Source organism: Streptomyces sp. NPDC040718 (assembly GCF_055593565.1).
This window is the reverse complement of the sequence record NZ_JBVIXO010000003.1, coordinates 335131-390599: the sequence shown is the minus strand read 5'-3', so window position 1 is coordinate 390599 and position 55469 is coordinate 335131. Positions and strand designations below refer to the sequence as shown.

Annotated in this window: 51 protein-coding genes and 1 pseudogene (2 of these 52 only partly in view); 27 read left to right on the top strand and 25 right to left on the bottom strand. The window is 75.1% G+C overall.

Going from position 1 to position 55469, the window contains the following annotated elements; all coding sequences use genetic code 11:
* On the top strand, positions 1-249 hold the 3' portion of the coding sequence (locus ACZ597_RS10505) for a PTS-dependent dihydroxyacetone kinase phosphotransferase subunit DhaM (protein WP_471327678.1). Its footprint begins 159 nt before the window's first position; 249 of the gene's 408 nt are visible here — the last part of the coding sequence; its start codon lies off the left edge, out of view; the stop codon is at positions 247-249.
* Between the two features lie 195 nt (positions 250-444).
* Here the strand turns inward: ACZ597_RS10505 and ACZ597_RS10500 are convergent, their stop codons facing one another.
* Positions 445-855: an RNA-binding S4 domain-containing protein gene (locus ACZ597_RS10500; protein ID WP_471327675.1), complete on the bottom strand. Its 411-nt coding sequence runs from the start codon at positions 853-855 to the stop codon at positions 445-447.
* 134 nt (positions 856-989) lie between these two features.
* Here ACZ597_RS10500 and ACZ597_RS10495 point away from each other — a divergent pair, with 134 nt between their 5' ends.
* The 4 genes from ACZ597_RS10495 to ACZ597_RS10480 all read left to right on the top strand — a co-directional run bounded on the left by ACZ597_RS10495 (position 990) and on the right by ACZ597_RS10480 (position 5456).
* Positions 990-1385, top strand: coding sequence for a TOBE domain-containing protein (locus tag ACZ597_RS10495; protein ID WP_471327673.1), 396 nt, complete (start codon positions 990-992; stop codon positions 1383-1385).
* 227 nt (positions 1386-1612) lie between these two features.
* Positions 1613-2428 (top strand): molybdate ABC transporter substrate-binding protein, encoded by an 816-nt coding sequence (gene modA, locus ACZ597_RS10490; RefSeq protein WP_471327670.1) that lies wholly within the window; start codon positions 1613-1615, stop codon positions 2426-2428.
* Between the two features lie 130 nt (positions 2429-2558).
* Positions 2559-4484, top strand: a complete 1926-nt coding sequence (locus ACZ597_RS10485) for an ABC transporter permease (RefSeq protein ID WP_471327669.1) — start codon at positions 2559-2561, stop codon at positions 4482-4484.
* A 159-nt stretch (positions 4485-4643) separates the two neighbouring features.
* Positions 4644-5456, top strand: a complete 813-nt coding sequence (locus tag ACZ597_RS10480; RefSeq protein WP_471327666.1) for a DUF4328 domain-containing protein — start codon at positions 4644-4646, stop codon at positions 5454-5456.
* On the opposite strand, the gene ACZ597_RS10475 is transcribed toward ACZ597_RS10480, so the two are convergent.
* Both ACZ597_RS10475 and ACZ597_RS10470 read right to left on the bottom strand, forming a co-directional pair.
* Complete coding sequence (locus ACZ597_RS10475; protein ID WP_471327664.1) at positions 5432-7546, bottom strand: SpoIIE family protein phosphatase; 2115 nt, start codon at positions 7544-7546, stop codon at positions 5432-5434. The two genes, ACZ597_RS10480 and ACZ597_RS10475, sit on opposite strands and share 25 nt — an antisense overlap.
* A gap of 12 nt (positions 7547-7558) precedes the next feature.
* Positions 7559-8740, bottom strand: a complete 1182-nt coding sequence (locus ACZ597_RS10470) for a DUF6777 domain-containing protein (protein WP_471327661.1) — start codon at positions 8738-8740, stop codon at positions 7559-7561.
* A 368-nt stretch (positions 8741-9108) separates the two neighbouring features.
* On the opposite strand from ACZ597_RS10470, the gene ACZ597_RS10465 reads away from it, so the two are divergent.
* Entirely contained in the window at positions 9109-10356 is a 1248-nt protein-coding gene (locus tag ACZ597_RS10465; RefSeq protein ID WP_471327658.1) for a streptophobe family protein, read from the top strand.
* Here the strand turns inward: ACZ597_RS10465 and ACZ597_RS10460 are convergent.
* Genes ACZ597_RS10460 through ACZ597_RS10450 form a run of 3 tightly spaced genes read right to left on the bottom strand, consistent with a single transcriptional unit; the run spans position 10353 to position 14295 of the window.
* Positions 10353-11309, bottom strand: a complete 957-nt coding sequence (locus ACZ597_RS10460; RefSeq protein WP_471327656.1) for a serine/threonine-protein kinase — start codon at positions 11307-11309, stop codon at positions 10353-10355. The two genes, ACZ597_RS10465 and ACZ597_RS10460, sit on opposite strands and share 4 nt — an antisense overlap.
* A complete protein-coding gene (locus tag ACZ597_RS10455) occupies positions 11306-11926 on the bottom strand; it encodes a hypothetical protein (RefSeq protein WP_471327653.1) in 621 nt (206 codons plus the stop codon). Before ACZ597_RS10455 ends, ACZ597_RS10460 begins: the two co-directional genes overlap by 4 nt.
* 8 nt (positions 11927-11934) lie before the next feature.
* Complete coding sequence (locus ACZ597_RS10450; protein WP_471327651.1) at positions 11935-14295, bottom strand: FHA domain-containing protein; 2361 nt, start codon at positions 14293-14295, stop codon at positions 11935-11937.
* A 160-nt stretch (positions 14296-14455) separates the two neighbouring features.
* Here ACZ597_RS10450 and ACZ597_RS10445 point away from each other — a divergent pair, with 160 nt between their 5' ends.
* From ACZ597_RS10445 to ACZ597_RS10425, 5 genes are all read left to right on the top strand, one after another.
* Positions 14456-15499, top strand: a complete 1044-nt coding sequence (locus ACZ597_RS10445; RefSeq protein WP_471327648.1) for a cation diffusion facilitator family transporter — start codon at positions 14456-14458, stop codon at positions 15497-15499.
* A gap of 73 nt (positions 15500-15572) precedes the next feature.
* The gene (locus tag ACZ597_RS10440; protein WP_471327645.1) at positions 15573-16055 is read left to right on the top strand and encodes an NUDIX hydrolase; all 483 of its coding nucleotides are present in this window, start codon (positions 15573-15575) and stop codon (positions 16053-16055) included.
* A 48-nt stretch (positions 16056-16103) separates the two neighbouring features.
* Positions 16104-17360, top strand: coding sequence for a Tm-1-like ATP-binding domain-containing protein (locus ACZ597_RS10435; protein ID WP_471327966.1), 1257 nt, complete (start codon positions 16104-16106; stop codon positions 17358-17360).
* 122 nt (positions 17361-17482) lie between these two features.
* Complete coding sequence (locus tag ACZ597_RS10430) at positions 17483-19096, top strand: serine/threonine-protein kinase (protein ID WP_471327643.1); 1614 nt, start codon at positions 17483-17485, stop codon at positions 19094-19096.
* On the top strand, positions 19093-19710 hold the full coding sequence (locus ACZ597_RS10425) for a hypothetical protein (protein ID WP_471327641.1): 618 nt from the start codon (positions 19093-19095) through the stop codon (positions 19708-19710). Before ACZ597_RS10430 ends, ACZ597_RS10425 begins: the two co-directional genes overlap by 4 nt.
* Here the strand turns inward: ACZ597_RS10425 and ACZ597_RS10420 are convergent.
* A pseudogene (locus ACZ597_RS10420) lies at positions 19688-19997 on the bottom strand (DUF6191 domain-containing protein). The gene ACZ597_RS10425 and the pseudogene ACZ597_RS10420 sit on opposite strands and share 23 nt — an antisense overlap.
* A gap of 405 nt (positions 19998-20402) precedes the next feature.
* Positions 20403-21692 carry an ATP-binding protein gene (locus ACZ597_RS10415; protein WP_471327638.1) on the bottom strand — a complete coding sequence of 430 codons (1290 nt, stop codon included), beginning with the start codon at positions 21690-21692 and terminating at the stop codon, positions 20403-20405.
* Between the two features lie 239 nt (positions 21693-21931).
* Here ACZ597_RS10415 and ACZ597_RS10410 point away from each other — a divergent pair, with 239 nt between their 5' ends.
* Positions 21932-22717, top strand: coding sequence for a trypsin-like serine peptidase (locus ACZ597_RS10410; RefSeq protein WP_471327635.1), 786 nt, complete (start codon positions 21932-21934; stop codon positions 22715-22717).
* On the opposite strand, the gene ACZ597_RS10405 is transcribed toward ACZ597_RS10410, so the two are convergent.
* The 4 genes from ACZ597_RS10405 to ACZ597_RS10390 all read right to left on the bottom strand — a co-directional run bounded on the left by ACZ597_RS10405 (position 22714) and on the right by ACZ597_RS10390 (position 26446).
* A complete protein-coding gene (locus ACZ597_RS10405; protein WP_471327632.1) occupies positions 22714-23187 on the bottom strand; it encodes an NUDIX hydrolase in 474 nt (157 codons plus the stop codon). The genes ACZ597_RS10410 and ACZ597_RS10405 overlap by 4 nt on opposite strands.
* Before the next feature lie 47 nt (positions 23188-23234).
* Positions 23235-24860 (bottom strand): apolipoprotein N-acyltransferase, encoded by a 1626-nt coding sequence (gene lnt, locus ACZ597_RS10400; protein WP_471327629.1) that lies wholly within the window; start codon positions 24858-24860, stop codon positions 23235-23237.
* 223 nt (positions 24861-25083) lie between these two features.
* Complete coding sequence (locus tag ACZ597_RS10395; RefSeq protein WP_471327625.1) at positions 25084-25599, bottom strand: hypothetical protein; 516 nt, start codon at positions 25597-25599, stop codon at positions 25084-25086.
* Between the two features lie 118 nt (positions 25600-25717).
* Positions 25718-26446, bottom strand: a complete 729-nt coding sequence (locus ACZ597_RS10390; RefSeq protein ID WP_471327622.1) for an FAD-dependent oxidoreductase — start codon at positions 26444-26446, stop codon at positions 25718-25720.
* Between the two features lie 93 nt (positions 26447-26539).
* On the opposite strand from ACZ597_RS10390, the gene ACZ597_RS10385 reads away from it, so the two are divergent.
* Positions 26540-27136: a TetR/AcrR family transcriptional regulator gene (locus tag ACZ597_RS10385; RefSeq protein ID WP_471327620.1), complete on the top strand. Its 597-nt coding sequence runs from the start codon at positions 26540-26542 to the stop codon at positions 27134-27136.
* Positions 27137-27138: 2 nt separating this feature from the next.
* On the top strand, positions 27139-28056 hold the full coding sequence (locus ACZ597_RS10380; protein ID WP_471327964.1) for an ADP-ribosylglycohydrolase family protein: 918 nt from the start codon (positions 27139-27141) through the stop codon (positions 28054-28056).
* Positions 28057-28124: 68 nt separating this feature from the next.
* Here ACZ597_RS10380 and ACZ597_RS10375 read toward each other — a convergent pair whose 3' ends face one another.
* Positions 28125-29273 (bottom strand): hypothetical protein, encoded by a 1149-nt coding sequence (locus ACZ597_RS10375; RefSeq protein ID WP_471327617.1) that lies wholly within the window; start codon positions 29271-29273, stop codon positions 28125-28127.
* 207 nt (positions 29274-29480) lie between these two features.
* Positions 29481-30275, bottom strand: coding sequence for a glutamate racemase (locus ACZ597_RS10370; protein ID WP_471327615.1), 795 nt, complete (start codon positions 30273-30275; stop codon positions 29481-29483).
* 170 nt (positions 30276-30445) lie between these two features.
* Between ACZ597_RS10370 and ACZ597_RS10365 the strand changes: the two genes are divergently transcribed.
* The 6 genes from ACZ597_RS10365 (at position 30446) to ACZ597_RS10340 (ending at position 37400) form a co-directional block, all read left to right on the top strand.
* Positions 30446-31627 (top strand): glycosyltransferase, encoded by a 1182-nt coding sequence (locus ACZ597_RS10365; RefSeq protein ID WP_471327613.1) that lies wholly within the window; start codon positions 30446-30448, stop codon positions 31625-31627.
* 266 nt (positions 31628-31893) lie between these two features.
* Positions 31894-32481, top strand: coding sequence for a DUF6643 family protein (locus ACZ597_RS10360; RefSeq protein WP_471327610.1), 588 nt, complete (start codon positions 31894-31896; stop codon positions 32479-32481).
* 103 nt (positions 32482-32584) lie between these two features.
* Entirely contained in the window at positions 32585-33412 is an 828-nt protein-coding gene (locus ACZ597_RS10355; protein WP_471327608.1) for an MOSC domain-containing protein, read from the top strand.
* 179 nt (positions 33413-33591) lie between these two features.
* Positions 33592-34203: an Rv1733c family protein gene (locus ACZ597_RS10350; protein WP_471327605.1), complete on the top strand. Its 612-nt coding sequence runs from the start codon at positions 33592-33594 to the stop codon at positions 34201-34203.
* Between the two features lie 121 nt (positions 34204-34324).
* Complete coding sequence (locus tag ACZ597_RS10345) at positions 34325-36814, top strand: right-handed parallel beta-helix repeat-containing protein (protein WP_471327602.1); 2490 nt, start codon at positions 34325-34327, stop codon at positions 36812-36814.
* 97 nt (positions 36815-36911) lie between these two features.
* A complete protein-coding gene (locus tag ACZ597_RS10340) occupies positions 36912-37400 on the top strand; it encodes an SRPBCC family protein (protein ID WP_471327600.1) in 489 nt (162 codons plus the stop codon).
* 8 nt (positions 37401-37408) lie between these two features.
* Here the strand turns inward: ACZ597_RS10340 and cds1 are convergent, their stop codons facing one another.
* Complete coding sequence (cds1, locus tag ACZ597_RS10335) at positions 37409-38572, bottom strand: L-cysteine desulfhydrase Cds1 (protein WP_471327598.1); 1164 nt, start codon at positions 38570-38572, stop codon at positions 37409-37411.
* Between the two features lie 209 nt (positions 38573-38781).
* Between cds1 and ACZ597_RS10330 the strand changes: the two genes are divergently transcribed.
* Positions 38782-39327, top strand: a complete 546-nt coding sequence (locus ACZ597_RS10330; protein WP_471327595.1) for an ATP-binding protein — start codon at positions 38782-38784, stop codon at positions 39325-39327.
* Positions 39328-39411: 84 nt separating this feature from the next.
* On the opposite strand, the gene ACZ597_RS10325 is transcribed toward ACZ597_RS10330, so the two are convergent.
* Positions 39412-40674 (bottom strand): ROK family protein, encoded by a 1263-nt coding sequence (locus ACZ597_RS10325; RefSeq protein WP_471327593.1) that lies wholly within the window; start codon positions 40672-40674, stop codon positions 39412-39414.
* Between the two features lie 41 nt (positions 40675-40715).
* The gene (locus ACZ597_RS10320) at positions 40716-41405 is read right to left on the bottom strand and encodes an alpha-ketoglutarate-dependent dioxygenase AlkB family protein (RefSeq protein WP_471327590.1); all 690 of its coding nucleotides are present in this window, start codon (positions 41403-41405) and stop codon (positions 40716-40718) included.
* Positions 41406-41441: 36 nt separating this feature from the next.
* On the opposite strand from ACZ597_RS10320, the gene ACZ597_RS10315 reads away from it, so the two are divergent.
* On the top strand, positions 41442-42185 hold the full coding sequence (locus ACZ597_RS10315) for a maleylpyruvate isomerase family mycothiol-dependent enzyme (RefSeq protein ID WP_471327587.1): 744 nt from the start codon (positions 41442-41444) through the stop codon (positions 42183-42185).
* A gap of 5 nt (positions 42186-42190) precedes the next feature.
* Here ACZ597_RS10315 and ACZ597_RS10310 read toward each other — a convergent pair whose 3' ends face one another.
* Together ACZ597_RS10310 and ACZ597_RS10305 are read right to left on the bottom strand one after the other, a co-directional pair.
* Positions 42191-43147, bottom strand: a complete 957-nt coding sequence (locus ACZ597_RS10310; RefSeq protein ID WP_471327585.1) for a spherulation-specific family 4 protein — start codon at positions 43145-43147, stop codon at positions 42191-42193.
* Positions 43148-43293: 146 nt separating this feature from the next.
* On the bottom strand, positions 43294-43992 hold the full coding sequence (locus tag ACZ597_RS10305; protein ID WP_471327582.1) for a TetR/AcrR family transcriptional regulator: 699 nt from the start codon (positions 43990-43992) through the stop codon (positions 43294-43296).
* 152 nt (positions 43993-44144) lie between these two features.
* On the opposite strand from ACZ597_RS10305, the gene ACZ597_RS10300 reads away from it, so the two are divergent.
* Positions 44145-44603, top strand: a complete 459-nt coding sequence (locus ACZ597_RS10300; RefSeq protein WP_471327579.1) for a nitroreductase/quinone reductase family protein — start codon at positions 44145-44147, stop codon at positions 44601-44603.
* A gap of 121 nt (positions 44604-44724) precedes the next feature.
* On the opposite strand, the gene ACZ597_RS10295 is transcribed toward ACZ597_RS10300, so the two are convergent.
* The gene (locus ACZ597_RS10295) at positions 44725-46107 is read right to left on the bottom strand and encodes a geranylgeranyl reductase family protein (RefSeq protein WP_471327576.1); all 1383 of its coding nucleotides are present in this window, start codon (positions 46105-46107) and stop codon (positions 44725-44727) included.
* Positions 46108-46226: 119 nt separating this feature from the next.
* On the opposite strand from ACZ597_RS10295, the gene ACZ597_RS10290 reads away from it, so the two are divergent.
* Positions 46227-47591, top strand: a complete 1365-nt coding sequence (locus ACZ597_RS10290; protein ID WP_471327573.1) for a M20/M25/M40 family metallo-hydrolase — start codon at positions 46227-46229, stop codon at positions 47589-47591.
* A 113-nt stretch (positions 47592-47704) separates the two neighbouring features.
* Positions 47705-48400: an MBL fold metallo-hydrolase gene (locus ACZ597_RS10285; RefSeq protein ID WP_471327570.1), complete on the top strand. Its 696-nt coding sequence runs from the start codon at positions 47705-47707 to the stop codon at positions 48398-48400.
* Between the two features lie 69 nt (positions 48401-48469).
* On the opposite strand, the gene ACZ597_RS10280 is transcribed toward ACZ597_RS10285, so the two are convergent.
* Positions 48470-49507 carry an NUDIX hydrolase gene (locus ACZ597_RS10280; protein ID WP_471327567.1) on the bottom strand — a complete coding sequence of 346 codons (1038 nt, stop codon included), beginning with the start codon at positions 49505-49507 and terminating at the stop codon, positions 48470-48472.
* A gap of 236 nt (positions 49508-49743) precedes the next feature.
* On the opposite strand from ACZ597_RS10280, the gene ACZ597_RS10275 reads away from it, so the two are divergent.
* A complete protein-coding gene (locus ACZ597_RS10275; protein ID WP_471327962.1) occupies positions 49744-50733 on the top strand; it encodes a LacI family DNA-binding transcriptional regulator in 990 nt (329 codons plus the stop codon).
* On the opposite strand, the gene ACZ597_RS10270 is transcribed toward ACZ597_RS10275, so the two are convergent.
* The gene (locus ACZ597_RS10270) at positions 50723-50917 is read right to left on the bottom strand and encodes a hypothetical protein (protein WP_471327565.1); all 195 of its coding nucleotides are present in this window, start codon (positions 50915-50917) and stop codon (positions 50723-50725) included. The two genes, ACZ597_RS10275 and ACZ597_RS10270, sit on opposite strands and share 11 nt — an antisense overlap.
* Before the next feature lie 147 nt (positions 50918-51064).
* Between ACZ597_RS10270 and ACZ597_RS10265 the strand changes: the two genes are divergently transcribed.
* On the top strand, positions 51065-53350 hold the full coding sequence (locus ACZ597_RS10265; protein ID WP_471327562.1) for a WD40 repeat domain-containing protein: 2286 nt from the start codon (positions 51065-51067) through the stop codon (positions 53348-53350).
* Between the two features lie 30 nt (positions 53351-53380).
* On the opposite strand, the gene ACZ597_RS10260 is transcribed toward ACZ597_RS10265, so the two are convergent.
* The 3 genes from ACZ597_RS10260 to ACZ597_RS10250 all read right to left on the bottom strand — a co-directional run.
* Positions 53381-54679, bottom strand: a complete 1299-nt coding sequence (locus tag ACZ597_RS10260; RefSeq protein WP_471327560.1) for a DUF6986 family protein — start codon at positions 54677-54679, stop codon at positions 53381-53383.
* Positions 54680-54807: 128 nt separating this feature from the next.
* On the bottom strand, positions 54808-55086 hold the full coding sequence (locus ACZ597_RS10255) for a hypothetical protein (protein ID WP_471327557.1): 279 nt from the start codon (positions 55084-55086) through the stop codon (positions 54808-54810).
* A gap of 302 nt (positions 55087-55388) precedes the next feature.
* A protein-coding gene (locus ACZ597_RS10250; protein ID WP_125814480.1) for an electron transfer flavoprotein subunit alpha/FixB family protein crosses the window boundary here: on the bottom strand, positions 55389-55469 show its final stretch. It continues 882 nt past the right edge of the window; only the last 81 of its 963 coding nucleotides appear in the window; its start codon lies off the right edge, out of view — the gene reads right to left on this strand; the stop codon is at positions 55389-55391.

The following is a 55469-nucleotide window of genomic DNA, read 5'->3' as shown; positions in this document are numbered from 1 at the left end:
GACCTGATCACGGCGGCCGCGTCGGCGGTGGACCGGGGGGCCGGGGTCGCGCTGCTGGTGGACCTGGGCAGCTCGGTGCTGACCGTGAAGGCGCTCCTGGAGGACGAGGAACTCCCGCCCCGATCCCGTCTGGTGGACGCCCCGTTCCTGGAGGGCGCGGTGGCGGCGGTGGTGGCCGCGTCGGCGGGGGCTCCGCTGGAAGCCGTCGCGGCGGCGGCCGAGGAGGCGTACGCCTACCGGAAGGCGTGACCCGCCGGGGGCTGCGCGTGCGCCCGGGGGCTGCGCGTGTGCCCGGAGGCTGCGCGTGTGCCCGGAGGCTGCGCGTGTGCCCGGGGGCTGCGCGTCTGCCCGGAGGCTGCGCGTCTGCCCGGAGGCTGCGCGTCTGCCGCTGCGCGGGGCGTGTCCCCTCCCCGCGCAGCGGCCGGGCGGCCGCGCCGCCGGAGGCTAGCGGCCGCGGAGGGTCTCCATCTCCCGGCGGTCCCGCTTCGTCGGCCGGCCCGTGCCCCGGTCGCGGATGCCGACCACCGCGGCCTCCACCGGGGTCGGCAGCGGCGGGCTGTTGTCCACGTAGCACTCGGCGGCGACCGGAGGCCCGACCCGCTTCGTCACGGGCCGCCGGACCACGACGATCCGCTCGCGGCCCGCGTGGAAGAGCCGTACCTCGTCGCCCGCGCGCACCTGCTGCGCGGGCTTCGCCCGTTCGCCGTTGACCTTCACGTGGCCCGCCCGGCAGGCCGTCGCCGCGACGGAGCGGGTCTTGGTGAGCCGGACCGACCAGATCCAGGCGTCCACCCGCGCGGTCCCCGTCTCCAGCGGGGCCGCCCCCGTTTGCGTGGTCCTCGTACCGTCAGTCATGCCCCGACTCTAGCGATCCGGCGGCCCCGAAGCGGAACGGATTTTGGCAGATACCACAAGGGACATGGCATATGCGATAGAGATCAAGCCAAACGAATTGCACATGCAGGTTCGTTCCCCCTACCTTGTCGCACATGCAGACCTACACCATCGGACAGGCGGCGCGTCTGCTGGGCGTCAGCCCGGACACCGCGCGCCGCTGGGCCGACGCCGGCCGGGTCGCGACCCATCGCGACGAGGGCGGCCGCCGCCTGATCGACGGCCGCGACCTGGCGGCCTTCTCCGTCGAGGTGGGGCAGGGCGCCCACACCGAGGACGGCGAGTCCTACACCTCGGTGCGCAACGCCTTCCCCGGCATCGTCACGGCCGTCAGGCTCGGCGACGTCGCCGCCCAGGTCGAGATCCAGGCCGGTCCCCACCGGCTGGTCTCCCTCCTCACCCGCGAGGCCGTCGAGGAGCTCGGGCTGGAGGTCGGCATGCGGGCCACCGCCCGCGTGAAGTCGACCAGCGTGCACGTCGACCGCGTCTGAGCCGGACCCGACGGCCAGACCCAGGCCGAGACCCCGGCCGAGACCCAGGCCCTGAGACGGACCCAGACCCAGGCCCGGACCAGGCCGGGCCACCCGGAGACGGACCCAGACCACCCGCTCGTCCCCCATCCGCTCGTCCCACCCGCTCCGCCCGTCACCGGCGCGGGTCACCACCGCGCGGTTCCGGCACCCGGCCGGCCGCCGACCCGACCGAGGAGCACCCGCTCATGTCCGCCACCCCGAACACCCGCCGCATCGCCGCCGCCGCGCTCACCGCCGCCCTGCTCGTACCGCTGTCCGCCTGCGGCAGCAGCGGCGACGAGAAGAAGGCCGACGACGCCGCCTCCCCCTCGGCACCCGCCTCCGCCGGGGCCAAGGCCGCGAACCTCACCGTGCTCGCCGCGTCCTCCCTCACCGACGTGTTCAACACGGCGAAGGCCGCCTACGAGAAGTCCCACCCCGGCACCAGGGTGACCGTCTCCTTCGCCGGCTCCCAGGAACTCGCCGCCCAGGTCAAGCAGGGCGCCCCGGCCGACGCCCTGGTCACCGCCGACACCAAGACCATGGACGGCCTGAAGGCCGAGACCAACGACGCCACGGTCATCGCGAAGAACCGCCTGGTCATCGCCACGGGCAAGGGCAACCCCTTCAAGATCGACGAGCTGAAGGACCTCGCCGACACCAAGACCAAGGTCGTCCTCGCGGCGCCCGAGGTCCCGGTCGGCCGCTACAGCAAACAGATCCTCGACGCCCAGAAGATCGAGGTGAAGCCGGTCTCCCAGGAGCCCAACGTCCGCGCCGTCCTGAGCAAGGTCGAGCTGGGCGAGGCCGACGCCGGCCTCGTCTACAAGACCGACACCATCAAGTCCGGTGACAAGGTCGTCGCCGTCGACATCCCGGACGAGCAGAACGCCGTCGCCTCCTACCCGGCCGCCACCCTGAAGCAGTCCAAGAACGCCGAGGCCGCCGCCGCGTTCGTGGCCTGGCTGAGCAGCCCCGAGGCGCAGAAGATCCTCCAGGACGCCGGCTTCCAGAAGGCCTAGCCGACACGGCCTGAGGGGCTGCCCGGTCCGGGGGGACGGGCAGCCCCTTTCGGCGTGTCCGGCGCCCGCGCCGCGCCCGTACGCTCCGTAGGATCCCTCCCCGGCCCCGACCAGGAACCGCCATCACCCCATGAGCAGACTCCGCACCCGCACCCGGCCCCCCGTGACGCTGGCGCTCCCCGCGCTGCTCGCCGTCGCGTTCCTGCTGCTGCCGCTCGTCGGCATCCTCACCCGTACGCAGTGGGGCGAACTCGGCGCCCACCTCACCAGCCCCGGTGTGGTCACGGCCCTGAAGCTCTCGCTGCTGGTGTCCCTGTGGGCGCTCGGACTCTCACTGCTGCTCGGCGTGCCGCTCGCCTGGCTGCTGGCCCGGGTCGAGTTCAGGGGCAAGTCCTTCGTCCGCTCACTGGTGCTGCTGCCGATGGTGCTGCCGCCGACCGTCGGCGGTGTCGCGCTGCTGCTCGGCTTCGGACGGCGCGGGCTGCTCGGGCCGTGGCTGGAGGACGTCTTCGGCGTCACGCTGCCGTTCCACACCTCCGGCGCGGTCGTCGCGGCGACCTTCGTCGCCATGCCCTTCCTGGTGATCAGCCTGGAGGGAGCACTCGGCGGGCTGAAGCAGAGCTACGAGGAGACCGCCGCGTCCCTCGGCGCCTCGCCGGTCCGGGTGTTCTTCACGGTGACCATGCCCATGGTGGCCCCCGGCCTGATCGCGGGCGCCGCCCTCACCTGGGCCCGCGCGCTCGGCGAGTTCGGCGCGACCATCACCTTCGCCGGCAACCTGCCGGGCACCACCCAGACCCTGCCCCTCCAGGTCTACCTGCTGCTCCAGGACCAGCCGGAGGCGGCCACCTCGGTCTCCCTGCTGCTGCTCGCCATCGCCATGGGCGTGCTCATCGCCCTGCGCGGCCGCTGGACCGGCACGCCCGTGACCCCCAAGGCCCCCGGGGCCGGGCCGGAGGCACCCGCCCCCGCCGCCCCCGAGGAGACCCCCGGCCCCGTCCCTGCCCGGGCCGACGGCGGCCGCTGGCCCCTGCACGCCGAGGTCACCGGCTTCAACGAGCTCACCCTCGACGCCGGACCCGGCACCACCATCGCCGTCGTGGGCGAGAACGGCGCCGGCAAGACCACCCTGCTGCGCGCCCTGCTCGGCCTGACCCCGCGCGCCCGCGCCGAGCTGCGGCTCGGGGACACCGACGTCACCGCGCTGCCCCCGCACCGGCGGCAGGTGGCCTGGGTCCCGCAGGACGGGGCGCTGTTCCCGCACCTGAGCGCCCTGGCCAACACCGCGTACGGGTTGCGCGCCCGCCGGGTCGGGCGCGCCGAGGCCCGCCGCGAGGCGCAGCTGTGGCTGGACCGGCTCGGGGTGGGCCACCTCGCCCAGCGGCGGCCGACGCAGCTGTCGGGCGGGCAGGCGCAGCGGGTGGCCCTCGCCCGGGCGCTGGCCGCCCGGCCCCGGCTGCTGCTGCTCGACGAGCCCCTCGCCGCCCTCGACCAGACGACCCGGGCGCACGTGCGGCACACCCTGCGCAGGCACCTGGCGGGCTTCGGCGGGGTCTGCCTGATCGTCACGCACGACCCCGTCGAGGCGGTGTCACTGGCCGACCGGGTGCTCGTACTGGCCGACGGGCGCACCCTCCAGGACGCGCCGCCCGCCGAGGTGACCCGGCATCCGCGCTCGCCGTGGGTGGCCCGGATGCTGGGCCGCAACGCCTGGCCCGGCACCGCCTCCGCCGAAGGGCTCGCGCTCGCCGGAGGCGGCCGGCTGGTGGTGGCGGAGACCCTGCCGGAGGGGGCGCAGGCCCTGGCGATCATCGCCCCGGAAGCCGTGTCGCTGCACCGGGACCGCCCGGGCGGCAGCCCCCGCAACGTCTGGCCGGGCACCGTACGGGAGGTCACGTCGGCCGGCAGCCGGCTGCGCGTGCTCGTCGCCTCGGACGAGGCGCCCGACCTGGTCGCGGAGATCACCCCGGAGGCGGCCGCCGAGCTCGGCGTGGCCGACGGCGCGCCGGTGTGGACGAGCGTGAAGGCCACCGAGGTCACGCTGGTGCCGCTGTAGCTTTCGGCCAGGAACGGCCCGGGGCGGCCGGGGGCGGTAAACGGTTTGGACGCCGGACGCGGCACTGACATATGTTCAGCGCTGCCCGGACCGGCGTTCGACCGGCCGGTATCCCTTTCTTCACCGCACTTTCGCACGTCCCGTGGGGGGTCCTTCACCATGTCCTTCAGCGCGCCCGGATCGCCGCCGCCACCGCAGGGCCCCGGCGCGCAGCCGCCGTACGGGGCGACCCCCTACCCGGCCGGCCCTCCGCTGCCCGGAACCCCCTACCCCGCCCAGTCCTTCCCGTACGCACCGCCGCCGCCCGTGCAGCAGCTGCGCTCCCCGCTGGGCCTCGCGACGGCGCTGACGGTGCTGCTCTGCGGGGCGGCCGTGGTCGACCTCTTCTCCGCCGCCGCCAACCTGTTCACGTGGTCGCTGATGCGGGGCGTCGCGTCCGACCCCTCCTCGGTCCCGCCCGGCACGCTCGACCTGGCCGACGTGCTGACCGGCTTCGCCGGGTCCCTGCACTTGCTGGTCCTGGTCGTCACGGCCGTGGTCTTCGTCATCTGGTTCCACCGGGTGCGCGCCAACGGCCAGGTCTTCCGCCCCGACGGCTTCACCCTGGCGGGCGGCTGGGCCATCGGCTCCTGGTTCGTCCCCCTCGGCAACCTCTTCCTTCCGTACTGGGTGGCGAAGCAGACCTGGGAGGCCAGCGTCCAGCTCGCGCCGGACGGCTCGTACCGCCGCGTCTCGACGGCTCCGGTGACGTCCTGGTGGCTCGTGTGGGTCCTGGCGGTGCTCCTCGACCGGGTCCTCGGTGTGGCGTACGTCCGCGCCGAGTCCCCCGAGGGCCTGCGCGACGTCTCGGTGCTCGGTGTCGTCACCGACCTGACGACGGTCGCGGCGGCCGTCCTCGCGGTGCTGTTCGTCCGCAAGCTGACGGCCCTGCAGGACGTGAAGGCCGTTCAGGGCCCGTACGCCGCCGTCTGACTCCTCTGCGTACCCGCACCCGCCCGGGGGGCGGCGGGGACGGGTACGGCGAACTCGCACCACACGCACTTGCCGGCGCCCCGGGGCTCCACGCCCCACGCGTCCGCGAGCCGTTCGACCAGCAGCAGGCCCCGGCCCGACACCGCCCAGTCGTCGGCCTCCCGGCGGCGGGGCAGGGCACTGCTCCGGTCCTCGACCTCGATCCGGATCCGGCCCGCTCCGGTCAGCCGGAGGGCGACCTGCCCGCCGCCGTCGGTGTGGACGAGGGCGTTGGTCATCAGCTCGTCCGCGGCCAGCTCGATCTCGTCGGCCCGCTCCCGGGCACCCCAGGCGGCCACCGCCGCCCGGATCAGGTGCCGGGCCATCGCCGGGCCGTCCGCGTCGCCCGGTACCAGGCGCTGGCGCAGCGGCCCCCCGCCGCGCGGGGCGGGGGTGCCGCGCCGGCGCAGCAGGAGCAGGGCCATGTCGTCCCCGCCGCCCGCGTCCCCGACGAGGTCGCACAGCACGTCGGCGAGTTCCTCGACGTCGGCCGGGCCGTGCTCGGCGGCCGCCATGAACTCCCGCATCCCGGTGTCGGTGTCGCCGCCGGGCCGTTCGACGAGGCCGTCGGTGCACAGCAACAGGGTGTCCCCGGGGTGCAGTTCGAGGGTGGTGACGGGGTAGCCGGAGCCGCTGCCCGGCTGCTCGCGCGGGGGCAGGCCGAGGGGGAGCCCGCCCACCACCTGGATCCGGTGGCAGCTGCCGTCCCCGCGCCGCACGACCGGGTCGAGGTGGCCGGCCCGCACGATGTGCAGCATCCCGGTGTTCAGGTCCAGTTCGGCGTAGGTGCAGGTGGCGAAGCGCTCCGTCGCCAGGTCACGGAGGAAGGCGGAGGCCCGCGCCAGCGCCGTGCCGGGGGTGTGGCCCTCCAGGACGTAGGCGCGGAGCACGATCCGCAGCTGCCCCATGACGGCCGCCGCGTCCGTGTCGTGGCCCTCGACGTCGCCGATCGTCACCCCGACCCGGCCTTCGCCGAGGGGGACCACGTCGTACCAGTCGCCGCCGATGTCCCGCCCGACCCGGGCGGCCCGGTACCGTACGGCGATCAGCGCGCCCGGCACCTCCGGGATGGCCCGGGGCAGCATGGCCCGCTGGAGGCCCTCGGCGAGGTCGTGCTCCTGCTCGAAGAGCATGGCCCGTTGCAGGCCCTGCGCGATCCCGCTGCCGAGCGCCACCAGCAGGTTGCGCTCCTCCCCGTCGAAGTCCCCGTCGCGGCTGTACAGCAGTCCGAGGGCGCCGACGGGCCGGCCCTGCGCGATCAGCGGCAGGTAGACCCCGCTGCGCACGGCCAGCGGCTCGACGTACGGCCACAGCAGCGGGTAGCGGCGCCGGAACTCCTCGCGCGACGTGAGGAAGACCGGCTGCATGGTCCGTACGGCCTCGCTCATCGGGAACTCCGCGTCGATGCGGGTGTACTCGATCTCCGGCACGTACGAGCCCAGCTGCCCTTCCGCGACGAGGTGGATCCGGCCGCCGTCTACGACGCCGAGCATGACGCTGACGGCGCCGAGGTGGCCGAGCGCCTCGGGGTCCTTGAGCACGTCGGTCACGTCGTTGACCGTGCGGGCGTGCGCGAGGATCGCGGTGGTCCGCTCGACGACCCCGGTCATCCGGCGCCGGCCTTCGTCCCGCTCGCCCGCGGCGCCGGGCTCCCCGGGGTCCTGGTCGGCGTCGCGGAGGATGCCGATGACCCGGTACGCGCGGCCGTGCGGGTCCCGCAGGACGTGCCCCTGGAGGTGGGTCCAGCCCGGTGTCCCGTCCTCGCGCAGGGTGCGGAAGTACGCGCCGTAGTGGCTGCGGCCGTCCTTCAGTGCCCGGTCCACCCGGCCGTCCAGCCGGGCCCTGTCGCCGGGCACGACACGGCGGCGCAGTCCGGCGGGGGTCCCGTCGAACTGCTCCGGGCGCAGGTCGAGGACCTCGAGGGCGGTGGTGTCCAGGTACAGGCGCCCGCTGTCGAGGTCCCAGTCGAAGGTGCCCATCCGGTTGAGCGCGAGGCTCAGGTCGGGCCGCGCGGGCCACTCCACCTCCGGGGTCCGTCCCCGCTGGTCCATGCAGCCAGGGTCTCACTGTTCCCCCTGGCTCGGCATGTGCTCCGGGCCGGTCCGACGGTCCGCCGGGGGCGTGGCCGGCGGCGGGCTGGTCACGGTGGCCGGGGCGGTCGTCCGGTCGCCGGTCAGGCCCGGCGGGGGTGCGGTCCGCGTGGCCGTGGGCGTGGCCTTGTCCGGCGGAGGAGCGGTGTCCGTCGGGGTCCCCGCGCCGGTCGGCGTTTCGGCCGGGGTCGGGGTCGGGGTCGGGGGCCGTGTGGCGGCAGGCGGCGGGGTGGTCCCGGTCAGGGTGGGTGTCGGCTGCCGGGGCGGCTCCGACGGCGTGACGACGAGCGGCGGAGGGAGGACCGCCGGCGGCGAGACCGTCGGGGACGCGGGCGGCGGGGACACGACCGGGGGCGAGACCACCGGCGGGGAGACGACGGGCGGGCCGACCGGCGGCCTGACGGGCCGGTCGGGCTCGGGAGCGGCGCCGCGGTCGCGTTCCAGCCAGCGGCGGTCGTGGTGGTCGTAGATGACGAACTTGTTCACGACCGTCACCGACGGTGCGACGACCACCACCTGGGCCGGCCGGTACGAGGACCAGGGCCGGCCGAAGCGCTTCGGATCGGCCTTCAGCGCCACCGGCGGTCCCAGCGGGTTCCCGCAGGCGCAGCGCACCCTCGGCATCCCGCGGTCGTCCACGAGCACGGCCGTCCCGGCCTGGAGCACCGCCTGGTAGGGGGTGGCCCGGCCGTCGCGGTAGCCGTGGTTGGTGACCCGGGTGTCGATCCGCAGCTGCACGGGGGTGAGCGAGCGCAGGTGGCCGGGGACGGCCTCCGGCCGGATGCCGAGGGCCGAGGCGAAGGCGGCGTTCTTGGCGGGCTGCGAGGTCAGGGCGGTGATCTGCTTCTCCACGTCGCAGCTGGCGATGTCCTTCGTGCCGCCGTAGAGCCCGGGCGAGGAGCCGCTGATGCTGCGGGTACCCGTGGCGGCGCCGGGCGCGGCGGTGCCCTGCGGCGGGCTTTCGGGCGGCGGGGTGGCCTGCGCCGCGGCGCTGGACTCGGTGAAGGGGTCCCGCCCGGACTCGGCGGCCGGCTGGAGGAACACCTCGGCCGCGGCCCGCTGCGGGGTGCCGCCCCCGCCGCCGGGCCGGGTCAGCACCACCACCAGGGTGACCACCGCGGCGAGCGCCACGGCCACCGTCGCCAGCCCGGGCACCGAACGCCACCAGGGCCCCCGGGGCGGCTCCCCGCCGCCGGGTCCGCCGGGTCCGCCGGGTCCGCCGGGTCCGCCGGGGGGCGGCGGGGGTTCTCCGCCCCCGCCCGAGAGCGGGCCGGACGGCGGACCGGTCGGCCGTCCGGTCGACGGCTGTGACGGCTGTGACGGCTTCGACGGGCGTGGCGGCTTCGACGGCTGTGGCGGCCGCTCGCCGGAGGGTTGCGTGGTCACGGACTCCTCTTCCCAGGCGGACGCATCCGGGGAAATGGCGTGAATCCCTGGAATACCGGTGATTTCCGGCACTCTTGCCGACCATTGTGTGCGCCGTCCAGGTGGTGACCGCAAGCCGGGGATGCCACCGTGGCAAGGTGAGCCGTACCTCCGCCGGGGCTTGGCGGGACGCCCTCGTCGCCGTCGTGGCGGGCTTCGCGGTGATGACCGCGGTGGCCGCCGCCGGGCTGGCCTGCGCCGGCGCCGGCGATCTGCCGGGCGGGGCGTTCCCCCGGGTGGTCGCCGCGGTGGTCGTGATGGCCGCCGGAGGTTCGGTCGAGGTCTCCGGCGACGCCGGGTTCCTGGCGGGCGCCGACGCGAGCCTGTCCGTACTCCCGCTCTCGGTGAGCCTGGCCGGCGCGCTCACCGCCGGGTGCCTGTTCCTGCGCCCGCTGCGCCACCGCGCGGTGGCCGGGACCCGTGAACTGCTCGCCCGGGCAGGCCGGGCGGCGGTGCTGTGGCTGGCCCTGCTCACCCTGTTCGCGTTCCTGGCCCGCCAGACCTTCGGCCTGTCCACCGGCGACTCCCCGCTCGGGGAGATCGGCGAGCTGCTCGACGCCGCCCCGACGGTGGGCTTCCGTGCCGCGCTCGCGCCCACCCTGCTGTACGGACTGCTCTGGTTCCTGGGCCTGTTGCTGATCTCCCTGCTGGTCTCCCGCCGCACCCCGCTCCCGCCCGGGCTGCTCCGCTTCCACACGGCGGTGCGGCCGGCCGCCCACGCCACGGCCGTGCTGCTCCTCGCGTACGTGGTCCTCGGCGCCGGCGTCGGCCTGGTCGCGGCCGGCACCCAGGGGCACCCGGCCCGCACCCTGGCGGTGCTGCTGCTCGGGCTGCCCAACCTGGCCTGGCTCGCCCTGACCACGGGCTTCGGCGGCGCCTGGCGGGGCCTGGTGGAAGGGCCGTTCGGCCTGCCGGTGCCGCCGCTGCTGGACCAGGTCCTGCGCGGGCCCGTACCCTCCACGGTCGACGTGGCCTCCCTCGCGCAGCGGGACTCCCGGGCGTGGTGGCTGGTCGTGGTGGCCGCCGTCGCGCTGCTCGGCACGGGCGTGCTGGCCGCCGTGCGCTCCCCCGCGCGGGTCCGGCCCTGGCAGCACGCGGTGCACCTGGCGGTGGCGCTGGGCCTCGCCACCCTGACGGTGTGCCTGCTGGCCGGGGTCCAGGCCCGGTTCGGGCTGTCGCTGCTGGGGCTCGGGGACGTCTCCGGGCTCGGCGGCCGCGTCCAGCTCACCCCGTACCTGTGGCGCACCACCGGCCTCGCGCTGCTGTGGGGCGCGGTGGCCGGCTTCCTCGGCGCCCTCCTGGCCCGCCCCCTGCACCACCCGGGCCGGGCCGCGGACACCTCCTAGTGCTGTGGCCGGAACACCGGCAGCGCCCACCGCGGCGGCGGGGGCGGGGGACCCTGCTCCGGCGGGCCCGGCTCCGGCGACGCCGCGCCCGCCCGGCGGAGCGCGCCGGTGAACTCCAGGCAGGTGTCCCACCGTTCCTCGGGCTGCTTCGCCAGGGCCTTGGCCAGGGCCTCGTCCACCGCCTCCGGGAGCTCGGGGCGGCGTTCGCTCGGCGGGGGCGGGGGGTCGTACTGGTGGGCCCAGAGCAGGGCCATGTCGTCCTCGCGCCGGAACGGCGGGCTGCCGGTGAGCATCTCGTGGACGACGCAGCCGAGGCTGTAGACGTCGCAGCGCCCGTCGACCGGTTTCCCGGCGATCTGCTCGGGAGCGACGTAGTCGAGCGTCCCGACGAACTGTCCGACGCTGGTGAACCCGGTGAGCGAGAGGGACTTCTTCGTCAGGCCGAAGTCCGTCAGGTAGACGTGCTCGGGGTGCTCGCTGTCGGTGCCCTCGGCCACGAGGATGTTGCCGGGCTTCACGTCCCGGTGGACCAGGTCGTGGGCGTGGGCGGCGTCGAGTGCCGAGGCGACCTGGCCGGCGATCCTGGCCGCCGTCCGCACGGGCAGCGGGCCCGTGCGGTCGAGCAGGGCCCGCAGGTCCTGCCCGGCGACGTAGCGCATGGCGATGTAGAGGATGCCGTCCGTCTCGCCGGCTTCGAAGACGGGCACGATGTGCGGGTGGTCGATGGCGGCCGCGACCCTCGACTCGTGGGTGAAGCGCTGCCGGAAGGTGTCGTTGCGGGCGAGCTGGGGGGCCAGCAGCTTCAGCGCGACGGTCCGGTCCAGGCGCAGGTCCCGGGCTCGGTAGACGACGGCCATCCCGCCGCGTCCGATCTCGTCCCCGACGAGGTAGCCGGCGAAGCGCGTGCCGGTCAGTTCCGAGGCCCGCCCGACGGGTGGTCCGGGGTCCGTCATCGGCTCGCTCCCCCGTCGGGGCGGTCCGCGACGCGCGTGGGCTCGTGCGGTGCATCCCGTACGCCGGCCACGGCCCCGGTGCCGGTCTCCCCCGGCTCCGGCTCCGGCGCGGGCGGGGCTCCCGGTTCCGAGACGACCGCGTAGGTGGTCAGGCGGCTCCCGTCGGCGTACATCCACCGTCCCGCCGCCTCCTCGTACAGCCACACGGACTCGCCGTCGATCACGATCCCGGCGCGCAGGCCCCGTACGGCCTGCCGGAAGCCGTCGCCGGCGGCTCCGGGGACGGTCTCGCGCAGGGCCCGCCGGTAGCGGTCGAGGGCGTCGGCCGTCCGGGTGAGGAGCGGCTCGGGGTCCTCGGTCCGGTCGAGGGGCCGGCCCGCGGTCGGCGGGGGCTGGGGCACCGCGACGAGCAGTCGTCCGTCGACCCAGGCGGACCAGCCGTTGGCGCACAGGACCTCCCCCCATTCGCCGCGCCGGGACAGCAGCCGGACGGGGAGGAAGGGGTCGAGGGCGGCGGTGGGCCGGGAGACGTCGGGGGCCTCCCAGGCGGGCAGGCCGTCCTGCGGGACCACGTGGGTGGGGCGGAAGCCGGCGCCGGGCTCCGGGGAGTCGGTCATCGCCGGGCCTACTTCCGCATCACGGCGGGCTCGTGGCGCCGCAGCAGCCGGGCGACGAGCACCCCGAAGAGCACGGCCAGGGCCACGAGCATGCCCATGTCCAGCAGCCACACCCCGGCGGAGTGGGCGAAGAGCGGGTCGTCGGCGAGGGTGCCGGGCACGATCCGGCCGAGGTCGACGGTGCCCGCCATGGCGCCGAGGGCCCAGCGGGAGGGCACCAGCCAGGCCAGCTGCCCGATGACGGGTACGCCGTCGAGCTGGAGGAGGGCCCCGCAGAAGACCACCTGGACGATGGCGAGGAGGACCAGCAGGGGCATGGTGACCTCCTCCTTCCTGACCAGGGCGGAGACCAGCAGGCCGAGCATCATGGCGGTGAAGGACAGCAGGGCGACGGCCAGGGTGATCTCGGCGAGCCGCGGCAGGAAGACCCCGGTGGAGCCCGGCGGTCCGAGCCGCACCCCGAAGAGGCCGACGAGGGTCAGTACGACGGCCTGGGCCACGGTGATGGCGCCGAGGACCGCCACCTTGGACATCAGGTAGGCGGGCCTGGACAGTCCGACGGCGCGTTCGCGCTGGTAGATGACCCGTTCCTTGACGAGTTCGCGGACCGCGTTGGCGGCTCCGGTGAGTACCCCGCCGACGCACAGGATGAGCAGGGCGTTGATCGCGGTCTCCTGGGTGAGGGCGCTGCCGGCCAGGGCGCGGGCCATGGCGCCCATCACGAACGGCAGCGCGACCATGATGGCGAGGAAGGTGCGGTCGGCGCTGAGGGCGGTGGCGTAGCGGCGGATCAGGGTGGAGAGCTGGGAGCGCCCGCTCTGCGCCCGCGGGGGCGGCTCGGCGAAGCCGGCCGGGCCGGGCGGTGCGGCGTCGGGGGCTCGGGGGCGGCGGCCGGGGCCCGCCACGTACGTACGGTGCTGCGGCGAGGCCTCGTACTGGCCCGCCCAGTCGCGGTCGCGCTGGTTCTCGAAGGCTTCGAAGGCCTCGGGCCACTGGTCGAAGCCGAAGAAGCCGAGGGTCTCCCCGGGCGGCCCGTACCAGGCGACGCGGCCTCCGGGGGCGAGGACGAGGAGGCGGTCGCAGACGTCGAGGCTGAGGACGCTGTGGGTGACGACGATGACGGTGCGGCCGTCGTCGGCGAGGTCGCGCAGCATGTGCATGACGGAGCGGTCCATGCCGGGGTCGAGTCCGGAGGTGGGTTCGTCGAGGAACAGCAGGGAGGGCTTCGTCAGGAGTTCCAGGGCGACGGAGACCCGTTTGCGCTGGCCGCCGGAGAGGCTGTGGATGGGCTGGTCGGCGCGCTGGTCCAGGCCGAGTTCGCCGATGACCTCGTCGACCCGGGCGAGCCTCTCGGCCCTGCCGGTGTCCTGCGGGAAACGCAGTTCGGCGGCGTAGGCGAGGGCGCGGCGGACGGTGAGCTGGGCGTGCAGGATGTCGTCCTGGGGGACGAGCCCGATGCGGGAGCGCAGTTCGGCGTAGTCGCGGTAGAGGTCGCGGCCGTCGTAGAGGACGGTGCCGTGGTCGGCGGGGCGCAGTCCGGTGAGGGCGCCGAGGAGGGTGGACTTCCCGGCGCCGCTGGGGCCGACGACGGCGAGCAGGCACCTGCCGCCGACGGGGAAGGAGACGTGGTCGAGGAGGGTCTTGCGGCCGTGGTCGACGGCGACGGCGAGGTCCTGGACGTCGAGGGAGACCTCGCCGGTGTCGGTGTACTCCTGGAGCTGGTCGCCGACGAGGCAGAAGGCGCTGTGGCCGATGCCGACGATGTCGCCCTCGGCGACGGGGGCGGCGTCGACGGGGGCTCCGTTGAGGTAGGTGCCGTTGTGGCTGCCGAGGTCGGCGATCTCGTAGCCGCCGTCGGCGAGGGCGCGCAGTTCGGCGTGCCTGCGGGAGACGACGAGGTCGTCGATGACGAGGTCGTTGCCCGGGTCGCGGCCGATGCGCAGGGTGGTCCGGGCGGGCAGCGGCCGGATGCTGGTGGGGCTGCGGAAGGTTCCGGTCATGGCCGGGTCGGCGACCCGGGAGGGGCGGGAGGCGGCGGCGCGGGGCGGCGTACGGCTGCTGAGGAGGGCGCGCGGGCCGTCCTGGGCGCTGCCGAAGCGCAGTTCGCTGCCGGGTCCGACGGCCCATTCGTGGACGCGGTGGCCGTCGGCCCAGGTGCCGTTGGTACTGCCCTCGTCCTCCAGGGTCCAGTGGTCGCCTTCGGGACGCAGGACGGCGTGGTGCCAGGAGACGCGGTCGTCGTCGAGGCAGATCTCGCAGAGGGGGTCGCGGCCGACGCGGTAGCTCCGGCCCGGGCTCATCTCGGTGGAGCCCATGGCGGTTTCCAGGACGAGTTCGGGCGCGGTCGCCGCACCGGGCCGCTGGACCATGGACAGATTTTCCCATGAACCGCCGCAACCGGCAGGAGCAGCATCGCCGCAGGTCAGAGCATTCTTATGGGGAATGACAACGGTCCCCGTTGCAGCCTTTGCCGATCTCGTCGCGGTGCGCTTCACTTCACGCGTCGGAACCGAACAAACGGGGGAAGCCATGAGCCGGCACGACCACGACCACGCGCACGAGCACCCCGGGGCGGACCACGCCGGGCACGGGCACGACGGGCACGGCCACGGCGGGCACAGCCACGGCGTGGACCCGGACGCCGACCGCCGCTGGCTGGCGATCGCGCTCGCCCTGATCGGCGGGTTCATGGCCGTCGAGGTGGTCATCGGCGTGATGGCCCACTCGCTGGCGCTGATCTCCGACGCCGCGCACATGCTGACGGACGCCGTCTCGATCGTCCTCGCGCTGATCGCGATGCGGCTGGCGGCGCGGCCGGCGCGGGGCGGGTTCACGTACGGCCTCAAGCGGGCGGAGATACTCTCCGCGCAGGCCAACGGGCTGACCTTGCTGCTGCTGGCGGTCTGGCTGGCGTACGAGGCGGTGCGGCGGCTGCTGGACCCGCCGCCGGTGGAGGGCGGGCTGGTGCTGGTGACGGCGCTGGCCGGGATCGTGGTCAACGTCGGCGCGGCCTGGTGCATCTCGCGGGCGAACCGCTCCTCGCTCGCCGTGGAGGGCGCCTACCAGCACATCCTGAACGACCTGTTCGCCTTCATCGGGACGGCGGTGTCGGGTCTGATCGTGCTCACGACCGGTTTCGTGCAGGCCGACGCGATCGCCACGCTCGTGGTGGTGGTGCTGATGGTCAAGGCGGGCTACGGGCTGGTGCGGGAGTCGGGGCGGATCTTCCTGGAGGCCGCGCCGGCGCACGTGGACCCGGATGCGGTCGGCGACCGGCTGGTGGCCCACGTGCCCGTCACCGAGGTGCACGACCTGCACATCTGGACGATCACCTCCGGGCAGGCGGCCCTGTCCGCGCACGTGCTGGTGGAGCCCGCGGGCGACTGCCACGCGGTGCGCCGGGAGCTGGAGCAGCTGCTGGAGAAGGAGTACGGGATCACGCACACCACCCTCCAGGTGGACCACGTCCAGGACGCCCTGCTGTCGGTGGGCCGTCCGGGCGAGGACGGGGCGGACCCGCACTGTGCGGACGCCCACGGGCCGGTGCACCGCGAGGGGCCGCACGCGCACTGACGGCCCGCCTCCGGTGGCCGGTTGCCGACGGCCGATCACTGAGCGGGGCTCCGGCGGGGCATGTATGGCCCCCGTGACGGATGCGAAGAGGTACAGGCGGAGCGCCGGCCTGCTGTTGTTCCGCCGGACGGCGGAGCACGGGGTGGAGGTGCTGCTCGGCCACATGGGCGGTCCGCTGTGGGCCGGGCGGGACGCCGGGGGCTGGGCGATCCCGAAGGGCGAGTACGGGCCGGACGAGACGCCCCGGGACGCGGCCCGCCGGGAGTTCACGGAGGAGCTGGGGGTGCCCCCGCCGGAGGGGGACTACCTGCCGCTGGGCGAGGTGCGGCTGAGCAGCGGGAAGCTCGTGACCGTCTGGGCGGTCGAGGCGGACCTCGATCCGGCGCTGACGGTGCCGGGCACCTTCACGATGGAGTGGCCCCCGCACTCGGGGGTCGAGCGGGAGTTCCCCGAGCTGGACCGGGTGGACTGGTTCGCTCCCCCGATCGCACGGAACAAGCTGATTGTCGGTCAAATTCCGTTCCTGGAGCGATTGCTGGCGCTATTGGCGGATTGACCTGACCTTTACTTGCCAACAAACCCTACCTGCGTGGACATTGCACATATGACGAACGTCGTGCTGGTGGGAACCCTGGACACCAAGGGTGTCGAGTACGGCTGGCTGCGCGAGAGGCTGCTGCGCGCCGGCGTCGAAGTGGTGCTGGTGGACACGGGGATCATGGGAGAACCCCGGGTGCCCGCCCACGTGCCGCGCGAAGCGGTGGCGCGGGCGGCGGGCACGGAACTGTCGGAACTGCGCGCGGCCGCCGACCGGGGCGCGGCCGTGACCACGATGGCCCGGGGCGCAGAGGCGACCCTGTTACGCCTGCACGCCGAGGGACGGCTGCACGGCGTGCTCGCGATCGGGGGCAGCGGGGGCACCTCCATCGCGACCCGGGCGATGCGGGCGCTGCCCCTCGGCGTGCCGAAGGTGATGGTCTCGTCGATGGCGTCCGGGGACGTGTCCCCGTACGTGGGCTCGGCGGACATCACCATGATGTACAGCGTGGTGGACATCGCCGGGATCAACAGCGTCTCGGCCCCGGTACTGGCCAACGCGGTGGAGGCCGTCGCCGGGATGGCCAAGGGCTTCGCGCGCGCCGCGCTGGACCGCAGCCGGCCGGCCCGGCTGGGCTCGGGATCGCGGCCGCTGGTGGCGGCGAGCATGGCGGGGGTGACCACGATCGGCGTGGACGCGGCCCGGGAGCGGCTGGAGGAGCTGGGGTACGAGGTCCTGGTCTTCCACGTCAGCGGCGCCGGCGGCCGCACCCTGGAGACCCTCGCCGGGCAGGGCGTCTTCGCGGGAGTGCTGGACCTGACCCTGAGCGAGCTCGCCGACGACCTGTGCGGGGGCATCCTGACCGCCGGCCCCGACCGGCTCAGCGCGGCCGGGCGGGCCGGGGTCCCGCAGGTGGTGAGCCTGGGGGCGCTGGACATGGTGAAGTTCGGGCCGCTGGAGACCCTGCCCGAGCGGGCCCGCTACCGCCGGGTCCGCGTCCACAACCCCTCCATCACGGTGATCCGCACGACCGAGTCGGAATGCTCGGAGCTGGGGCGGCGGGTCGCCGCGAAGCTGCGCGCGGCGACCGGGCCGACGGCGGTCTGCGTACCGCTGCGCGGGCTGTCCACGCTCGGCGCGCCGGGCGGCCCGTACCACGACCCCCGTGCGGACCTGGCGCTGTTCTCGGCGCTGCGCGAAGGGTTGCGGGGCAGCGCGGCCCGGCTCTACGACTACGACACCCACATCAACGACCCGTCCTTCGGGCGGGCTGCGGCCGACCGGCTGCACGCGATGATCGGGGCGGTGTCGGCGGCCGCCTGACCACCATCCGAGACGCGCGGCGGGGTTGGGAACCGGCCGTGGCGGAAAAACCGTCCTCCGGGTGAAAACCGGCCGGCCGCTCCTCCGCGGGCGGCCGGCGACGCCACGGAAGGGGGCGCGGGATGGGCAACGGCTGGACGGTACCCGGTTACACGGAGGTCCGTGAGCTCGGCGCGGGCGGCAGCGGCCGGGTCGTGCTCGCGCTCCACGACGCCACCGGCACGGCGGTCGCGGTGAAGTACCTCAGCGACCGGATGCGCGAGGACCCGGCCTTCGTCCGGGAGTTCCGCGCCGAGGCCCGGCTGCTGGGCGGGCTCGTCTCGCCGTACGTGGTGGGCCTGTACGAGTACGTGGAGGCCCCGGCCGGCGCGGCGATCGTGATGGAGCTGGTCGACGGGATCTCCCTGCGCGCCGTGCTCCGGGAGGCGGGGCGGGCGGAAGCCGAGGCCGCGCTGGTGGTGCTGAAGGGCTCCCTGCTCGGGCTGGCCGCGGCCCACCGGGCGGGTGTCGTGCACCGGGACTACAAGCCGGAGAACGTGCTGGTCGCGCCCGACGGCTCCTCCAAGCTGGTGGACTTCGGGATCGCGGCGGGCCGTGGCACCACCCCCGGGGTGGCGGGCACCCCCGCCTACATGGCGCCCGAGCAGTGGCAGGGGCAGCCGGCCTCGCCGACGGCCGACGTGTACGCGGCGACCGCGACCTTCTTCGAGTTCCTGACGGGCCGCAAGCCCTACGACGGGGCGAGCTTCGCCGAGCTGGCCGTCCAGCACATCGAGGCCCCGGTCCCGGAGACCGAGGCCCCCGAGCCCGTGCGCCCGCTCATCCGGCGGGGCCTGGCCAAGCGGCCGGAGCAGCGCCCGGAGAACGCCGAGGCGTTCGTGGCCGAGCTGGAAGCGGTGGCGGTGGCCGCGTACGGGCCCCAGTGGGAGGAGCGCGGCCAGCGCAAGCTCGCCGCGCTGGCGGCGCTGCTGCCGCTGCTGTTCCCCTCGGCGGCAGGCGCGGCCGCGGGCACCACCGCGGTGGCCACGACCTCGGTCGGCGGCGGCTCGGGCTGGGCGCCGGGGCGCGGCGGCTGGCTGGCGACGGGCCTGGCGCTGGTACTGGGAGCGGTGCTGGTGCTGACGACGGACGCGGGCGCCGGCACCCCGCCGGGGGCCTCTGCGCTCAGCGACTTCGCCACGACGGGTCCGGCCACGCCGGGGCCCGCTTCGCCCGCGCCCGGGCCGTCCGCCCCGCCCTCGGCGTCCGCTAGCCCGTCCGCGTCCGCGTCGCCGAGCACCTCGGCGTCCCCGACGCCCACGCCGACCCCGACGCCCTCGCACTCGGTGAGCTGGAGCCCGTCGCCGAGCCCGACCCCGAAGCCGACGGTGAGCCACTCGCCGACCCCGACGCCTTCGCCGACGCTGCGGGTGACCAAGCTCGGCGTCTCGCTCAAGCCCGGGGTCTACCGGGGCGAGGCGACCGTCTCGCTGGCGGCCCAGGGCAGCGGGCCGGTCACCGTCACCCTGGAGTGGTTCCTCGGCGGTTCGCAGGGCGCCTACTCGGTGCCCGACGGCACCGACACCGTCGTCGTCCAGGCCGGCTCCGCGGCCTCGGTGGTCCAGGCGCACGGCTTCAGCCGCGGCCGCGGCTGCTACGGCGGGGTCCGGGTCACCACCGAACCGGCCGCGTCGAACGGCTCGGCCGCCGCCTCCGTACTGCTGTACCGCTGCCAGGACCAGGAGGTCCCGCGATGAGTGATCCGCGCGTCCCCCAGGACCCCGCCGACGACGAGTACAGCGCGACCGTGCTCGGCAGCCACTGGTTCAGCGGCCCGCCGCCCCCGGCGGACGCCGCGCCCGACCGGGTCGAGGGTTCGGTGCTCCGGTTCGGGCCGGGGGTGACGGCGGCCATGGCCCCGCCGTTCCCCGTGGTGCCCGGGCCGCCGCCCGGGCCGCGGCCGCCCGCGCGGCGCGGCGGGGGATGGCGGCGCTACACCCTGGCGGTGGTGGTGCTGGCGGCGGTGCTCGGCTACCTGGCCTGGCAGCGGTTCGGGCCGGCCGTCGAGGTGCGGGAGGTGGCGGTGTCCACCGACCCGGGGGGTCCCGCGTGCGGGGCGGCCGCCGATGTGGTGGCCGTCGTACGCACCAACGGGCGCCCCGGGACCCTCACCTACCGCTGGGTCCGCAGCGACGGCACCCGGTCGGAGGAGCTCACGGAGCGGGTGCCGGCCGGGCGGCAGGAGGCCACGCTGCACCTGCTGTGGACCTTCCAGGGCACGGGCAGCTACCCGGCGCGGGCCGAGCTCCAGCTGGTCTCGCCCGTCGAGCGGACGGCGGCGGCCGAGTTCACCTACCGGTGCCCCCGGTAGCGGGGAGCCTGATCACGGCGCGGCCGCCGTCGAGGTCGACGCGGGAGTGCGGCTGGGGCGCCGTCCTCCTCGTCGTCGCGCATCACGAGGGCGCTCCGGCGTTCCTTCAGCTCGTTCTGCTTGCCGGGCGAGAAGCCGGCGTGCAGCTGATCGAAGCCGGTGGAGGAGATCTGACCCTGGCGGCCGTTCCACCGCCAGGGCAGCGATCCGGCGCGGCCGGCGCGCACGAGCGCGAGGTCCAGGAAGGCCGTCGCGGTGAGGAGCAGCGCGAGTCCCGGCAGGGTCATGAAGACGACGAAGCCCGTGGCCCGGCCGCAACCCGCCGGGCCCTTCGGCCCCCAGGGGCGGGGACCCGGAGCCGTACTTACGGCCGGGGTGGGTATGGCCGTACGGCCGAGGCCGGGGCGTGGGCCGTGCTGGTTTGCTCGATGGCGCAGACGAGGGCGTGCAGGACGCCCTCAGGCACCGCTGCGTGCCGCGTTCCGGCATGCGACACCCCGACGGAACGCGGCCGTCCCGCGCGGATGCCGAGTCCGCGCGGGAGGCCCGCGGCCGCTTTGGGGAGCGGCCGCGGGCCGTTTCGCGTTCCCGTCCCCCGCCGCAACCGGGGGACGGAGCCTGTGGGGAGCGGCCGGCGGGACGGCGCCGGACGGCTCCCGGTCCGGACGGGTTGTCCCGTCCGGAGTCGTGGACTAGAAGCGCGCGTGGGCGGTGATGTCGGCCTGGAACTCCCCGGTCATCGCGGGGGTGACCGTCGGCCTGCACTGCGCGACGGCCGCCAGGTAGTCCTCCGTGGTGGCGCCGATCTGCGCGGCCGCCGCGCCGCGCGCGCCCACCGCCTCCAGGTCCCGTTCGAAGGACACCTGCGCGGCGGTCCGGGCGGCGTGCTCGATGTCGGCGGGGGTGAACAGCTCGGTCGCCGCCACCAGTGCCGCCACGTCCACGCCGGTCCGACCGGCCGTGTAGCGCGACCAGATCGCGGCGCGCGCCCCGGCGTCGGGGGTGCCGATGGGGATCAGGTAGTCGAAGCGGCCGGGCCGCAGGAAGGCCGGGTCGAGGGAGCGGATGGAGTTGGTCGCGCAGACCAGCAGCCGCTCGTCGCCCTCCCGGAAGCCGGGGATCAGCTTGAGCAGCTCGTTCGTCACGCCGTGGATGCCGCCCGGCTGGGCCGGCTCGGTGCGTACGGGCGCGATCTCCTCGACCTCGTCGATGAAGACGAGGACCCGCTCCAGCTCGGCGATCCGGGCGAAGGCGACGCGCAGCGCGGCGGCGAGGTTGCCCTCGTCGGCGAGGCGGGAGGGCAGCAGCTCGACGAAGGGCCAGCCCAGCCGGGAGGCGATGGCCCGGGCGAAGGTGGTCTTGCCGGTGCCGGGCGGACCGAAGAGGGTGATGGCGCGCGGCGGCCGGACCCCGTGCGCGGCGGCCCGCTCCGGTTCGGCGAGCGGGAGGACCACGCGCCGTTCGATGAGCTCCTTCTCCTTCTCCATGCCGGCGACCTTGGCCCACAGGTCGTTGGGCAGGAAGCGGCCGCCGAGGTCGTCGAGGAGGCCTGCCGCCGGCCCGTGCAGGGGCTCGGTCTTCTCGAAGTAGGCGACGGCGGGCTGCCGGGTGTAGCCGGCGTTGAGCAGCCCCTCGCCGAGCAGGTCCTCCTCGGGCAGCACGTAGGCGATCCGGCCGACGCGGGCGGCGATCAGGCGCCGTTCCAGCTCGACGAGGAGGGCGCTGGCCAGGCCCCGGCCGCGCCAGCCGGAGGCGATCGCGATCCGCATCACCCAGGCCCGCTCGCCGGTGACGCAGGCGAGGGCCGCGCCGATGGGGACGCCCTGGTGGACGGCGACGACGCAGGGCTGCCGGTCGGTCAGCGCGCTGATGCACTCGGCGAGCGAGAAGACGGACTCCTGGCCCAGTTCGGCCGTGGTGTCTATGAGATGGACCACCGCCGCGAGATCGCTCTCGCGGTAGTCGTGGATGAGCCAGTTCACTCGGTACCGCCCCTCGTTCGTGCTCCTGCGGCGAGGCTAGGGGCGGGCGGGCCCGCCGATCACGCACCGCGGTGCACAACAGCCGGTCGGGAAGTCCGCCGCGGCGTCCATAGACCGGTACCTTCCGCCGAAGCCGGCCGCCGGGGACCGGTGTGCCTTCGGGGTTTCCGACACATTCACAGCGGATTCACACGGAACACCGGGCTCCGGGCACAGTTTCGCCGGGGAGGCTCGGGTGCATGATCCCTCTCACCCTTCCCCGACCGGCCGGCCGCACCCGCTCCCGTGTCCGCGCCCGGCGGGCGGCGCGGATCCTGCTCGCGCTGACCTCGACGGCCGCCCTGCTGGGCCTGGACCTCCCCGAGGCCGAGGCGCTGCCCCCGCTCGGCGTGACCGTGCGCGCCGACGCCGACGCCACGGCGGCACGGGTGGGCGCGCTGTTCGCGGGCGGCACGGACGGCGGGCACTTCTGCACCGCCTCGGTGGTGCGCAGCGCGGGCCGCGACGTGATCGCCACCGCCGCGCACTGCCTGGGCCACCCGGACGGCACGGTCTTCGCCCCGGGCTACCGGGACGGGGAGGCCCCGTACGGGCTGTGGCGGGTGACCGGGGTGTACGCGGACCCGGCCTGGACCCGGGGGGAGGACCCGGACGCGGACATCGCCTTCGCGACGGTCGCCCCGGCGGACGGAGCGCGGACGCGGAACGTGGAGGACGTGGTCGGCGGCTTCCCGGTCGCCGCCGCCGGGCAGCCCGGGGACGTGACGGTGACCGTCGTCGGCTACCCCAGCACCGAGGAGGCCCCGCTGCGCTGCTCGAACGCGACGAGCCTGTTCTCCGCCACGCAGCGCCGGATCGACTGCCCCGCCCTCAGCGGCGGCACCAGCGGCAGCCCCTGGCTGGCGGGCGGCGCGCTGGCGGGGGTGCTGGGCGGCCACGAGGGCGGCGGCACGGTTCCGGAGGTCTCGTACAGCGCGGTCATGGGCGCGGGGGCACTGGAGCTGTACGCCCGGGCGGGGCGCTAAGGGGCCTCGAACCAGGTCGGCTCCTCCGTCAGGGAGAGCCGGATGCGGTCCAGGGCGAAGGCCTCCAGCGGGGGCAGGGCGTCCGGTGCGAACCAGGCCACGTCCAGCAGCTCGCCGTCGGCGGAGCGGGGTTCGCCGCCGGTGGCCCGGCAGCGGAAGGTGATGTCCTGGAACTGGCAGACGTCGCCGTTCGGGTAGGTGATGGGCGCGAGCATCTGGACGAGGACCACCCGCTCGGGGGCGCACCGCACGGCCGTCTCCTCGTACACCTCGCGCACCGCCGTCTCGGCGGGCTGTTCGTCCGGCTCGGCGATCCCGCCGACCAGGGACCACTTCCCGGTGTCGGCCCGGCGCCCGAGCAGCAGCCGGCCCAGGTCGTCGACGACGACGGCGGTGACGCCGGGCAGCAGGAGCAGCCGGTGACCGGCGCCGCTCGCCCTGATCTCGCGGATGTACTCGGGTGTGGTCATGCCGCGACCCTACGGGGCCGCGCGCCGGCCTCCGCCGCGGTACGGCGTCATGCGGCCCGGCGGGCGCGAACCCGGCGGGTCAGCACCAGGCCGAGCCCGCCCGCCGCGACGAGGAGCAGCGCGTACTCGGGCAGCGGGCCCAGGCGGGTGGCCGGGGTCTGCCCGGAGCGCAGCGGGATCTCGGCGACGAGGGCGTCGGCGGTGAACATCTCCGTCTGCTGCGTGACCTTCCCGTCGGGCTGGATGACGGCGCTGACCCCGCTGGTGACGGGGACGAGGACGGTGCGGCTGTGCTCGACGGCGCGGATCCGGTCCATGGCCAGCTGCTGGTAGGTCATCTGGGTCCGGCCGAAGGTGGCGTTGTTGCTGGGCACCGCGATGACCTGGGCGCCCGCCCGCACGGTGGAGCGGACGGCGTCGTCGAAGGCGGCCTCGTAGCAGGTGACCATGCCGACGCCGGTGCCCGCCATGTCGAAGACGCCGGGCTCCTTGCCGGGGCCGAAGTCGCGGCGGACCCGGTCCACGTCGGAGCTGAAGAGGCGGACGAAGGAGCGCATCGGGATGCGCTCGCCGAAGGGCTGGATCTTGCGCTTGTCGTAGGTGTCCGTGGGGCCCTTGACCGGGTCCCACAGGATCATCGTGTTGCGCAGCGGCCCCGTCTCGGGGGCCAGTACGGAGCCGATCGCGACGGGCACCCCGACGGCCTTGACCGCGTTGTCGATGACGGCGTGGGCGTCGGGCTGGGTGAACGGGTCGATGTCGGAGGAGTTCTCCGGCCACAGGACGAAGTCCGGCTTCGGGACGCGGCCCGCCTTGACGTCCTCGGCGAGCTGGATCGTGCGGTTCGCGTGGTTGTCGAGGACCTGGCGGCGCTGGGCGTTGAAGTCGAACCCGGCGCGCGGCACGTTGCCCTGGATGACGGCGGCCACGGCGGTGCCGTCCTCGGCGGCGCCGGAGACCAGCGGGCGGGCCGCGAGGCCCGCGCCGACCGGGGCGGCGACGGCGAGCGCGGCGAGGGCCGCGGCGCCGCGCCGGGGGTCGCGGCGGGAGGTGCGCAGGACCTCGTACAGGCCGAAGCCGCACAGGGCGACGCCGAAGGAGAGCAGCGGGGTGCCGCCGACGGCGGCGAGCGGGGTGAAGACGCCGTCGGCCTGCCCGAAGGCGAGCTTGCCCCAGGAGAACCCGCCGAAGGGGGCGCGGGCGCGCAGGGCCTCGCCCGCGATCCAGACGGCGGCGGCCCACAGGGGCCATCCGGGGAGCCGGCTGACGAGGGCGATGCCGAGGCAGGTCAGGCCGATGAGGAGGGCTTCGAGGGTGACGAGGGCGATCCAGGGGACCGGGCCGACGCCCTCGCTGGTCCATACGAGGAGCGGCAGCAGGAAGCCGAGCCCGGAGAGGAAGCCGAGGCCGAAGCCGGCCCGGGCCCGGCGGCCGCGCAGGCAGCCGGCGAGCAGGGCGAGGGCGAAGGGGGCCAGCCACCAAAGGGGGCGGGGCGGGAAGCTGAGGTAGAGCAGCACCCCGGCGGCTCCGGCCAGGGCGGAGCGCACCAGCCAGGCGGCCTTGTGCTCCCGCTGACGCGGGGAGGCGGCGGCTTCGGACGGGGCGACCGCCGCTGCTGGTCCGGCGGGCTGGGAGGGCTCGCTCTCGGCGGCGCGGGTGACACTGCTGCTCATCTGGCGGAGTGTACGTCCCCGCGCCCCAAGGAGCGGTAAGGAGCCGCCGCACCCCAGGGGGTGTCCGGGCGGTCTTCGTGGATCAGCCCACGTCGTGCGGCGCGGTACGTCGCAAAAAAAGGCGAAGGGCCGCGGCTCGTACTGGACGTACCTGCTCGGTCCGACAACGCGACGAGGTGCTGTGCCGGGCGGCGTGGGCCCGCGAAGATCGCCCGGACAGGGCCTAGCGGGCGAGGGTGCGCAGGTGGGCGCGGATGACCCGGACGGCGTTCTCCGCGTCGTCGACGGTGACCGTGAACAGCTTGCCGTCGCCGAGCCGCAGCTCCACGCCCTCGCCGCGCCGGACGACGACGGCGGTGCCCATGTCGGGGCGCCAGCGGTAGCCCCAGCCGCCCCACTGCTGGGGGGTGATGCGGGGGCGGAACTCGGCGGAGGCGACCTCCGCGAGCCGGATCCTGCGGCGCGGCAGCCCGATGTGGCCGCAGCGCACTTCCAGGGCCTCCGCGTCGACGGTGACGGCCACGTGCACGAAGGCGAGGGTGCCGTAGAGGATGAGCAGCCCGACCGCGAGGCAGCCGATCACGGACATCAGCAGCGGAACGAACCCGGCGGTCCAGGAGTTGTCGACGGCCAGCTCCACCCCCAGCGCCAGGCAGGCCGCACCGGCTGCGGCCAGCAGCCACTGCGCACGGTTGGAAGCCCGGCCCGTCCAGAGGGGGCCTGGGGGGTGACCCGTCATGAGCAGCAGCGTACCCACGTTCCGCATCGGCGCCACCACCTCTGCGCCACCCGGCGCATCGTCCTCGGACGGCTGGCGCCTGCCCGCGCCCGGCCCTCCCAAACGACGGCCGACACCCCTAGGCCGGGAGCAGGCCGATCAGGGCGTCGCGGAGTGCCGGGCGGCGGGTGGTCACGAAGCGGTGCAGGGTCCTGGAGCCGAGGGCCACGCGCTGCGCGCTGCGGCGGCGCTCCGCGTCGTAGGCGCGCAGGGCCGCGGGGAGGCCCGTACGGCCGTGGGCGGCGACGGCGCGGGTGAGGGCCTCGGCGTCGAGGAGGGCGGTGCAGGCGCCCTGGCCGAGGTTGGGGGTCATGGCGTGGGCGGCGTCGCCGACCCCGTCGGCGCCGATGACGAGGTCGGCGTCGAGGGTGCGGGGGTCGGTGAGCCGCTGCCCGTATTCGACGTCCGCGCCGCCGAGCCGGCCGAGTTCGGCGGGCAGCGCGTCGATCAGGTGGGGCCGGGAGACGAGCAGCTCGGGGCGGCCGGCCTTGCGTTCGACGCGTTCGAGGGGGAGGGCGGCGGGCACCCTGCCGTCCGGGCGCCGGATGTGCGCCCGGCGGTACGGGAGGGCCCGTGCGCGGAGGGCATCGCCGAGGCCGAGCCGGTCCAGGGCGGACTGGGCGGTGGGGTGGATCCCGAAGGCGGTGCCGTAGCGCTCCAGGGCGGTGCGGCCCTCCAGGACGCGTACGGTCCAGCCGGCGCGGCGGAGCCCGATGGCGGTGGCGAGCCCGCCGACGCCCGCGCCGACGACCACGGCCGTGCCGTTCGCGCCGTTCCTGCCGTTCTTGCCGTGCCGGTCGTTTGCCATGACGTGCCCCTCGATCCGCCGGACGAGCAGAACCGAACCACCACAACCGTGGTACCCCGCCCGTGGTACCACGGTTGTGGTTATCCTGGCAACGTGAATCAGGACCGGAGGGACCGGCTGCGGGACGCCGCCGTGGCGGTGCTGGCCAAGGCGGGCGGGCGCGGGCTCACCCACCGGGCCGTCGACGCCGCCGCCGAGGTGCCGCTGGGCACCGCCAAGAACTACTTCCCGAGCCGTGACGCGCTGCTGCGGGCCGTGGCCGAGCGCTGCCTGGAGCAGTACCGGGCCGTGGCCGCCGCCCTGGCGGGAGCCGGGCCGGGGCCGTCGGACCGGGAGGGGCTGGCGGCTCTCCTGGCCGGGCTGCTGCGGAACGTGGCCGGTCCGGGGCGCCCGCGCGTGCTGGCCTACCTGGAGCTCCAGACCGAGGCCACCCGGCGGCCCTGGCTGGCCGCGCTGCTGGACCCGATCGCCGCGGGCGACTTCGCCGCGCACCGGGCCCTGCTGGCCGGGGCCGGCCTCCCGGCCGGGACCGAGCAGACCCGCCCCCTCACCCTCGCGCTGCACGGGGCGATCCCGCACCTGCTGGCGGGCGCCCCGGGAACCCTGGCCGCGGCCGGGCTCGACGACCTCGACGCCTTCGCGCGCGGCCTGCTGGCGGCCGTGTGCCCCGAGGGGACGCGGACCCCGTGACGATCAGCCGGCTGGACCGGGCCGAGGGAGCCGTACTGGGCTCGGCCGCGGGGGATGCGCTGGGGGCTCCGTACGAGTTCGGGCCCGCGGGCCTGCTGAGCGCGCGGGGCGAGGAGATGTGCGGGGGCGGCGGCTGGGATCCGGGGGAGGCGACGGACGACACCCAGATGGCGGTCCTGGTGGCCGAGTCCCTGCTGGAGCACGGGGGTCTCGAACTCCCGGACGTCTTCGCGCGGTTCCGGCGCTGGGCGGCCGGGCAGCCCAAGGACATCGGGCTCCAGACCGAGGACGTGCTCACCAACGGCCTGCCCTGGGACCTGGCCGCCGCCGTCCACTTCCAGGTGAACGCCCGGGCGGCGGGCAACGGTTCCCTGATGCGGGCCGCCGGCTCGGCGGTGTACTTCGCGTCCGCCGGGCGCGAGGCCTCGATGGACGCGGCCCGGCGGATCGCGGCCCTCACCCACGGGGACCGGGCCGCGTGGGAGGGCACCGCCCTGCTGCACGAGCTCGTACGGGTGGCCCTGGACGGCGGTGACCCGCTGGCCGCGCTCCCGGAAGCCCTGGCCGCGGTGCACCCGGACCACCGCGACCGGTACGCCCGCGTCCTCGCCCCCGACTGGCATCCCGGCCTGGCCACCGAGTTCAACGGCGCGGTGTGGCCCTGCCTGGGCTCGGCGGTGTGGGCCCTGCGCACGGCCGGCGGGTTCGCCGATGCCGTGCGGGCCGCCGTGGACCTGGGCGGGGACACCGACACCGTCGCCGCCGTGACCGGGACCCTGGCCGGCGCCGTGTACGGGCAGGCGGCGGTCCCGGAGCGGTGGACGGGCCCGCTGCACGTGCCGCTGCCCGGCTTCGGCGACCGGGTCCTGGACGCCGAAGCCCTGCGCGCCCTGGCCCGGCGGCTCGCCTGCTCGGGCTGAGCACGGCCGGCCCGCCGGCGGGGCGGAACCCGGCCCGGCCGGAACGCCGGGCCGGGCCGGTCCGGGGGTCAGCCGCAGCCGCAGCCTCCGCAGCCGCCTCCCCCGCAGCCGTCGCCGCCGCAGCTTCCGCCGCCTCCGCCGCAGCCGGCCGCGGTCGTACCGGCGGTCCCGCTCGCCGTGGCCCGCTTGGCGTCCTTCTTGCGGTCGGCCTGCCTCCGGAGCCGCTCGGCCTCCCGGCGGAGCGCCTCCTCCCGCTCCCGGCTCCCCCGGGTCGTCTCCCGGTAGGACACCCCGGCCGGGGTCCACGGGCCCAGCCCGTGCCGCCGCCGGGGCAGCAGCGGGGCGCCGGCGACCTGGCAGGAGATGCTGCCGTGGTCCTCGTGCACGGCGTACTCCAGGACGACCTCAGCCCCCTCCCGCGGCACCCCGTGGAGCAGCGCCTCGAAGGGTTCGGCGCGGGCGTCGACGTCGTGCAGCCCGCCCCGCGGCAGGCCCTCCGTCCCCGCGGCCAGCAGCCGTGCGGGCCTGACCGTGTCCCGGTCGCGCGGGCGGTAGCAGAGCAACGGCCGGCCGGCCGTGTCGTCCGCGTCCGGCAGCAGCCAGAAGTGCCCCGAGGGGGAGATCCGTACGCCGACGACCAGCACGGGCTGGTCGCCCTCGTACAGCCGCCGGGTGGCCAGATCGGCGGCCCAGCCCCGGCCCAGCAGGGTGCTCCCGAGCGCCAGCAGGACCAGGGCCACGCGCTGCTGGCCGACCGCGTCGTACGGGAGGTCTACGGGACCGGTTCCAAGGTCCCCGACCAGGCCGTCCACGAGGATCCCGGCGGCGACGAGGCACAGGAGGGCCCCGACGATGATCCGCGTGTTCCCCCGCCGCTCCTGTCCCGGCGGCAGCCTGTCGGGGAGCGGGTGGCGGGCAGACCCGGCGGCGGCGAGGGCCAGCCGCTCCTGCGCACGCCGGGACCGCAGCCGCAGCAGCGCCCCGGCCAGCGCCCACGCGGCGGACAGGCACACGAGGACGGCCCCGGGTCCCCGGGAGACGGCGGCGGCGGATTCCGCCACGAGTACGGCGGCGGCCACCGCGGCCGCGGCGGGCAGGAACCGGTACCAGAGGGGCAGGGCCACCAGCAGCACGGCCGCCGGATAGAACCGCCACGCCGTGCCCACCGGACCGGCCGGTCCCCCGTCGCGGAGGATCAGCACGAGTGAGACGGTCACCAGGACAGCGAGGAACCAACTCCCCGCAACAGGGGCGAAGATGACCGGGGTCCGGGCCTTGCGCCAGCGCTCGGACTCCTCAACGCCCCATGTCCGCACATCACTTGCCGGTATCACCCCGGCGGGAAGGTGCTTGGCATAGGCAATCACAGGCCCAGTATGCGAGCCCGCCCCGGAAGGCGTAACCGCGTTTTGCCGCCCGCCGCGTCAGTGCAGGTGGGCCTGCTCCCGCTCGACGAGCAGCCGGCCTTCGGCGTAGCCGAGGGCGGCGTCGGGGAGCGCGGAGGTCCGCCCGCTGTGCAGCACGGTCAGCCCGCCCGTGCGGGGCAGTCCGGGCGCGGGTTCGAGGCCGATGCGGCGCAGCGCCTGCACGGCGACGGCCTCGGCGGAGCCGTGGTACACCAGCTCCGCTCCCTCGGTGCGGACGGCGAGGGCGGCCCGGATGGACTCCTCGACGAGCTCGTAGTGGGTGCAGCCGAGGACCACGTCCGTGACGTCGGCCGGGGTCAGTGCCGCGGCGGCGGCGACCGTACGGGCGACGGCGTCCTCGTCGCCGTACTCGACGGCGTCGGCGAGGCCCGGGCAGGGCACCTCGGTGACGTGCGCCCCGGCGGCGAAGTCGCGGATCAGTCCGCGCTGGTACGGGCTGCCGGTGGTGGCGGGGGTGGCCCAGATGGCCACCCGCCCGCCGGCGGCCGCGGCGGGCTTGATCGCCGGGACGGTGCCGATGACGGGGATGCCGGGCTCCAGCTCGGCCCGCAGGGTGTCCAGGGAGTGCACGGAGGCGGTGTTGCAGGCCACGATCAGCGCGTCGGGGCCGAGGGCGGCGGCGGCGCGGGCGACGGCGCGGGCACGCTCGGTGAGGTCGGCGGGCGTACGGGGCCCCCAGGGCATCCCGTCGGGGTCGGAGGACAGCAGCAGATCGGCGTCGGGCCGCAGCCGACGCGTCGCGGCGGCCGCAGCGAGGAGGCCGATTCCCGAATCCATGAGCGCGATCTTCACCCGGTCACTTTAGTCGACGCGCCCGCCCCGCCCGCGATCCCCCGCCCCGCGGACCCGCGCCCGGCAGGCGCCCGGCACGCTCGGCCCGCTCCCGACTCGCGCCCCGACTCGCACCCCGACTCGCCCGGAAGACCGGGACACGCCCCCGCCCCTTCGGCGACACTGCCGCCATGGGCCTCCTCATCGCCGCCTGCGCGTCCCTCGCCGCCTGGCTCTGGCTGACCCTCGCCCAGGGCATGTTCTGGCGCACCGACGTCCGCCTGCCCCCGCGCGCCGCCCCCGCCCGGTGGCCCTCCGTCGCCGTCGTCGTCCCGGCCAGGGACGAGGCCGGGGTGCTGCCCCTGAGCCTGCCCTCGCTGCTCGCCCAGGACTATCCCGGCGAGGCGCGGATCGTGCTGGTGGACGACGGCAGCACGGACGGCACGGCCGCGCTCGCCCGCCGCCTGGCCGCCGAGCAGCCCGGGCTCCCCCTCACCGTGGTCACCCCCGGAGACCCCCCGCCCGGCTGGACCGGCAAGCTCTGGGCGCTGCGCCACGGCATCGCCCACGCCCGCACCGCCGCGGACCGCGAGCCCGGGTTCCTGCTGCTCACGGACGCCGACATCGCGCACGAGCCCGACAGCCTGCGGGAGCTGGTCGCCGCCGCGACCAGCGCGGACCTCGACCTCGTCTCGCAGATGGCGCGGCTGCGCGTGGCGGGCTTCTGGGAACGGATCGTCGTACCGGCCTTCGTGTACTTCTTCGCGCAGCTGTACCCCTTCCGCCGGATCAACCGCCCGGCTTCCCGGACGGCCGCGGCGGCCGGCGGCTGCGTGCTGCTGCGGACCGGGGCGGCCGTGCGCGCCGGGATCCCGGACTCGATCCGGCAGGCCGTCATCGACGACGTCTCGCTCGCCCGGGCCGTCCAGCGCTCGGGCGGGCGGATCTGGCTGGGGCTTGCGGAGCGGGTGGACAGCGTGCGCCCGTACCCCGCCCTCGGGGACCTGTGGCGGATGGTGTCCCGCAGCGCGTACGCCCAACTGCGCCACCGGCCGCTGCTGCTGGCCGGGACGGTGGCGGGGCTGGCGCTGGTGTACCTGGTCCCGCCGGCGGCCCTGTTCGCGGGGCTGGCGGGCCCGGCCTCGGCGGCGGGCACCGCGACGGCCTGGGCCGGGGGGCTCGCGTGGCTGCTGATGGCGGGGACCTACCTGCCGATGCTGCGCTACTACCGGCAGTCGGCCGCGCTCGCCCCGCTGCTGCCGGTCACCGCGCTGCTCTACCTGCTGATGACCGTCGACTCGGCCGTCCAGCACTACCGGGGGCGCGGGGCCGCCTGGAAGGGCCGTACCTATGCCCGCCCGAGTGACGCCTGAAACCGGACCGGCGGCGGAATCGGGGAGTTTCTCCGCCTGAGGAGGCGTCATCCGAGGTCACCGCGTTGTGACGCCGCGTCAGCGCGAGGTGCCCGCAAGGGCCGACCGGCGAGTACGAGTAGCACCAAGACGGGGCGGAAGTGACGAATCGTGCAGGTGAACGTCAAGTGAAAGCTGTGGCGCTGACCTGGGAATATGCAGGTCAGGGCGGTGTTGGCGACACCTGGCTATGGACCCGGTGAAGTCGTGGGCTTAACTTGTCTCCCATGACCTCCCCCCGCTCCACTTATGGCGGCGGTTACTACTCCGCGCCCTCCTTCCCGGACACCCCCATCTACGACTCCCTCGTCGCCGAGCGGGGTACTCCGCAGATCGCCCCGATCCGCGTTCCGGCCGCCTACGAATACCCCAGTGCCGGTTACTCGAGCGGTGGTTTCCTGCCGGCCCTGCCCTCGTCCATGCCCGCCCTTCCGCCCGCGGCGCCCCAGCTGCCGGCACCCTCGTACGGCTACGGATATCCGCAGCAGGCCGCGCCCCAGCCGCAGCAGATGCCGGTTCCGCTTCAGCACGCGCCCGCCCCGTACATCCCGCAGCAGCAGGCCGCGGCCCGAGCCGGCTACGCGCCGCAGCCGCAGCCGCAGCAGCCCCGTCCGGCCGCCATGGGCACCGGGTACGAGGCCATGCGCCCGGCGGCTCCGCGCCCGATGGCGCCCATGGCGCCCATGGCGCCCATGGCACCGATGGCCCCGATGGCGCCGGCCATGACCCCCACCATGGCGCCGGTGGCGTCCGCGGCGGGCGTCCCCTCGTACGAGGACCCGTACGGCCGCCAGTACCAGCAGCGCGCCTACTGACCCGGCCGTCGGCGGTGACGCCGGCGTCCCGCGCACCGTGTGCCGTGCACGCGGTCGTCGGGGGGCCGGCGGGGGCCTGTGGGGGAGCTGCCACAATGCCCCCATGTCGAACTTGTATGTCCAGTCGCTCCACGTCCATCCCGTCAAGTCGGTGGCGGGGACCGCCCCCGACGAGATCGTCGTGGAGCCCTGGGGGCCGGCCGGGGACCGCCGCTGGGCCGTGGTCGACACGACGGGCGCGGTCATCACCCAACGCCAGCAGGCGCGGCTGGCGTTGGCCTCGGCACGCCCGCTGCCGGGCGGACGGATCGAGCTGGCGGGACCCGGCATGCCCGGTCTCGTCGTGGAGGTGCCGGAGCCGGGCCCGCTGGAGCCGGTCGTGCTCTTCGGCAAGAAGGTCGAGACGGTGGTCGCGGCGTCCGCCGCCGCCGAGTGGTTCACCGCCTACCTCGGCCGGCCCGCGCGCCTCGTGCACATGGACGACCCGGCCGTGCGCCGGCCCGTGGACCCCGACTACGCGCTGCCCGGGGAGACCGTCAGCCTCGCCGACGCCTACCCCCTGCTGCTGGCCACCAGCGCCTCCCTGGACGCCCTCAACGAACTGATCGCCCAGGGCGACCACCCGGAGGAGGGCCCGCTGCCCATGAACCGCTTCCGGCCCAACCTGGTGGTCGGCGGTCCCGCCGCGGCCTGGGCCGAGGACGGCTGGCGGCGCATCGCGATCGGCGAAGCGGTCTTCCGCGGGGTCCGCGAATGCGGCCGCTGCATCGTGACCACCACCGACCAGCTGACGTCGGAGCGCGGGCGGGAGCCGCTGAAGACCCTGGCCAGGCACCGCCGGATCGGGAAGTCGCTGGCCTTCGGACGCCAGCTGGTGCCGGTGGTCACGGGCACGGTCCGGGTGGGCGACGAGGTACGCGTCCTGGAGTGACCGCGCGCCCGCCGCACACGGAGGTCCCGACCCCGCCGCTGACCACGGGGGGCAGACGGAATGACACCTTCGAGGGGCTCGTGGCATCCAGTGGAACCAACGGGCCGCGCGGGGCCGTTGGAGCATTCAGGACGGCAGACGAAGACGTGGACCGGGCATGGGGCAGGGGGAGCCGGACCGTGCGGACAGCAATGGGTGTGTGGCGCTGGCGGCGCAATCCGCTGCGCAGGCCGACCGATCTCTTCGAGGCGTGGGTGGCGTTCGCCGCGCTGGTGTGCGTACTGCTGGTGGCCCCGGCCGTCGGCTGGGCGGCGGGCCTCCAGGTGGACGGGACCCTGCAGCGGGCCGCGCGCGAGCAGCGGCACGAGCGGTACCTGGTCCCGGCAGTGGTGGTCCGGCCCGCGCCGGGCGGGACCGCCGGGGCGGCCGCCGATCCGTCGGCGCAGCGTCAGGCGCCGGAGCGGACGCGGATCGTGGCCTCCTGGACGGCACCCGACGGCAGCAGCCACCAGGGCACGGTCCCGGCGGCGGAGGAACCGCCGCGGGCCGGCGACCGGTTCCGGATATGGACCGACATCCGGGGCCGGCTGGTGGGGCAGCCGCTCGACCCCGCCGCCGCCTCGTTCCACGCGGGTGCCGCCGGCCTGGCCGCCGCGCTCACCGCGGCCGCGCTGGCGGAGACGGTCCGGCGGCTGGTCGTACGCCGGCTCATGCATCGGCGGTACACGCGTCTGGACCGGGCGTGGGCGGCGGCGGGACCGGACTGGGGCCGGGCGGGCGCGGGCAGCTGACCTGGCCGCTCACCGGCCCGCCGCGCGCTACCGTGGAGCCGGAGGCCGGGTCGCTTCAGTCTCTTCAGCCGCTTCCGCAGGTCCGGCAGCGCGAGTACCAGGGTGGGGGCACGACAGCACGATGGCTCAGGGCACGGTCCAGGTGACGCACGGCGGGGCCTCGCGGTGGCGGCGGCGTTCCGGGGAGTATCCGACGCTGACCGCCGCGCTCGCCGCGGCGGGCGACGGGGACGTGCTGTCCATCGCCCCCGGCACCTACCGGGAGAACCTGGTCCTGCGTCATGCCGTCACCCTGCGCGGGCCCGAGGGGGCGGTGGCCGGGTCGGTGCGCATCGCCCCGCTCGACGGGGTCGCGCTGACCGTCCGCGCCTCGGCCGTGGTGCAGGACCTGTACCTGGAGGGTGCGGACCGGGCGGCGCCCGCGCTGCTGGTCGAGGAGGGCTCGCCCGAGCTCACCGACCTGCGCGTGCACACCCGGTCGTCGTCCGGCATCGAGGTGCGCGGCGGGGCCCGGCCCCTGGTGCGCCGGTGCACGGTGGAGAATCCGGCCGGGGTCGGGATCTCCGTCCTGGACGGCGGCGGCGGGGTGTTCGAGGAGTGCGAGGTGGTCGTCGCCGGGCAGGCCGGGGTGTCGGTGCGCGGCGGGCACCCGCGCCTGGAGCGCTGCCGGATCCACCACGCCGTCGGCGCGGGCATCGCGGTCACCGGTGAGGGTTCGGGGCTGGAGGCGCTGGGCTGCGAGGTGTACGAGGTCAAGGGCGCCGGCGTGCAGATCGCCGCGCGCGCAGCGGCCCGTCTGACCGACTGCGCGGTGCACCGTACGTCCGCCGACGGGGTCACCCTCGACACCGACGCGGTGCTGACGCTCGCCGGCTGCGACATCCACGACATCCCGGAGAACGCCGTCGACCTGCGCTCCCGTTCGGTGCTCACCCTCAGCCGCACGACGGTGCGCCGGTTCGGGCGCAACGGCCTGTCGGTGTGGGATCCGGGGACCCGGGTCGACGCCGAGTCCTGCGAGATCCACGACAGCACGGGCGACTACCCGGCGGTGTGGGTCAGCGACGGGGCCACCGCCTCGCTGGACTCGTGCCGGCTGCACGACGTGCCGGACGCGCTGTTCGTACTGGACCGGGGCTCGCGGGTGGACGTGGTCGACAGCGACCTCTCGCAGGTGCGCAACACGGCCGTCTCGGTCAGCGACGGGGCGAGCGCGCAGCTCGACGACTGCCGGATCCGGGAGGCGGGCACCGGCGCGTGGTTCCGCGACCACGGCAGCGGCGGCTCCCTCGCCAACTGCACCATCGACGCCGTGCAGACGGGTGTGATCGTCACCAAGGGCGCCGATCCGGTCCTGGAGCGGTGCACGGTCACCTCCGCCGCCGAGGCCGGGTTCTACGTGTCGGCGGGCGGCCGGGGGACCTTCACCGCCTGCCGGGTGACGGGCAGTTCCGGTTTCGGCTTCCACGTCATCGACGGCTGCCGCACGGCCTTGGCCCGGTGTCACACCGAGCGCTGTGCGCGCGGGGGCTACGAGTTCGCGGAGGACGGCCCGCTCGCCGAGGGGTGCACCGGCGACGAGGGCGGTACGGGCCCGGGGGCGCGGGCGGCGGGCGGCGCGCTCGCGGGGGCGCAGCCGGGGAGCACGGGTCCGCGTACGGCAACGGCCGCCCAGGGCCTGCCGGGACGGCCGGCGGACGCGGTGCCTGCCGCGCGGGCCGGGGACGGGCCGGATCCGGCCGGGAGCCCTGCCGCCCCGCAGGCCGGGGCCCCGGCTGCGGCGGGGGCCCCGCCGGGCTCGGGCGAGGTGCTGGGGCAGCTCGACGCGCTGGTCGGGCTGGACAGCGTCAAGCGCGAGGTGCGGGCCCTCACCGACATGATCGAGGTCGGGCGCCGGCGGCGGCAGGCGGGCCTGAAGGCGGCTTCGGTGCGCCGGCACCTGGTCTTCACGGGCTCCCCCGGCACGGGCAAGACCACGGTCGCCCGCCTGTACGGGGAGATCCTGGCCTCGCTCGGGGTCCTGGAGCGCGGCCACCTGGTCGAGGTGTCGCGGGTGGACCTGGTCGGCGAGCACATCGGGTCCACGGCGATCCGTACGCAGGAGGCCTTCGACCGGGCGCGGGGCGGGGTGCTGTTCATCGACGAGGCGTACGCGCTGGCCCCGGAGGACTCGGGGCGGGACTTCGGGCGCGAGGCGATCGACACCCTGGTGAAGCTGATGGAGGACCACCGGGACGCGGTGGTGGTGATCGTCGCCGGGTACACGGAGGAGATGGAGCGGTTCCTGACCGTCAACCCGGGGGTGGCCTCGCGGTTCTCCCGCACCATCACCTTCGGGGACTACGGGCCGCAGGAGCTGCTGCGGATCGTGGAGCAGCAGGCGGAGGAGCACGAGTACCGGCTCGGCGAGGGCACCGGGGAGGCGCTGCTGAAGTACTTCACGGAGCTGCCCAAGGGCCCGGCCTTCGGCAACGGCCGGACCGCGCGCCAGACCTTCGAGGCGATGGTGGAGCGGCACGCGGGCCGGGTCGCGCAGCTGGCCGACCCGGGTACGGACGAGCTCACCCTGCTGTTCGCGGAGGACCTGCCGGCCCTGCCCGCGGAGTGCTGATCCACCGTCCGGCGGGGGGACATCTGACCGATGGTCAGCTATGGTGGCGCGGCGTACGTCCGCGCCACGCCGCACACTCGCCCCAGGGGGTAACGCCATGGCCCGCCGACTCCGCCCCGTGGGGCTGGACTTCATCGAGCACGCGCCGGTGCGGCCCGCCTTCACGACCCTGACCGCGGCCCCGCCCGAAGCCGTGTACCGGGCGCTCGCGGACGAGGTGACGGGCTGGCCCGCCTGGTTCCGCGCGGTCACCCTGGCCCGGCCGACCGGGGGCGGCACGGGCAGGGAGGTACGGCTGATGGGCGGGGTCCGCTTCCAGGAGACGGTGGTGGCCGCCGACCCCGGGCTGCGCTACGCGTACCGGGTCGACGAGACCAACGCCCCGGGTGTGAGCGCCCTGTTGGAGGAGTGGCTGCTGGCTCCGGGGCCGGACGCCTCGGGGACCCTCGTCCGCTGGACCTTCGCCGCCGACGGCCCGGCCCCCTTCCGGCTGGCTCTGGCCGCGGCCCGCCCGGGCCTCGGCCGTGCCTTCCGTACGGCGGTGCGCGCGCTGGACGCCCGCCTCGCGGCGCGCACCACCCCCTAGGGAGGGCCTCAGGCCTCGGGCTCGCGCCAGTCGCCGGTCTCCAGCAGGGTCTGGATGGTCTTGGCGTACGGGGCGACGTCGAGGCCCTGGGCCGCCAGCCACTCGTCCGAGTAGTACTTGTCGAGGTAGCGGTCGCCCGGGTCGCAGAGCAGGGTCACGACGCTGCCCTTGCGGCCCTCCGCCACCATCTCGGAGACGATCTTCAGGGCGCTCCACAGCCCGGTGCCCGTGGAGCCGCCCGCCTTGCGCCCGATGGCCTGTTCGAGGGCGCGGCAGGCGGCGACGGACGCCGCGTCCGGCACCTTCATCATGCGGTCGATGGCGCCGGGCACGAAGCTGGGCTCCATCCGGGGCCGGCCGATGCCCTCGATGCGCGAGCCGCAGTCGCTGCTCGCGTGCGGGTCGTGGTTGGTCCAGCCGTCGAAGAAACAGGAGTTCTCCGGGTCCGGGACGCAGATGCGGGTGTCGTGCTGCATGTAGTGGACGTAGCGGGCGATGGTGGCGGAGGTGCCGCCGGTGCCGGCCGTCGCCACGATCCACGCGGGCTCGGGGTAGCGCTCCAGGCGCAGCTGCTGGTACATCGACTCGGCGATGTTGTTGTTGCCGCGCCAGTCGGTGGCGCGCTCGGCGTAGGTGAACTGGTCCATGTAGTGGCCGCCGGTGCGGGCGGCCAGGTCGGCGGACTCCTCGTACATCTTCATCGAGTCGTCGACGAAGTGGCATTCGCCGCCGTGGAATTCGATGAGCCGGCACTTCTCCGGGCTGGTGGTCCTCGGCATGACCGCGATGAACGGGACGCCGATCAGCTTGGCGAAGTACGCCTCGGAGACCGCGGTGGAGCCGCTGGACGCCTCGATGACGGGGCGGCCGGGGCGGATCCAGCCGTTGCAGAGGGCGTAGAGGAACAGCGAGCGCGCGAGGCGGTGCTTGAGGGAGCCCGTCGGGTGGGTGGACTCGTCCTTCAGGTACAGGTCGATGCCCCACGCCTCGGGCAGCGGGAAGCGCAGCAGGTGCGTGTCGGCGGAGCGGTTGGCGTCCGCCTGGACCTTGCGCACGGCCTCCTTGAGCCAGGCCCGGTAGTCGGCGTCGCTGCGGTCGATGTCGACCGTCGTCGCCGCCGTGCTTCCGGCCGTGTTCGAGGCCGGTGTACCGGTGGTACCGGTGGTGCTCATGCGCCTTGCTCCTTTGTCGGTTCCAAAGCCCCCTCCTTTCGAAATGTACCCCCCTCACCTGCACAAATGATTACTTTGGGTTTCCATGCGGATCGCTTTCGGTCGCATCCTCGGGCGTTCGGTTGCAAGCGGCGCCACTGTGGGTGACCCTGGTGATTGCGTCACCGAGGGTGCAGCACCCGTAACAATGATGTCGGGGAGTCGCAGCCGTGATCAGTCATTCCCGCAGGCACTGCGTCGTCGAACTGCAGGCCCTGCCAGCGCGGATCGGCCAGGTCCGCAGAATCATCTCCGCGCAACTGCGCCACTGGCAGCTCGACCCGCTCATAGACCGGGCTGCGCTCGGCGTGACGGAGCTGCTCAGCAACGTCCACCGCCACGCGCAGCCGGACAAGGTGTGCACGGTCGAGATCGAACTCCGCCTGGGGCGGCTGACCGTCTCCGTCCACGACAGCGATCCGCGGCTGCCCGTCCGCCGGGCGGCCGACGACCTGGAGACCTGCGGGCGCGGCCTGGCGCTCGTCGAGGCGGTCAGCGAGGCCTGGGGGGCCCGGCACCGGCCGGACGGGCCCGGCAAGGTGGTCTGGTTCTCCATGCGGGCGGCCCCCGCACCTCCGGCGCCGGCGCGCACGGTCAGTATCGGCGTGAAGAAGACCGTACGGAGAACCGCCCGCCCGGTACTCGCCGCCGTCGACGCACAGGCCGTCGTGACGGGCGTGCCGGCGTCGGTCACGGTCGGCGCCAGGCCCGGCTGACTCCCCCGCGGCCACCCCGCCCCCGGACCCGGCCCGGCAGCCCCCGCGCCCGCCCCGGCCCCGCCGGAAGGGCGCCCGCGCGGCTCAGGCCGCCGCGCCCAGCGCCCCCAGCGGATCGTCCAGCACGGGCTGCCACGCCAGCTCCGCCGCCCCGACCAGGCTGTTGTGGTCGAGGGTGCACGGCAGGATCGGCACGCCCCCGCTGCGCCCCCACAGGCTGCGGTCGGCGACCACCGCGCGCAGCCGCTCCGGGTCGGCGTACAGCAGCTCCCGGTGCAGCCCGCCGAGGATGATCCGGTCCGGGTTAAGGATGTTGACCAGGCCCGCGAGGCCCAGCCCGAGCCGGTCGATGAGCTCCTCGGCGGCCGCCCGGACCGACGGCTGCGCGTACTCGGCGCGCAGCAGGTCCCGCGCCTGCGCCAGCAGCGACACCTCGGGGCCGGGCGTGCGGCCGGCCGCGGTCAGGAACGCCAGCGGGTCGGCCTCCACGTCCAGGCAGCCGCGGCTGCCGCAGTGGCAGGCCCGCCCCTCGGGGTTGACGGTGAGGTGGCCGACCTCCAGGGCCAGGCCCGCGCTGCCGCTGTGCAGCCGGCCGTCGAGCACCAGCGCCCCGCCCACCCCGCGGTGCCCGGTGGCGACGCAGAGCAGGTGCTGGGCGCTGCGGCCCGCGCCGTGCCGGTGCTCGGCGAGCGCGGCGAGGTTGACGTCGTTGCCGGTCAGGGCCGGCCCGTCGATGCCGGCCGCCTTCACGCGCTCGGCGAAGATGGCCCGTACCGGGGAGCCGGGCGGCCAGGCCAGGTGCAGCGGGTTCAGGGCGGTCCCCTCGGGCTCCGCGACCGCCGAGGGCACGGCGAGGCCCGCGCCGACGCAGCGCCGCCCGGACTCGGCGAGCAGGCGGGCGCCCGCGTCGACGACCGCGCCGAGCACCTGCGCGGGATCCGCGGAGACGGTGAGCTTGCCGGGCGCGGTGGCCACGATGCGCCCGCCGAGGCCGACCAGCGCCGCCCGGAACCCGTCGGGGTGGACCTGAGCCGCCAGCGCCACGGGGCCGTTCTCCTCGACGGCGAGGCGGTGCGAGGGCCGGCCCTGGGTGCCGCCGGCGCCGCCGGGGCGGGAGTCGACGCGGATCAGGCCGAGCGCCTCCAGCTCGGCGGCCACGGCTCCGGCGGTGGCGCGCGTGACGCCGAGCTCGGCCGTGAGCACCGCCCGGGTCGGGGCCCGGCCGGTGTGGACGAGCTCCAGCGCCGGGCCGAGTGCGCCGCGGCCGCGCTCCAGCCTGGTCCTCGCGGACGCCCCCGACGCCGTGCTCTCGTCCCCCGCCCCCAGCGGGGCCCCGTTGCCGTTCATGAGGGGATCCTCGCATGATCGGGGGCCGCCCCTCGCCCCGGCTACGGGTCGAGGCCGCCGACGCGCAGGGTGATGTTCAGGCGCCCGGTCAGGCCCAGCTCCGGCGGGGCGGTGCCGGGCAGGACCTTCGGCACCCCGTGGTAGGCGAGCCGGCTCGGGCCGCCGAAGACGAACAGGTCCCCGCTGCGGAGCTCGACGTCCCGGTACGGGCGGCCCCGCGAGGCGGTGTTGCCGAAGCGGAAGAGGCAGGAGTCACCCAGGCTGAGCGAGACCACCGGTGCCCCGGACCGCTCCTCGGCGTCGCGGTGCATGCCCATCCGGGAGTCGCCCTCGTAGAAGTTGACCAGCGCGATGTCGTACGCCTCCGCGGGCGGCGGGGGCGTCCCGTACGCGGCGGCGACGGCCCGCCGTCCCAGATCGGCGAGCCACGCGGGCATCGGCTTGACCGGCGCCCCGTCCCCGTCGACGGCGGTGCGCGCGTAGGCGTACGGGTACCAGTGCAGGCCCAGGCACACCTGCCGGGCGGTCATCGTCCCGCCCCCGGGGGTGCGTACGGTGCGCAGCCCGGCGGGCGGGCGGGCCCACTCCCGGCAGGCGTCGAGGAGCTCGCGCTGGTGCCGGGGCCCGAGCCAGTCGGGCAGGTGCACGGCGCCGGGTGCGATCTCGGTCCGCTCGCGCGGGAAGAGTTCCCCGCGCTGCGGGTCCCCGTGCGGCGGGAGTTCCCCGTCCATCCTTCCATTGTCGGGGGCGGCTGGCAGACTCGCGGCATGAAGATCACCGAATTTGTGGAGACCCTGGCCCGGGAGGGCGAGCTGCTCGCCGATCAGGCCGAACGGGCGGGTACGGACACCGTCGTGCCCACCTGTCCCGAGTGGCGGGTGGCCGACCTGCTGCGGCACACCGGTGCGGTGCACCGCTGGGCCGCCGGGTTCGTACGGGACGGCCTGGTGGAGCGGGTGCCGTTCCCGGAGCCGCCGGAACTGGCGGGGGCGGAGCTGCTCGCCTGGTTCCGGGAGGGGCACGCGGAGCTGGTCCGGACCCTGGCGGAGGCGCCGGAGGGGGTGGCCTGCTTCACCTTCCTGCCGACGGCGCCCCCGTCGCCGCTGGCGTTCTGGGCGCGGCGGCAGGCGCACGAGACGACCGTGCACCGCTTCGACGCCGAGTCCGCGCGGGGGACCGCCTTCTCGGCGGTGGCCCCGGAGTTCGCGGAGGACGGGGTGGACGAGCTGCTGGCCGGCTTCCATGCCCGCCCGAGCAGCCGGGTGCGGACCGAGGAGCCCCGGGTGCTGCGGGTCCGGGCGGCGGACACGGGCGCGGTGTGGACGGTCCACCTGTCGAAGGAGCCGGCCCGTACGGTGCGCGGCGACACCGGCGAGGAGCCGGACTGCGAGGTGGTCGGCGAGGCGGCCTGGCTGTACGCGGCCCTGTGGAACCGGCTCCCGCTCGCCGGTCCGGGCGTGCGCGGGGACGAGTCGCTGGCGCGGCTGTGGCAGGAGACGGCGGGCATCTGACGCGGTCAGCCCGCCGGGGCCGGGCCGCCCCGGGTGGCCGCGTAGGCGGTCTGCGGGCGGAACTTCCAGGAGGGGCTGGTGTCCCAGGGGTTGGGCATGGCCCCGCTCGTCGCGTAGGCGTACCCGGCGCCGCGGCTGAAGGCGGTGCCGAGGGCGGTGCGCATCGCGGCGGTGTCCGGGACCTCGTGGACGAGGTGCCAGAACGCGGTGCCGCTCGGGTCGAGTTCGGTGCCCGGGCGGTAGCCGCCGCGGGCGTCGAACACGTTCCCCTGCCAGCCGCCCCCGGTGTACGCCGCGTACGTGTCCTCGTAGGTGACGAAGACGTCGGCCGTGCGGTGGCCCGGTTCGAGGTAGCAGTCGGCGATGGCGGTGCCGGGGTTGTTGACGACGAGGTCGTCCACGTCCGGGTCGGCGGCGTGCATGGTGTCCTGGACGTAGCGGCGCAGGGCGGCGTAGTGGTCGCGGGTGGCGTTGCCGGGGCCGCAGTCGCGGCTGACGACGTCGAAGAAGATGCCGTCGACGTGGAGCCGGCCGCCGTCTTCTCCTGCGGGCTTCAGGTAGTTGTCCACGGAGGCCTTGACGGCCGCGAGGTCCCGGTCGCCGTGGTCGGTGTGGACGTAGCCGAGGACCTTGGTCTTCTCTCCGGTGGCGGTGGTGCCGGCGCGCAGGGCGTCGGCGCGGGCCCGCCACGGGCCGTCGAAGGGGGCGTCGCCGTTGCCGGGGTTGAGGACGACCACGGAGGCGGCGGGGGTGGTCGCGGTGAGGGCGGTCAGCATCGGGTCGCCGGCCCAGGCGTAGGCGGGGACGCCGATCTCCAGGCCGCGCTCGCCGGGTATCCGGGGAGCGGGCGCCGCGGACGGCTCCGCCTGTCTCGCGGAGGCGGGTACGGCCGGCGCCGGGGCGGCGAGCAGCACGATCACGGCGACGGCGTACAGGGCCTTCAGTACGCGGGCGGGAGCCACGGCTGTTCCTCCGGCTGCGGCGGGGGCGGGGTCCCGAGGAACACTAGGCGCGCGGAAACCCGGTGAAGGCCGAACCACCCGGATTGGTATGAGGAACAGACAAGCGACTCGTCACCATGGCCGGGTGCGGCCCGAGGCCGGCCCGGTCACACCGCGGGCAGCCCGACCGAGTGCGCGAGCTGCCCGGCCGCGTGCGCGAAGAACGCCTCGCGCTCCTCGACGACCCGGTCGAACTGGCCGAACAGCTCGAAGGAGACGAGGCCGAGGAGCTGGGCGCAGGCCGCGACCAGGGCGGCCGTCACCGCCGGGGGCAGCCCTTCCGCGAAGTCGGCGGTCATCCGGTGGGCTTCGGGGCGCAGGACGTCGGGCAGGGGCGGAAGGGCGAGGCCGCGGCCTTCGTAGGCGGTGCGCAGGATGCCGATGAGGACGTTCGCCACGCGGGAGGCGGGGGCGACGGTGTCGAGGGGGGCGGTGTAGCCGGGGACCGGCGAGCCGTAGATGAGGGCGTACTCGTGCGGGTGGGCCAGCGCCCAGGTGCGCACGGCCTCGCACACCGCGGTCCAGCGGGCGCGGGGGGCGGAACCGGCGGCGAGGGCGGCGGCGTCGGCGGCTTCGGCGGCGGCGCCGAGGCTGTCGTAGGCGTCGATGATCAGCGCGGTGAGCAGCTCGTCACGGCTGGGGAAGTAGCGGTACAGGGCGGAGGAGACCATGCCCAGCTCGCGGGCGACGGCGCGCAGCGAGAGTTTGGCGGCCCCCTCGGCGGCGAGCCTGCGGCGCGCCTCGTCCTTGATGGCGGCGGTGACCTCGATCCGGGCCCGTTCCCTGGCTCCTCGCACGGTGCTCATGCGGATCAGTGTGCCATGCGGCCGGAGCAGTGCACAGGAACGGGATCGCCGATCCATTCAGAGAGCACTGCTCTTGTTTTGGTGCGCCGATCCGTGCACACTGATCTCAAGCGAGAGCAGTGCTCTCGAAATCCCGCGCTTCGGAGGCCACCATGAACGCGTCCACCCCCTACTACGTCCAGGCCGGCCCGTTCGCCGTCCGGTTCAACGCCCTCTTCGGCAAGCTCGCCCGCCTCGGCATCAGCCTGGCCGGCACGGCCGAGCTGTCGGTGCGCGGCCGCACCTCCGGCAACATGCAGCGCATCCCCGTCAACCCGCACACCTACGAGGGCGAGCAGTACCTCGTCTCCGCCCGCGGCCACTCCCACTGGGTCCGCAACATGCGCGTGGCGGGCGGCGGCGAGCTGCGCGTCGGCCGCAAGGTCCGCACCTTCACCGCCGAGGAGCTCACCGACCCGGCGCAGAAGGCCGCCGTGCTGCGCGCCTACCTGGAGAAGTGGGGCTGGGAGGTCGACCGGTTCTTCCAGGGCGTCACCGCCGAGTCCACCGACGCCGAACTCCGGGCGGCCGCCGGGGACCACCCCGTCTTCCGCATCACGGTGTCCCGCTGACCGGCCCGGCCCTCCCCCGCCGCCCCTCCCCCGCCGGCCCACCCCCCTCACCGGCCCCCGGACACGGCGAAGCGCCGGCCCCCACGGGGAACCGGCGCTCCACGGTCGGCGTACAGACGGCCTAGCCGCGGCGGCCGCGCGCCAGGCGGTCGTCCAGCAGGTGCAGGGCCTTGCCCGCCAGCGGGTGCGTACGGACCAGGTCGGGCAGCGTCGTCGCGCCCCGGGTGATGCGGGCGAAGGCCAGCCAGGCCGGCCGCAGGCCCGTGAGTGCCGCGTGGAACAGCCCCGGACGGGACTCGAACAGGGTCAGCATCCGCTTGCCGACGGCCATTTCCACGCCCAGCCCGGCCTTGACCGCGAAGGCGTAGTTGAGCGCCTGGCGGCGCGCGTCCACCGCGTCCTGCGCCTCGGAGATCTTGACCGCCCACTCACCCGCGAGCCGTCCCGAGCGCAGCGCGAAGGAGATCCCCTCCCGCGTCCACGGCTCCAGCAGACCGGCCGCGTCACCCGCCACCAGCACCCGGCCGCGCGAGAGCGGGGAATCGGGCTTCCGGCAGCGGGTCAGGTGGCCGGAGGAGACGGCCGGTTCGAAGCCGGCCAGGCCCAGCCGGGCGATGAAGTCGTCGAGGTACCGCTTGGTCGCCGCCCCCTCGCCCTTCGCCGAGATGACCCCGACGGTGAGCGTGTCGCCCTTGGGGAAGACCCAGCCGTAACTGCCGGGCAGCGGGCCCCAGTCGATCAGGACGCGGCCCTTCCAGTCCTCGGCCACCGTCTCCGGTACCGGGATCTCCGCCTCCAGGCCGAGGTCCACCTGGTCCATCTCCACGCCGACGTGGGCGCCGATCCGGCTGGCGCTGCCGTCGGCGCCGACCACGGCCCGGGCCAGGACGGTCTCGCCGTCCGCGAGCACCACGGCGACGGTGCGGCGGTCCGGCACGGCCGCGCCGTGCTGCTCGACCCGGGACACGGCCGTACCCGTACGCAGGGTCGCGCCGGCCTTCTCCGCCTCCGCGACCAGTGCCGCGTCGAACTCTGGCCGGTTGATGAGCCCGAACAGCATGCTCTTCGAGCGCCGGGTCCGGGCCAGCCTGCCGTCCAGGGAGAAGGTGACGGCGTGGACACGGTCCTGGAGGGGCAGTGCGAAGCCCGGCGGGAGGGCGTCGCGCGAGGGCCCGATGATGCCGCCGCCGCAGGTCTTGTACCGGGGCAGCTCCGCCTTCTCCAGCAGCAGGACGCTGCGGCCCGCAGAGGCCGCGGCGTACGCCGCCGACGCCCCGGCCGGTCCGGCGCCGACCACGACCACGTCCCACACCTCCGCGGCACCCCCGGCGGCACCGTCGGCGGCCGCTCCCTCGGCCGTCCCCCCGGCCGTCCCCCCGGCCGCCTCCGCCGGGGTCCCCTCGTCCGCCCCCCGAGCGGCCTGCTCTGCGCTTGCGCCGTTCACGTCGTCGTCGCTGCTCACGATGTGCTGCTGCTCCTGATCACCCGGTTGCTCCGATGCCATGGAAATCCTACGGCGAGCCGCCGCCTCGTCCCTCTGTGCGAGGATCGTGACAGTCTTTCGCCTTGCATTCGCCGTACCCCGGCACCCATAACAACGTCGCACCCACGAGGAGCGTGCCCATGTCCCAGAATCCGATCGCCGAGACCGTCGCCTCGCTCATGCCCCGCGCCAAGGCGGAGCTGACCGAGCTGGTGGCCTTCCAGTCGGTCGCGGACTGGGCCCAGTTCCCGCAGAGCGAGAGCCAGGCCGCCGCGAACTGGGTGGCCGACGCCCTGCGCGCCGAGGGCTTCCAGGACGTGGCGCTGCTCGACACCCCGGACGGCACCCAGTCCGTGTACGGCTGCCTGCCCGGCCCCGAGGGCGCCCCCACCGTTCTGCTGTACGCGCACTACGACGTGCAGCCGCCGCTGGACGACGCCGCCTGGATCTCCCCGGCCTTCGAGCTGACCGAGCGCGACGGCCGCTGGTACGGGCGCGGTGCCGCGGACTGCAAGGGCGGCTTCATCATGCACCTGCTCGCGCTGCGCGCCCTGAAGGCCAACGGCGGGGTGCCGGTGAACGTGAAGGTGATCGTCGAGGGTTCGGAGGAGCAGGGCACCGGCGGCCTCCAGCAGTACGCCGAGGCCAACCCGGAGCTGCTGGCCGCCGACACCATCGTCATCGGCGACGCGGGCAACTTCCGCCTCGGCCTGCCGACGGTGACGGCCACCCTGCGCGGGATGACCCTGATCAAGGTCAAGCTCGACACCCTGGGCGGCAACCTGCACTCGGGCATGTTCGGCGGCGTCGCCCCCGACGCGCTCGCCGCGCTGATCCGCCTGCTGGACTCGCTGCGCTCCGCGGACGGTTCGACGACCGTGGACGGTCTCGCCTCGGACGCGGTGTGGGAGGGCCTGCAGTACCCGGAGGCCGACTTCCGCGCCGACGCCAAGGTCCTGGACGGCGTCGAGCTGATCGGTGAGGGCACCATCGCCGACCGGCTGTGGGCCCGTCCCGCCGTCACCGTGCTCGGCATCGACTGCCCGCCGGTGGTCGGCGCGACCCCCTCGGTCCACGCGAGCGCGGGCGCGCTGATCAGCCTGCGCGTGCCGCCGGGCGTGGACACCGCCGAGGCCATCAAGCTGCTGGAGGCGCACCTGGTGGCGCACACCCCGTGGAAGGCGAGGCTGGAACTGGAGGTCGTGGGCCAGGGCCAGCCCTTCCAGGCGGACACGAGCAGCCCGGCGTACGCGTCGATGGCGGCGGCCCTCAGCGAGGCGTACGACGGCCAGGAGATGCAGATCAGCGGCATGGGCGGGTCGATCCCGCTGTGCAACACGCTGACGTCGCTGTACCCGGAGGCGGAGATGCTGCTGATCGGCCTGAGCGAGCCGGAGGCGCAGATCCACGCGGTGAACGAGAGCGTCTCGCCGGAGGAGCTGGAGCGGCTCTCGGTCGCCGAGGCCCTGTTCCTGGTGAACTACGCGGCGTCCAAGAGCGCCTGACGCCGGCCGGCGTTCCCGCTGTTGTACGCCCAGGGCGCACTGTGCCCTGGGCGTACTCCGCTCCCGGCGAATTCCGGTGCCCGGGGCGGGCCCGGGCTCCTACGGTGGCCGTCATGGATCTTGTTGAAGTCATCCCGGACCGGCTCCACATGCTGCGCTTCGCCATCGGGCAGGCCTACCTCTGGCAGGACGGCGGGGCCCTCACCCTGATCGACGCCGGGCACGCCGGCTCCGCCGGCGCCGTCGAGGAGGCGATACGTTCCCTCGGGCTGGAGCCGGAGCGGCTGGAGCGGATCGTCCTGACGCACTGCCACCGCGACCACGTCGGCGCCGCAGGCGAACTCGCCGCCCGCTGGGGCACGCGGGTTCTGGCCCACCGGCTGGACGCCCCGGTCGTGCGCGGCGAGCTGCCGGTCCCCGAGCCGGTGCTGCTGGACTGGGAAGTCCCGCTCTACGCACACGGGCTGACGGTCCCCGAGGCCCCGCCGACCCGGGTCGACCGGGAGGTCGAGGACGGCGAGGTGCTGGACTTCGGCGGCGGTGCGGTGGTGGTCCACGCCCCGGGGCACACACCGGGCAGCATCGGCGTGCACCTGCCCGAGCACGGCGTCCTGTTCACGGGGGACTGCGTGGCGGGGGTCGGCCAGGTGATGCTGGGCGTCTTCAACGTCGACCGGGCCCAGGCGATCGCCTCCTTCGGCAAGCTGGCCGCGCTCGCCCCGTCCGTGGCCTGCTTCGGCCACGGCGACCCCTGGACCGAGGACACCGCGAAGGCCCTCCACGAGGCCGCTCAGGCTGCCGCGGCCTGAGCACGGGCGGCTGAGCACGGGCCGAGCAGGGTCCGGACCCCGGAGCGGAGGACCGGGGTCCGGACCGCGTCAGGGGGTGGGGCGGCCCGATTCCAGGTAGAGCGGGTTGCCGCGCTCGCGGGCGCGCAGGGCCCAGCGCAGCCGTTCGTAGCGCTGCGGCGGCAGGAGGCCGGCGGCCTCGGACTCGGTGACGAAGCGCCAGGCCCGCAGTTCCGGTCCGGGCAGCCGCAGCCGCGCGATCTCCGGCTCCGACAGCCGTCCGCCGTCGAACAGCAGCCGCAGTCCTCCGTACGCCGGGGAGCGGGGCGGCTCCCAGTCGACCACGAGCAGCCCGGGGACCTGCTCCAGCGTCAGGCCGAGCTCCTCGGCGACCTCCCGTACGCCGGCCCGTGCCGGGGCTTCGCCCGGCTCGACGACCCCGCCCGGGAACTCCCAGCCCGGCTTGTACGTCGGATCCACCAGGAGGACCCGGTCCCGGTCGTCGAAGAGCAGCACCCCCGCCGCCACCGTCTCCCGCGTCGGCTCCGGGGTCTGCACGATGTCGCAGACCGCCGCCGTGCCGGTGCGTACGGCGTCGGCGATGCGCTGCGCCGTCTCCCGCACGGTCAGGTGCCCGTTGTCGACGAGGTGCGCGTCGGCGCTGAGCCAGCCCAGCGCCTGCTGGTACGCCGGGATGTGGTCGTACGCCCACTGGCGGACCCGTACCTCCACCACCTCGGGCGCCCCCGGCTCCTGACGGGTGGCGATGCGCTCTCGCAGGATCGTTTCCTCCGGGGCGAGCAGCACATGCCGCACCGGGATCCGGCGCGCTGCGAGGCCGCCGAAGATCTCGTCGCGGTACTCCTGCCGCAGCAGCGTCATCGGCACCACCAGGATCCCGCCCAGCTCCGCCAGCATCGCCGCCGCCGTGTCCACGACCAGCCGCCGCCAGCTCGGGAGGTCCTGGTAGTCGTCGACCTCGGCGAGGCGTTTGGGCGGCAGCAGCCGGCGCAGCGCGTCGCCGATGAGCTCCGGGTCGTACAGGCTGCAGTCCGGAAGGAGTCCGGCCAGTACACGGGCCGTGCTGGTCTTCCCGGCGCCGAAAGTGCCGTTGATCCAGACAATCACGTCTACCCCTCTCCCTATGGCTCGCCTCCGAAGCCCCCCGGTGGCTTGCCCGCCCCACCCTGCCATGGAAACCCGCCCGCCGGTCGAGTGCTTATGCTCGGGGGCGGAGCCGAGATCACAGCCGGGGTCGGAGGCCTTCCGCACAGCCCGCCACCGCCACCACCACCTCCGGAGGATTCCGCGCCGTGCCGCAGACCCGCCACCCGTCCGAGCCCCGCTACGGCAACCGGCCGACCATGAAGGACGTGGCGGCCCGGGCGGGCGTCGGGCTGAAGACTGTCTCGCGGGTCGTCAACGGCGAACCGGGGGTGACCCCCGACACCGAGCGGCGGGTGCAGGAGGCCATCGAGGAGCTCGGCTTCCGGCGCAACGACAGCGCGCGGGTGCTCCGCAAGGGGCGCACCGCCACCGTGGGCCTGGTCCTGGAGGACCTCGCCGACCCCTTCTACGGTCCGCTCAACCGGGCCGTGGAGGAGGTGGCGCGCGCCCACGGGGCCCTGCTCATCAACGGCTCCAGCGCCGAGGACCCGGACCGGGAGCGGGAGTTGGCGCTCGCGCTGTGCGCCCGCCGGGTGGACGGGCTGATCGTGATCCCCGCCGGGGACGACCACCGCTACCTGGAACCCGAGATCCGGGCCGGGGTGGCCACGGTGTTCGTGGACCGCCCGGCGGGCGGGATCGAGGCGGACGTCGTCCTGTCGGACAGCTTCGGCGGCGCCCGGGACGGGGTGGCGCACCTGATCGCGGCCGGGCACCGCAGGATCGGGTTCATCGGCGACCACCCCCGCATCCACACCGCGACGGAACGCCTGCGCGGCTACCGCGAGGCGATGGGCCGGGCCGGCCTGCCGGTGTCCGGGTCCTGGGTCTCCCTGGGCTCCACCGCCCCGGAACGGGTGGCGGCGGCCGCAGGCGCGATGCTGGCGGGCCCGGAGCCGGTCACCGCCGTCTTCGCCGGCAACAACCGGGTCACCGTCACCGTCGTACGGGTCCTCGCGGCGCTGCCCCGGCCGGTGGCCCTGGTCGGCTTCGACGACTTCGAACTCGCCGACCTGCTGCGTCCGGGCGTCACCGTGGTCGCGCAGGACCCGGCCGCCCTGGGCCGGGTGGCCACGGACCGCCTCTTCCAGCGCCTGGCGGGCACGGCCCTCCCCCCGACCCGCATCGAACTCCCCACCCGCCTCATCCCCCGTGGCTCGGGCGAACTCCCGCCGGTCACCGGATGAGCGTCCGCAGCACGGGCACGGCCCCAGCGGCGGCGGTGAGCCCGGCGAGTACCGCGAGCGCGGCCGGCACCCCGCCGAGGTAACTCAGCCCGCCGGTGACGAGGCCGGCGAACAGGGCGCCGAGCAGCACGACGGCGGCGTGCAGGGTCAGCAGGGGCGGATCGGTTTCCGGGGCTGTGGTCATGCCCCGATTCCAGCGCCGTCCGCGCCTGCGCGCCGCCCGCACCGAACGGACCCGGACCACCTCCGGACACCGCCGGACACCGGCACTGACCGGCACTGTTCGGGATTGTCCGGCGGCACTCCCCACACGGCCCTACCCTGTGCGGTGATGGACGGCGTGCGTGCATTCAGCGAAGAACTGGGGTCGTTCGCGGCGGACTTGCGTCGGCTGCGGCTCGACCGGGGCAATCGGTCGTACCGCGCCCTCGCCGCGCGTGCGGCGAAGTCCAAGACCGGGATCCGGCTCCCGGTGTCCACCCAGAGCGACGCGTTCCGCGGGGACCGCCTCCCGGGGCTGGACAGCCTCATGGGCCTGGTGCGGATCCTGCACTCCTACGACGAGTTCGGCCAGGAGCGTCCCGTTCCGCCCCACAACTCCCCCGAGCTGGAACCCTGGCGCCGCCGCTGGCGCGACCTGGCCGCCCTGGCACCGCTCCGGCGCTCCCCGGCACCCGAGCCGGTCGCGACGCCGCGCACACCCCTTGCGGGCCCGGCGCCCGTGCCCTTCGGAGGGACCGGCTTCGGCCTGGGCCACGTGCTCACCGCCCGGATGGAGGACCACTGGAGTGCGGCGTTCTCGCCCGACGGTCGGCTCCTCGCCGTGTCCGGGCAGGACGGGGAGGGGGACGCGATGGTCCAACTGTGGGATCCCGTCCGGGGAGTCCCCGTCGGAGAGCTCCACGGCGAAGTCGGCGCCCTCGCGCTGGCCTTCTCCCCCAGCGGCCACCTCCTGGCCGTTGGAGACCTGGATGGCATGGTGGGCGTATGGGACACCACTGCCCTCGCACCGGTGGGGGCGCCCCTACCCGGCCACAAGGGCGCCATCGACGCTATCGCCTTCACGCCGGACGGGCGGACACTGGTCGCCGCCGACGACGACGAGATCGTCCACCGGTGGGACACGGAGACCTGGGAGCCCTCCGGATCACCTCTGCTCAGCCACGGCGGCGAGATCAAGGCACTGGTCTGCCTCCCCGATGGCGGCATGCTGGCCGCGCTCGGGAACAAGCACGCGATCCGCGTATGCGATCTCGCGACCGGTGCGATGGTCGGGAGGCCCCTCACCGAGAACATCCATGAACCGCTCGTGGCCGCACTCTCCGCCGACGGCTCCCTCCTGGCCACGATCGGCGGGCAGGAAACCCTGCTCTGGGATACCGCGACCGGCACCGTCTTGCGCAGACTGCCCGAACCCGCCGAGCGCGGGATCCGCGCGGTGGCCTTCTCCCCGGACGGCCGCCTGCTGGCCACCGTGAGCGACGGCGCCGCCGTTCGCCTCTGGGATCCTTCGACCGGCGCCCTCCTGGGCCCGCCCCTGGCCGGGCACAAGGGTCCCTTTGACGTGCTGGCCCTGTCCCACGACGGCCGGATGGTCGCCGTCTGCGGCGTGGGCAAGACCCTGGTGGTGTACCACGCCGAGGCCTGCGCGCGCCCGTCGCCTTCCCCGCCCCTCGCGGCCCGGGCCCTCGACGCGGCCTTGCGCACGCGCCAGGCCGTGGCTCTGCCTCCCCTGTCGTCGGGGACCGGGGTCGCCCTGCGCCGATTGGCCTTCTCGCCGGACGGCAGCCGCCTGCTGGTCCGGGCCGAGAACCGGCTGATCCTCACCTGGGACCCGGCAGCGCGCGTGCAGCTGTCCGAAGGCCTCCTTTCACCGGCCGGCCAGGCCCCCTGGGGTCTGGACTTCCCGCACGCCTGCGGCGCGGCCGTCCCGTGGACCCCGCACGGGACCCCGGCGGGCCCGCCCGACCAGCCGGTGTCGCTGGTCCAGCACGTCGCGTTCTGCCCCACCACCCGGAAGGTGGCCGTGATCGGTGTGGAAGGCCGGGTGTTCGTCCTGGACACGGTTGACGGCCGGACGGCCGGACACGTGCCGGACGAGGTGTCGGACGTGTACGTCCTCGCCGCCGCTCACGACGGGAGCATGCTCGCCGCCACCATGGGCGAGCGCGTGGTGTTGTGGGATCCGGCCGCCCCGGAAGGGGTCCACCTGGAGCTGTCGTCCCACTTGAGCACCGTCGGTGCCGTGGCCTTCTCCCCGGACGGGAGCCTGCTGGCGACCGGAGACGCCGACGGATACGTCCTGCTGTGGGACGTCCTCGCCCCCGCCGCCCCCGCCCACCGCCTCTCCGGGCACACCGGCCCGGTGTACGACCTCGCCTTCTCCCCGTGGGGCCACCGGCTCGCCAGCGCGGGCGCCGACGGCACCGTGCGGCTCTGGGACGTGGCGAACGGCCGGCCCGCCACCGACCTGCCGCTGACCGGCCACACCGGCGCCGTCCGGGGTGTCGCCTTCTCCCCCGACGCGAGCCTGCTGGCCTCCGCCGGGGACGACGGGACGCTGCGCTGTTGGCTGCTGCCCGGCGCACCCGGCATGCCGACGGCCCGGCTCGGTTGATTCCGGGCCGGGCCGTGCGGGGACGTGGGATCAGGCGGTCGCCGTCAGGGTCGCCGAGCGGCGCGGGATGGCGAAGGCGTCCAGTTCGGCGCGGGTCAGGCCGGTGAGGGCGGTGACCTCGTCGGCGCCGACGGCGCCGCAGTCCAGGCCGCGGACCAGGTAGCCGGCCAGGGCCTTGGCGGTGGCGGGCTCGTCCATGACGTCGCCCTCGATCTTGGCCACGTACGCCTTCAGGCGCCCGGCGGCGGCCTCCAGGCCCTCGCGGTAGAAGGTGAAGACGGCCGCGTAGCGGGTCGGCAGGTGCGCCGGGTGCATGTCCCAGCCCTGGTAGTAGGCGCGGGCCAGGGCGCGGCGGGTGAGGCCGTAGTGCAGCTTCCAGCCCTCGTGGACCTTCTCGGTGGTGCCGATGGGCAGCACGTTGGTCGAGCCGTCGGAGACGCGTACGCCGGTGCCGGCCGCCGCGACCTGCATGACCGCCTTCGCGTGGTCGGCGGCGGGGTGGTCGCTGGCCTGGTAGGCGGCGGAGACGCCGACGCAGGCGCTGTAGTCGAAGGTGCCGTAGTGCAGGCCGGTGGCGCGGCCCTTGGAGGCCTCGATCATCCGGGCCACGGTGGCGGTGCCGTCGGACGCCAGGATGGACTGGCTGGTCTCGATCTGGATCTCGAAGCCGATGCGGCCGGTGCGCAGGCCGCGGGCGGTCTCGAAGGCCTCCAGCAGCTCGACGAACGCGGTGACCTGCTCGGCGTAGGTGACCTTGGGGAGGGTCAGGACCAGGTTCTCCGGGAGGCCGCCGTGGGCGAGCAGGCCGGAGAGGAAGACGTCGGTGGTGCGGATGCCGCGGTCGCGGACGTTGGACTCCATGCACTTCATGCGGATGCCCATGTACGGGGCGTTGGTGCCGTTGGAGTAGGCCTCGGAGATCAGGCGGGCGGCGCGGGCCGCGGCCTGGTCCTCCTCCTCGTCGGAGCGGACGCCGAAGCCGTCCTCGAAGTCGACGCGGAGGTCCTCGATGGGCTCGGTGGCGAGCTTGGCGCGGACGCGGTTGTAGACCGGTACGGCCAGCTCGTCGGAGATGCCGAGTACCTTGGCGAAGGTGGCGGCGTCCGGGGCGTGCTCGTCCATGGCCGCGAGGGCCTGGTCGCCCCAGGAGCGGATGGTGTCGGCGGCGAAGACGTCACCGGGGACGTAGACGGTGTGGATGGGCTGGCGGGTGCCGGGGTCGCCCGGGTAGTGGCGCGCGAGTTCCGCGTCCACCGGCGCGAGGGAGGCGCTGATGCCCTCGCTGACCGCGCCTGCGAGGCTCGTCGCCACCTTCTCCTGCTGACCCATCGTGCACTCTCCTCTTTTCCGCTTCACGGAAGCTTAGATCCGCATAGCAGAATTTAGTCACGGGGTTCCGCTCAGTCAATGGTCCCTCCAGCGCCTGGGACGAACGACTCGGGGCCGTGCGGTGACAATCACCACACGGCCCCGCGGATCACAGACCCCCAGGTCAGCGACCAGGAAGGCCGGCCTGGGCGGTCAGGCCGCGGCGAGCCTCGGCCGGATGCCGGGCGGCGCCGGGCGATGCCGAAGTCGCAGATGGTGACGTCCGCCTCGGCCCGGCCCTGCACGGGGCGGCCGTCGGCCTCCGCCTCGCCGTGGTCGTGGACGGTCACCATCCGGGGACGGGTCAGGCCCGCGGCCATCCGGGGCTCCTTGCGGAACCGCTCCTCCAGATGGGGGTCGCCCGCCACGCCCCGGGAGATCACCTTGACCGCGACCTCCCGGTCGAGCCGCGGGGGGCCTGCCGGACCTCGCCCATCCCGCCGGCCCCGGGCCTGCGGTCCAGCCGGTACCGCCCCTCCGACAACGTGCCGCGCATCGGAAGAACTCCTCCCCCGTTCCCTTGGCCCTCCCCGGGCTGTCCGCGGCCTACGCCCCCGGCGGCACCGGGTGGACCAGGGTCCGGAAAGCCGGTGAGGGCCTCCCCGGCCGGTGGGGACGTCGCCGTCCGCACCGGGCCCGGAAGGCCCTCATCCGTTCAGGTGCCCGGGTTTCAGCCCTTGCGCGCCTTGATCTCGCCCGTCAGCTGCGGGACGACCTCGAAGAGGTCGCCGACCACGCCGTAGTCGACCAG

Excerpts from the sequence above, each read along its gene's own strand:
- ACZ597_RS10460 (WP_471327656.1), bottom strand. The coding sequence starts at position 11,309 with ATGACGGACCCCGGACCACCCGTCGGGCGGGCCTCGGAACTGACCGGC.
- ACZ597_RS10410 (WP_471327635.1), top strand. The coding sequence starts at position 21,932 with ATGATCCCTCTCACCCTTCCCCGACCGGCCGGCCGCACCCGCTCCCGT.
- ACZ597_RS10290 (WP_471327573.1), top strand. The coding sequence starts at position 46,227 with ATGTCCCAGAATCCGATCGCCGAGACCGTCGCCTCGCTCATGCCCCGC.
- ACZ597_RS10425 (WP_471327641.1), top strand. The coding sequence starts at position 19,093 with ATGAGTGATCCGCGCGTCCCCCAGGACCCCGCCGACGACGAGTACAGC.
- ACZ597_RS10355 (WP_471327608.1), top strand. The coding sequence starts at position 32,585 with ATGTCGAACTTGTATGTCCAGTCGCTCCACGTCCATCCCGTCAAGTCG.
- ACZ597_RS10320 (WP_471327590.1), bottom strand. The coding sequence starts at position 41,405 with ATGGACGGGGAACTCCCGCCGCACGGGGACCCGCAGCGCGGGGAACTC.
- ACZ597_RS10445 (WP_471327648.1), top strand. The coding sequence starts at position 14,456 with ATGAGCCGGCACGACCACGACCACGCGCACGAGCACCCCGGGGCGGAC.
- ACZ597_RS10315 (WP_471327587.1), top strand. The coding sequence starts at position 41,442 with ATGAAGATCACCGAATTTGTGGAGACCCTGGCCCGGGAGGGCGAGCTG.
- ACZ597_RS10300 (WP_471327579.1), top strand. The coding sequence starts at position 44,145 with ATGAACGCGTCCACCCCCTACTACGTCCAGGCCGGCCCGTTCGCCGTC.
- ACZ597_RS10260 (WP_471327560.1), bottom strand. The coding sequence starts at position 54,679 with ATGGGTCAGCAGGAGAAGGTGGCGACGAGCCTCGCAGGCGCGGTCAGC.
- ACZ597_RS10295 (WP_471327576.1), bottom strand. The coding sequence starts at position 46,107 with ATGGCATCGGAGCAACCGGGTGATCAGGAGCAGCAGCACATCGTGAGC.
- cds1 (WP_471327598.1), bottom strand. The coding sequence starts at position 38,572 with ATGAGCACCACCGGTACCACCGGTACACCGGCCTCGAACACGGCCGGA.
- ACZ597_RS10495 (WP_471327673.1), top strand. The coding sequence starts at position 990 with ATGCAGACCTACACCATCGGACAGGCGGCGCGTCTGCTGGGCGTCAGC.
- ACZ597_RS10450 (WP_471327651.1), bottom strand. The coding sequence starts at position 14,295 with ATGGTCCAGCGGCCCGGTGCGGCGACCGCGCCCGAACTCGTCCTGGAA.
- ACZ597_RS10360 (WP_471327610.1), top strand. The coding sequence starts at position 31,894 with ATGACCTCCCCCCGCTCCACTTATGGCGGCGGTTACTACTCCGCGCCC.
- ACZ597_RS10485 (WP_471327669.1), top strand. The coding sequence starts at position 2,559 with ATGAGCAGACTCCGCACCCGCACCCGGCCCCCCGTGACGCTGGCGCTC.
- ACZ597_RS10475 (WP_471327664.1), bottom strand. The coding sequence starts at position 7,546 with ATGGACCAGCGGGGACGGACCCCGGAGGTGGAGTGGCCCGCGCGGCCC.
- ACZ597_RS10365 (WP_471327613.1), top strand. The coding sequence starts at position 30,446 with ATGGGCCTCCTCATCGCCGCCTGCGCGTCCCTCGCCGCCTGGCTCTGG.
- modA (WP_471327670.1), top strand. The coding sequence starts at position 1,613 with ATGTCCGCCACCCCGAACACCCGCCGCATCGCCGCCGCCGCGCTCACC.
- ACZ597_RS10430 (WP_471327643.1), top strand. The coding sequence starts at position 17,483 with ATGGGCAACGGCTGGACGGTACCCGGTTACACGGAGGTCCGTGAGCTC.
- ACZ597_RS10395 (WP_471327625.1), bottom strand. The coding sequence starts at position 25,599 with ATGACGGGTCACCCCCCAGGCCCCCTCTGGACGGGCCGGGCTTCCAAC.
- lnt (WP_471327629.1), bottom strand. The coding sequence starts at position 24,860 with ATGAGCAGCAGTGTCACCCGCGCCGCCGAGAGCGAGCCCTCCCAGCCC.
- ACZ597_RS10265 (WP_471327562.1), top strand. The coding sequence starts at position 51,065 with ATGGACGGCGTGCGTGCATTCAGCGAAGAACTGGGGTCGTTCGCGGCG.
- ACZ597_RS10340 (WP_471327600.1), top strand. The coding sequence starts at position 36,912 with ATGGCCCGCCGACTCCGCCCCGTGGGGCTGGACTTCATCGAGCACGCG.
- ACZ597_RS10345 (WP_471327602.1), top strand. The coding sequence starts at position 34,325 with ATGGCTCAGGGCACGGTCCAGGTGACGCACGGCGGGGCCTCGCGGTGG.
- ACZ597_RS10480 (WP_471327666.1), top strand. The coding sequence starts at position 4,644 with ATGTCCTTCAGCGCGCCCGGATCGCCGCCGCCACCGCAGGGCCCCGGC.
- ACZ597_RS10270 (WP_471327565.1), bottom strand. The coding sequence starts at position 50,917 with ATGACCACAGCCCCGGAAACCGATCCGCCCCTGCTGACCCTGCACGCC.
- ACZ597_RS10390 (WP_471327622.1), bottom strand. The coding sequence starts at position 26,446 with ATGGCAAACGACCGGCACGGCAAGAACGGCAGGAACGGCGCGAACGGC.
- ACZ597_RS10405 (WP_471327632.1), bottom strand. The coding sequence starts at position 23,187 with ATGACCACACCCGAGTACATCCGCGAGATCAGGGCGAGCGGCGCCGGT.
- ACZ597_RS10435 (WP_471327966.1), top strand. The coding sequence starts at position 16,104 with ATGACGAACGTCGTGCTGGTGGGAACCCTGGACACCAAGGGTGTCGAG.
- ACZ597_RS10500 (WP_471327675.1), bottom strand. The coding sequence starts at position 855 with ATGACTGACGGTACGAGGACCACGCAAACGGGGGCGGCCCCGCTGGAG.
- ACZ597_RS10305 (WP_471327582.1), bottom strand. The coding sequence starts at position 43,992 with ATGAGCACCGTGCGAGGAGCCAGGGAACGGGCCCGGATCGAGGTCACC.
- ACZ597_RS10325 (WP_471327593.1), bottom strand. The coding sequence starts at position 40,674 with ATGAACGGCAACGGGGCCCCGCTGGGGGCGGGGGACGAGAGCACGGCG.
- ACZ597_RS10285 (WP_471327570.1), top strand. The coding sequence starts at position 47,705 with ATGGATCTTGTTGAAGTCATCCCGGACCGGCTCCACATGCTGCGCTTC.
- ACZ597_RS10455 (WP_471327653.1), bottom strand. The coding sequence starts at position 11,926 with ATGACCGACTCCCCGGAGCCCGGCGCCGGCTTCCGCCCCACCCACGTG.
- ACZ597_RS10275 (WP_471327962.1), top strand. The coding sequence starts at position 49,744 with ATGAAGGACGTGGCGGCCCGGGCGGGCGTCGGGCTGAAGACTGTCTCG.